The organism is Nocardia carnea NBRC 14403 (assembly GCF_000308515.1).
In the GTDB taxonomy this organism is placed as follows: Bacteria; Actinomycetota; Actinomycetes; order Mycobacteriales; family Mycobacteriaceae; genus Nocardia; species Nocardia carnea.
Map to the genome: position 1 here is coordinate 1 of NZ_BAFV01000072.1, position 57,671 is coordinate 57,671.

The 57,671-nt window shown below is 67.1% G+C and carries 46 protein-coding genes, 1 tRNA gene and 2 pseudogenes; 21 read left to right on the plus strand and 28 right to left on the minus strand.

Annotation, left to right across the window (positions count from 1 at the left end):
* A partial coding sequence (locus ON22_RS25270) for a hypothetical protein (RefSeq protein ID WP_043740611.1) occupies positions 1-2,207 on the minus strand: 2,207 nt, incomplete at its 3' end.
* Positions 2,208-2,294: 87 nt separating this feature from the next.
* On the opposite strand from ON22_RS25270, the gene ON22_RS25275 reads away from it, so the two are divergent.
* Positions 2,295-2,738 carry a DUF3151 domain-containing protein gene (locus ON22_RS25275; protein ID WP_033246449.1) on the plus strand — a complete coding sequence of 148 codons (444 nt, stop codon included), beginning with the start codon at positions 2,295-2,297 and terminating at the stop codon, positions 2,736-2,738.
* Between the two features lie 36 nt (positions 2,739-2,774).
* A complete protein-coding gene (locus ON22_RS25280; RefSeq protein ID WP_051158067.1) occupies positions 2,775-3,902 on the plus strand; it encodes an FUSC family protein in 1,128 nt (375 codons plus the stop codon).
* 270 nt (positions 3,903-4,172) lie between these two features.
* Here the strand turns inward: ON22_RS25280 and ON22_RS25285 are convergent, their stop codons facing one another.
* Positions 4,173-4,952, minus strand: a complete 780-nt coding sequence (locus ON22_RS25285) for a site-2 protease family protein (RefSeq protein ID WP_033246680.1) — start codon at positions 4,950-4,952, stop codon at positions 4,173-4,175.
* A gap of 94 nt (positions 4,953-5,046) precedes the next feature.
* Positions 5,047-5,706 (minus strand): hypothetical protein, encoded by a 660-nt coding sequence (locus ON22_RS25290; protein ID WP_033246450.1) that lies wholly within the window; start codon positions 5,704-5,706, stop codon positions 5,047-5,049.
* A 201-nt stretch (positions 5,707-5,907) separates the two neighbouring features.
* Between ON22_RS25290 and ON22_RS25295 the strand changes: the two genes are divergently transcribed.
* Positions 5,908-7,197: an adenylosuccinate synthase gene (locus ON22_RS25295; protein ID WP_033246451.1), complete on the plus strand. Its 1,290-nt coding sequence runs from the start codon at positions 5,908-5,910 to the stop codon at positions 7,195-7,197.
* A gap of 216 nt (positions 7,198-7,413) precedes the next feature.
* On the opposite strand, the gene ON22_RS25300 is transcribed toward ON22_RS25295, so the two are convergent.
* Positions 7,414-8,529: a BTAD domain-containing putative transcriptional regulator gene (locus tag ON22_RS25300; protein ID WP_033246452.1), complete on the minus strand. Its 1,116-nt coding sequence runs from the start codon at positions 8,527-8,529 to the stop codon at positions 7,414-7,416.
* 24 nt (positions 8,530-8,553) lie between these two features.
* Entirely contained in the window at positions 8,554-9,588 is a 1,035-nt protein-coding gene (gene fbaA, locus ON22_RS25305; protein WP_033246453.1) for a class II fructose-bisphosphate aldolase, read from the minus strand.
* Between the two features lie 208 nt (positions 9,589-9,796).
* On the opposite strand from fbaA, the gene ON22_RS25310 reads away from it, so the two are divergent.
* Entirely contained in the window at positions 9,797-10,540 is a 744-nt protein-coding gene (locus ON22_RS25310) for a DedA family protein (RefSeq protein ID WP_280925321.1), read from the plus strand.
* A gap of 30 nt (positions 10,541-10,570) precedes the next feature.
* Positions 10,571-11,206: pseudogene (locus ON22_RS25315) on the plus strand (DedA family protein); the annotation flags it as partial.
* Between the two features lie 96 nt (positions 11,207-11,302).
* Here ON22_RS25315 and ON22_RS25320 read toward each other — a convergent pair.
* Entirely contained in the window at positions 11,303-12,391 is a 1,089-nt protein-coding gene (locus tag ON22_RS25320) for a glycoside hydrolase family 76 protein (protein WP_033246683.1), read from the minus strand.
* Positions 12,392-12,783: 392 nt separating this feature from the next.
* On the opposite strand from ON22_RS25320, the gene ON22_RS25325 reads away from it, so the two are divergent.
* Entirely contained in the window at positions 12,784-13,560 is a 777-nt protein-coding gene (locus ON22_RS25325; RefSeq protein ID WP_081595828.1) for a TrmH family RNA methyltransferase, read from the plus strand.
* A gap of 42 nt (positions 13,561-13,602) precedes the next feature.
* Here ON22_RS25325 and ON22_RS25330 read toward each other — a convergent pair whose 3' ends face one another.
* From ON22_RS25330 to clpB, 7 genes are all read right to left on the minus strand, one after another.
* Entirely contained in the window at positions 13,603-13,917 is a 315-nt protein-coding gene (locus ON22_RS25330; RefSeq protein WP_033246454.1) for a hypothetical protein, read from the minus strand.
* Between the two features lie 328 nt (positions 13,918-14,245).
* Complete coding sequence (locus ON22_RS25335) at positions 14,246-14,938, minus strand: lysoplasmalogenase family protein (protein ID WP_033246455.1); 693 nt, start codon at positions 14,936-14,938, stop codon at positions 14,246-14,248.
* Positions 14,938-15,996: a beta-ketoacyl-ACP synthase 3 gene (locus ON22_RS25340; RefSeq protein ID WP_033246685.1), complete on the minus strand. Its 1,059-nt coding sequence runs from the start codon at positions 15,994-15,996 to the stop codon at positions 14,938-14,940. Before ON22_RS25340 ends, ON22_RS25335 begins: the two co-directional genes overlap by 1 nt.
* An 81-nt stretch (positions 15,997-16,077) precedes the next feature.
* Positions 16,078-16,626, minus strand: a complete 549-nt coding sequence (gene pyrE, locus ON22_RS25345; RefSeq protein ID WP_033246456.1) for an orotate phosphoribosyltransferase — start codon at positions 16,624-16,626, stop codon at positions 16,078-16,080.
* Between the two features lie 126 nt (positions 16,627-16,752).
* The gene (locus tag ON22_RS25350) at positions 16,753-17,811 is read right to left on the minus strand and encodes a TtfA family protein (protein WP_306306620.1); all 1,059 of its coding nucleotides are present in this window, start codon (positions 17,809-17,811) and stop codon (positions 16,753-16,755) included.
* A gap of 65 nt (positions 17,812-17,876) precedes the next feature.
* On the minus strand, positions 17,877-18,677 hold the full coding sequence (locus ON22_RS25355; RefSeq protein ID WP_033246458.1) for a DUF5666 domain-containing protein: 801 nt from the start codon (positions 18,675-18,677) through the stop codon (positions 17,877-17,879).
* Between the two features lie 172 nt (positions 18,678-18,849).
* Complete coding sequence (gene clpB, locus ON22_RS25360; RefSeq protein ID WP_033246459.1) at positions 18,850-21,453, minus strand: ATP-dependent chaperone ClpB; 2,604 nt, start codon at positions 21,451-21,453, stop codon at positions 18,850-18,852.
* 335 nt (positions 21,454-21,788) lie between these two features.
* Here clpB and ON22_RS25365 point away from each other — a divergent pair, with 335 nt between their 5' ends.
* Positions 21,789-22,946, plus strand: a complete 1,158-nt coding sequence (locus ON22_RS25365) for a globin domain-containing protein (RefSeq protein ID WP_033246460.1) — start codon at positions 21,789-21,791, stop codon at positions 22,944-22,946.
* Positions 22,947-23,098: 152 nt separating this feature from the next.
* Positions 23,099-23,881, plus strand: a complete 783-nt coding sequence (locus ON22_RS25370) for an FAD-binding oxidoreductase (RefSeq protein WP_051158068.1) — start codon at positions 23,099-23,101, stop codon at positions 23,879-23,881.
* 242 nt (positions 23,882-24,123) lie between these two features.
* Here ON22_RS25370 and ON22_RS25375 read toward each other — a convergent pair whose 3' ends face one another.
* Genes ON22_RS25375 through dnaK form a run of 4 tightly spaced genes read right to left on the minus strand, consistent with a single transcriptional unit; the run spans position 24,124 to position 28,345 of the window.
* Positions 24,124-24,549, minus strand: a complete 426-nt coding sequence (locus ON22_RS25375) for a heat shock protein transcriptional repressor HspR (RefSeq protein WP_033246461.1) — start codon at positions 24,547-24,549, stop codon at positions 24,124-24,126.
* Positions 24,549-25,709, minus strand: coding sequence for a molecular chaperone DnaJ (gene dnaJ, locus ON22_RS25380; protein ID WP_033246462.1), 1,161 nt, complete (start codon positions 25,707-25,709; stop codon positions 24,549-24,551). The genes ON22_RS25375 and dnaJ overlap by 1 nt, the downstream gene beginning before the upstream one ends.
* Before the next feature lie 48 nt (positions 25,710-25,757).
* Positions 25,758-26,498 carry a nucleotide exchange factor GrpE gene (gene grpE / locus ON22_RS25385; protein ID WP_033246463.1) on the minus strand — a complete coding sequence of 247 codons (741 nt, stop codon included), beginning with the start codon at positions 26,496-26,498 and terminating at the stop codon, positions 25,758-25,760.
* Positions 26,495-28,345: a molecular chaperone DnaK gene (gene dnaK, locus ON22_RS25390; protein ID WP_033246464.1), complete on the minus strand. Its 1,851-nt coding sequence runs from the start codon at positions 28,343-28,345 to the stop codon at positions 26,495-26,497. The genes grpE and dnaK overlap by 4 nt, the downstream gene beginning before the upstream one ends.
* A gap of 652 nt (positions 28,346-28,997) precedes the next feature.
* Between dnaK and ON22_RS34920 the strand changes: the two genes are divergently transcribed.
* From ON22_RS34920 to ON22_RS25405, 3 genes are all read left to right on the plus strand, one after another.
* Complete coding sequence (locus ON22_RS34920) at positions 28,998-30,377, plus strand: hypothetical protein (RefSeq protein ID WP_174375633.1); 1,380 nt, start codon at positions 28,998-29,000, stop codon at positions 30,375-30,377.
* Between the two features lie 145 nt (positions 30,378-30,522).
* Positions 30,523-31,878 (plus strand): S1 family peptidase, encoded by a 1,356-nt coding sequence (locus ON22_RS25400; RefSeq protein WP_033246465.1) that lies wholly within the window; start codon positions 30,523-30,525, stop codon positions 31,876-31,878.
* An 18-nt stretch (positions 31,879-31,896) separates the two neighbouring features.
* Positions 31,897-33,210, plus strand: coding sequence for a S1 family peptidase (locus ON22_RS25405; protein WP_051158070.1), 1,314 nt, complete (start codon positions 31,897-31,899; stop codon positions 33,208-33,210).
* Between the two features lie 322 nt (positions 33,211-33,532).
* Here the strand turns inward: ON22_RS25405 and ON22_RS25410 are convergent, their stop codons facing one another.
* Positions 33,533-34,258 (minus strand): DUF8020 domain-containing protein, encoded by a 726-nt coding sequence (locus ON22_RS25410; protein ID WP_231508728.1) that lies wholly within the window; start codon positions 34,256-34,258, stop codon positions 33,533-33,535.
* Positions 34,259-34,728: 470 nt separating this feature from the next.
* Here ON22_RS25410 and ON22_RS25415 point away from each other — a divergent pair, with 470 nt between their 5' ends.
* Positions 34,729-37,953: a heterodisulfide reductase-related iron-sulfur binding cluster gene (locus tag ON22_RS25415; protein WP_033246466.1), complete on the plus strand. Its 3,225-nt coding sequence runs from the start codon at positions 34,729-34,731 to the stop codon at positions 37,951-37,953.
* A gap of 190 nt (positions 37,954-38,143) precedes the next feature.
* On the opposite strand, the gene ON22_RS25420 is transcribed toward ON22_RS25415, so the two are convergent.
* Positions 38,144-38,575 (minus strand): PPOX class F420-dependent oxidoreductase, encoded by a 432-nt coding sequence (locus ON22_RS25420; RefSeq protein WP_033246467.1) that lies wholly within the window; start codon positions 38,573-38,575, stop codon positions 38,144-38,146.
* Positions 38,576-38,680: 105 nt separating this feature from the next.
* Here ON22_RS25420 and ON22_RS25425 point away from each other — a divergent pair, with 105 nt between their 5' ends.
* Entirely contained in the window at positions 38,681-39,334 is a 654-nt protein-coding gene (locus tag ON22_RS25425) for a Uma2 family endonuclease (protein ID WP_081595830.1), read from the plus strand.
* Between the two features lie 102 nt (positions 39,335-39,436).
* Here the strand turns inward: ON22_RS25425 and ON22_RS25430 are convergent, their stop codons facing one another.
* From ON22_RS25430 to ON22_RS25440, 3 genes are all read right to left on the minus strand, one after another.
* Positions 39,437-40,579, minus strand: a complete 1,143-nt coding sequence (locus ON22_RS25430; protein ID WP_033246468.1) for an acyl-CoA dehydrogenase family protein — start codon at positions 40,577-40,579, stop codon at positions 39,437-39,439.
* On the minus strand, positions 40,579-41,811 hold the full coding sequence (locus ON22_RS25435; RefSeq protein WP_033246469.1) for an acyl-CoA dehydrogenase family protein: 1,233 nt from the start codon (positions 41,809-41,811) through the stop codon (positions 40,579-40,581). The genes ON22_RS25430 and ON22_RS25435 overlap by 1 nt, the downstream gene beginning before the upstream one ends.
* A 133-nt stretch (positions 41,812-41,944) precedes the next feature.
* Positions 41,945-42,481 carry a YdcF family protein gene (locus ON22_RS25440; protein ID WP_033246470.1) on the minus strand — a complete coding sequence of 179 codons (537 nt, stop codon included), beginning with the start codon at positions 42,479-42,481 and terminating at the stop codon, positions 41,945-41,947.
* 191 nt (positions 42,482-42,672) lie between these two features.
* Here ON22_RS25440 and ON22_RS25445 point away from each other — a divergent pair, with 191 nt between their 5' ends.
* Together ON22_RS25445 and ON22_RS38145 are read left to right on the plus strand one after the other, a co-directional pair.
* Positions 42,673-43,995 (plus strand): UDP-glucose dehydrogenase family protein, encoded by a 1,323-nt coding sequence (locus tag ON22_RS25445; RefSeq protein ID WP_033246471.1) that lies wholly within the window; start codon positions 42,673-42,675, stop codon positions 43,993-43,995.
* A gap of 157 nt (positions 43,996-44,152) precedes the next feature.
* Positions 44,153-46,444 (plus strand): DUF7159 family protein, encoded by a 2,292-nt coding sequence (locus ON22_RS38145; protein WP_081595831.1) that lies wholly within the window; start codon positions 44,153-44,155, stop codon positions 46,442-46,444.
* Between the two features lie 348 nt (positions 46,445-46,792).
* Here ON22_RS38145 and ON22_RS25455 read toward each other — a convergent pair.
* The 3 genes and pseudogenes from ON22_RS25455 to ON22_RS25465 form a co-directional block, all read right to left on the minus strand.
* Positions 46,793-48,061: pseudogene (locus ON22_RS25455) on the minus strand (YibE/F family protein); the annotation flags it as partial.
* A 323-nt stretch (positions 48,062-48,384) separates the two neighbouring features.
* Entirely contained in the window at positions 48,385-49,638 is a 1,254-nt protein-coding gene (locus tag ON22_RS25460; RefSeq protein ID WP_033246472.1) for a pyridoxal phosphate-dependent aminotransferase, read from the minus strand.
* An 84-nt stretch (positions 49,639-49,722) separates the two neighbouring features.
* On the minus strand, positions 49,723-51,036 hold the full coding sequence (locus tag ON22_RS25465; protein WP_231508730.1) for a helix-turn-helix domain-containing protein: 1,314 nt from the start codon (positions 51,034-51,036) through the stop codon (positions 49,723-49,725).
* Positions 51,037-51,327: 291 nt separating this feature from the next.
* Between ON22_RS25465 and ON22_RS25470 the strand changes: the two genes are divergently transcribed.
* Positions 51,328-51,774, plus strand: coding sequence for a hypothetical protein (locus ON22_RS25470; RefSeq protein WP_033246474.1), 447 nt, complete (start codon positions 51,328-51,330; stop codon positions 51,772-51,774).
* 138 nt (positions 51,775-51,912) lie between these two features.
* On the opposite strand, the gene ON22_RS25475 is transcribed toward ON22_RS25470, so the two are convergent.
* Positions 51,913-52,425, minus strand: a complete 513-nt coding sequence (locus ON22_RS25475) for a hypothetical protein (RefSeq protein WP_063820657.1) — start codon at positions 52,423-52,425, stop codon at positions 51,913-51,915.
* Between the two features lie 100 nt (positions 52,426-52,525).
* On the opposite strand from ON22_RS25475, the gene ON22_RS25480 reads away from it, so the two are divergent.
* Positions 52,526-53,086, plus strand: coding sequence for a TetR/AcrR family transcriptional regulator (locus ON22_RS25480; protein ID WP_033246475.1), 561 nt, complete (start codon positions 52,526-52,528; stop codon positions 53,084-53,086).
* Positions 53,087-53,112: 26 nt separating this feature from the next.
* Here ON22_RS25480 and dcd read toward each other — a convergent pair whose 3' ends face one another.
* A complete protein-coding gene (dcd, locus tag ON22_RS25485) occupies positions 53,113-53,685 on the minus strand; it encodes a dCTP deaminase (protein ID WP_033246476.1) in 573 nt (190 codons plus the stop codon).
* Positions 53,686-53,773: 88 nt separating this feature from the next.
* On the opposite strand from dcd, the gene ON22_RS25490 reads away from it, so the two are divergent.
* The 4 genes from ON22_RS25490 to ON22_RS25505 all read left to right on the plus strand — a co-directional run bounded on the left by ON22_RS25490 (position 53,774) and on the right by ON22_RS25505 (position 56,350).
* Positions 53,774-54,145 carry a VOC family protein gene (locus ON22_RS25490; RefSeq protein WP_033246477.1) on the plus strand — a complete coding sequence of 124 codons (372 nt, stop codon included), beginning with the start codon at positions 53,774-53,776 and terminating at the stop codon, positions 54,143-54,145.
* A 92-nt stretch (positions 54,146-54,237) separates the two neighbouring features.
* Positions 54,238-54,308 (plus strand) — tRNA-Gly (locus ON22_RS25495).
* Positions 54,309-54,847: 539 nt separating this feature from the next.
* Positions 54,848-55,438, plus strand: a complete 591-nt coding sequence (locus ON22_RS25500) for a hypothetical protein (protein WP_033246478.1) — start codon at positions 54,848-54,850, stop codon at positions 55,436-55,438.
* Positions 55,439-55,453: 15 nt separating this feature from the next.
* Positions 55,454-56,350 (plus strand): hypothetical protein, encoded by an 897-nt coding sequence (locus ON22_RS25505; RefSeq protein ID WP_033246479.1) that lies wholly within the window; start codon positions 55,454-55,456, stop codon positions 56,348-56,350.
* A gap of 127 nt (positions 56,351-56,477) precedes the next feature.
* On the opposite strand, the gene ON22_RS36870 is transcribed toward ON22_RS25505, so the two are convergent.
* On the minus strand, positions 56,478-57,641 hold the full coding sequence (locus ON22_RS36870) for a helix-turn-helix domain-containing protein (RefSeq protein ID WP_033246480.1): 1,164 nt from the start codon (positions 57,639-57,641) through the stop codon (positions 56,478-56,480).
* Between the last annotated feature and the right edge of the window lie 30 nt (positions 57,642-57,671).

Here is a 57,671-nt window from a genome sequence, read left to right on the forward strand (position 1 = left end):
GGCGCCTGCGGCCCAGGATGTTTCGGGCCCGACTGCGGCCGCGGAGTAGCGGGAGGCTTCGACAGCGCCGCCGCCCCCGGCCCGACGCGATCGGTCCGGGCGGGCCCCTGCGGGCCACCCGGCGGCTGCGCCGGCCGGCCGGCCTTGCGCACCTGGTTCATATCGATCCGTGCGGTCGCGTCGGGATCCGGCTTCTGCGCCGGCATCGCAACGGTGCGCGCCTCTTCCGGCCGCTGCTGCCGCGGGATGACGACCGTCCGCGCCTCCCCGTTATCCGAGCCCGGCCCGGACTCGTCGGATGTATCTGCCGGGCCTTCCGCATCCGAATCGCCCGCGTCGGCCTCGGCAGCCGCGGCGCGGTCGGCCTCGCCGCCTCCCGCTGCGGCGCCGGCTTCCGAATCGCCCGCAACTACACCGCCGGACGCCTGCTGGTCATCCGCCTGTTCGGGGGCACGGCCCGCAGCACCGGGCTCCTTCTCGGTACCCGCTTCCGATTCGCCGGAACCGGTCACCGGAGGCGCCGCCGCGTCCTGCTCGCCCTCCGCTTCCGGAGCACGGGCCGCGTCGCCGGACTGCGCAGCGGCGTCCATCTCCGTGGTCTCGGAGCCACCTCCGCCGACCGGCCGCGCCGCATCGCCCTTTCCGGCAACCGGCGCCGCCGACCCCTCCACACCATTCGCCCGGCCCTCGGCGCTCGTCTCCGACGCCGCGGCTGCTGTATGTCCCGCGCGTTGCTTGCCGCCGGCCGGGTCCGGCGAACTCCCGGCCCCGCTGGGCTCGGCCCCGGTACCCGCTTCCGATGTGCCGGAACTGTCCCCCTCGGTCACCTCTTCCCCGCCGCCGGGCTGCCCCGTCGGACCGCCCGCGCCTGCGGGGGCATTCCCGGCGCTGGACGTCCCCGCGGCGCCCGCCGCCACTGCGGCGCCACCGACAGCGGTTGCGGCACGGCCGGAGCCGGCCACCTTCTTCAAGTCTTCGGTCGGTGCTGCCGACTCGGAATCGGCGTCGGCATCGTCGGCTGCCCCGGCCGGCCCGTCGACCGCGCCGCCGGACCCACCGGCCGACCCGGCCGATCCTCCGACCGGATCGCCCTCACCCGCCACGGCCGGCGGATCATCCGCTTCGTTCGCAGCGGCCGATTCCGGATCGCCCCCGTCTCCGGCACCCGAGGTATCAGGGGCCTGGCCGGCGACCGTGCCTGTCGAATCATCTACCCGAGCCGGTTCCGGCTCCGCGGTATCGGAGCCGGCGGCACCTTCCAGCGCATCGGACGGCCGGCCGGAATCCGCGCGACCGTCCGCGTCGTTTGCAGCCGCATCCGGCAGTCCGCCTGCTGCTCCTGATTGCGCAGGACCGCTCACCGATTCGGCGGAAGTCTCCGGCGCGTCGGCGCCGACGGGTTTCTCGGCGCCGGATACCACAGGCCCCTTGCCGGCAGGTGTGCCCGCTGCTGCCGGATCGGCACTACCGGTTTCCGCGGAGGCGTCCGTACCGGATGCTTCGCCGGAAGCATCCCCACCCGATCCTGCTGAACCGCCGGCTGTCGAGGTTCCACGGTCGTCGGCCGGCCGATCAGCTTTCCCTGGCTGATCATCTGTCTGGTCGGAGGTCTCCGTATCAGTGGGAGCGGATTCCTTGCCGGATCCCTCACCTTGCTCCGTTGTCGACTCCGACTCACCCGCCGCGGGACCACTGTCTGCCGGCCCGCCGCTCGAATCCTTCTTCCGGTCCGCCTGCGGCGGACCGCTCTCCTCGGCCGAACTCGCGGGTTCCGGGGAAACAGTTGTCCGCTCGGTCTTTACATCCGACCCGTCTGCGCCCTCTCCCGGCCCTGGTTCATCGCCTTCCGCAGACGCCGGAGATCCGCTGGCGCCCGCCGCGGAACCGGCTCGCCCCGCGGACGAGGTCCGGATGGCCTCCGTCTCGGCATCACCTTCTGGTGCCGCGCCCGCGGCTTCGTCGTCCTCCGAGCCGCCGGCCGACGCCCGCGGAAGGGCCTCGGTGGGGGCGTTGCTCTCCCCGGGGGCGGGTTCGTCGCCCGGACCGGTATCGCTTCCTCGACCGAGCGGCCGGCTGATACGGGAGGTCACCGCATCGGCTGCCTGCGACGGCTGCGTTCCGGTGTCCGTGGCGTCCGGCGTCGCGGTGGGCGAGCCGGGGCCGGATTCGGAGCGCGTCGGTTTCTCGTCGTCGGTCGGGTGCGGCACCTGTACCCCTCGTTGCTGGCAAACAGAAAATGTGACGTAGAAGGCCAGCCTATCGAGCATTCCCGACGGCCGTGCACAATGAACCGCATGACCTCGTTCGGTGATCTGCTCGGACCGCAACCTGTACTCCTCCCTGAACTGCACGATGCGGAAGACGCGCTCGACGCGGGCGCCGATCCGGTGCAGGTGGCCGCGGAGAATCCGGCCGCTTCGATCGCTTGGGCGGCGCTGGCCGAGGCCGCCCTGGAGCGTGCCGCCGACGCGGCGGAACCGATCAATCACGATGTCGTCGCCGGCTACGCATTCGCCCGCACCGGCTACCACCGTGGGTTGGACCTGCTGCGCCGCAACGGCTGGAAGGGTTTCGGCCCGGTGCCGTGGGAGCACGAACCCAATCGCGGTTTCCTGCGCAGCGTGGGCGCCCTGGCGAAGGCGGCGCGGGCCGTCGGTGAAACCGACGAGTACGCCCGCTGCCTGGATCTGCTCGAGGATTGTGATCCGCGAGCGGCCGGGGAACTCGGTCTGGACTGATACGTTCCCGCGCCCGTGAGCCACCCCACCTCTCGAATGTCCCGAGCCCGGGACCGGGGCACCGAACGCCTGCGGCGTTCGTGGACCCGGTTGCGTCTGTCGGCGGTTCCGATCCTGCAGTGCTCGGTGGCCGCGGCCCTGGCCTGGTTCCTGGCCAAGGATGTGGTCGGCCACCCGCTGCCGTTCTTCGCACCCATGGCCGCGATCGTCTCGATCGGTACCGCTTTCGGGGCGCGGTTGCGGCGTTCGCTCGAGCTCGTGGTGGGGGTGGCGCTCGGGATCGGGGTCGGCGATCTGTTCATTTCCCAGGTCGGTACCGGGGTGTGGCAGATCGCGCTGGTGGTGGCTGCGGCCATGGCGCTGGCGATCTTCCTGGACGGTGGGCCCATCATCGGTATCCAGGCGTCCGGTTCGGCCGTACTGGTAGCTACGTTGATGCCGCCCGAGTCGGGTGCGGGTCTGTCGCGGATGGTCGATGCCCTGATCGGCGGTCTGGTGGGTGTGGTGGTGGTCGCCGCGCTACCGCTTCATCCGGTACGCCGGGCGCGGGAGCAGGCGGCGGCGATTCTCGGAGTGGTGGGCAAATCGCTCACCGATTGCGGACAGGGACTACTGGAGCAGGATCCGGGCAAGATTCGTGAAGCGCTCAGCGCGGTCCGCGCCACCCAGCAGCAATTGGATTCGCTGCGCAAATCGCTGGAGGGCGGGCGTGAGGTCATCCGCATCTCCCCGCTCTATTGGAATTCCCGGGGCCGGCTGGAGCGATTACGCGCGGCGGCCGATCCCCTCGACAACGCGGTCCGCAACACCCGGGTACTGCTGCGGCGTTCGCTGACCTTGGTGCGCGACGACGAAATCCTCAATCCCGGACTGATCGACGAGGTCGAGCGGCTGGCGGAGGCGGTCGATGTGGTCCGGCGGATGGTGCTGGCCGATCGTGGCGAACAGCCGGACCGGGCCGAAGCGGCGCGGGCCTTGCGGTCGGTGGCCAAACAGGCCCGGCCGGAACTGGTTGCGGGCGCGGGATTGTCGTCGCATGTGGTTTTCGCGCAGATCCGGTCCACTCTGGTGGATCTCATGCAGGTCTGCGGGGTGCAGCGGATTTCGGCGATGGCGCTGCTGCCTCCGACGGTGCCCAACCCGTATGTCACGCCACAGAATTGAGTGCGGTTCGGCGCCGCTACGCGGACCGGTCGCACAGGAGCACCGGTTTTCCGCGTAGTGGACTACCCGTTACTGTGCGCGGGGTCGTGAACTAATGTGAAACATGACCGAATCGGTTATGCCGGTACGGTCGGGACCCCACCCGCACGCCGCGTTGCCGACGGACGGCGCTGCCGCGCGCCGCACGTTTCGGATACCCGGACCGGCTCCGGGCGGGGTATCCGGGCCCGTCCGGCCGGAGCCGCGCCGGGCGGGCCCAGCTCATTCGGGCTACGCCCAGAACCGGGTCAGATATCCGCCGTACCGGGACCACTGTTCCGATACACCGGAAAAGTCGTACAGCGTGTAGACGGCGTCGAAGAACACCTGGTTGATCGCGGGGGTGAACAACAGGGCGAACAGGATGAGCATGCCGAACGGTTTGAACTGGTCCAGGCCGCGCCGGGTCTGGTAGCTCAGCGAGGGTTCCACGATCCCGTATCCGTCGAGACCGGGGATCGGCAGCAGATTCAGCAGCGTCGCCGTCACCTGGAGAAACGCCAGAAAGCTCAGTCCGAACCAGAACGCCGGATTATCCTGCGCGCTGCCGAACAGCCCCACGATCAGCAGCAGCACCACCGCGCACAGTGCGTTCACCGCCGGACCCGCGGCGCTGATCAGCCGCTGGGTTCGCGGCGGCACCTGATGGGCATGGATGTACACGGCTCCGCCGGGCAGCCCGATACCGCCGAGCGCGATGAACACCATCGGCAGCACGATCGACAGCAGCGGATGACTGTATTTGAGCGGGTTCAGCGTCAGATACCCGCGCAGTTCGACCTCGCGGTCACCGGCCCGCCAGGCGAGATAGGCATGGGCGAATTCGTGCAGGCATAAACTCACCACCCAGCCGAAAACGACCAGCACGAAAACACCGGCCTTCGCCCAGGCCGAATCCAGTTCCGCGTTCCAGGCGAGCACACCGCCGGCCACCGCCAGCAGCAGCACCAGCAGGAAAACCGGGCTGGGCCGTATCGCACCCCGGCGCAGCGCCGTGACACCGCCGCTCACGGCTGCACCGCGGTAGATACCGGAACCGCTGCCGGTCTGCAGCGAAGAAAACACTCGATCGGCGCCGCGACCGGCAAGCCCGTACCCGGGCGGTTCATCGGACCAGTAACCAGGGCTCGTGGTGGCGGTAGAAACTCGACCGCGGCACCGTCCGGTCGCTCTGCACACCGTCGCGATTGATCACGGCGGCGGGCGTACCGAGCTGGGCCGCGCGCCCCGCGATCCAGCGCCGGCGCCGGAAACGCCGGGGCACACCGGCCCGCACTCCCGGTAGCTCGAGGGTCGGAGACACGACCATCGCCCGGACCTCGCCGGAGAACAGCCGCGTTTCGTCCACGTAGGCCTCACCGGTCAGCGGCGTTCCGTTCACACCGGTGATCTTGGCCCGGCCCACCAGCACCGTGCCGGTGTCGTCCCGGATCAGCGGCACCTCGGTTGCCCGTCCCTCCAGCGCGCGGCGCGCCGCGGCGCTTCCGGTGCCGAGTTGATAGGCCCGCGCGCCATAGGTGTGGTCCGGGGGCACATACCCCACCTCCACGTGCAGACGTTCGGTCCGCATCAGATGGGTGAGGACCGCCGCCAGCGCGGCATCGTCACCGAGCACGATCAACCGCGGCAAACTATCCGCCGCCAGCACCGGCAACAGCTCGTCGATCAGCGCGGTATCGGGAACAGCCGTGGTTTGGCTGGTGGGCTGGGCGGCGAGCGCAATGGGCACCGGAGCATCGGCACAGCGGAGAACATGGGTACTCAAACGCCCAACACCCTCCTCGGACCGGTCACCCACAAGTGTAGAGGGTGCACCGTGCCGACTCGCACAACGGGCCTGGTACAACGGCCGTTCCCGGCGTCCTCCGGTGCCTCGAGTAGACTGTGCTCCCGGCTTCCTCCCCGTTACGGCAGGTAGCTGCAGCACGAGGTGCGTGTTGCGCGTCGACCCGTAGGAGACACGACCATGCCGGCAATCGTCCTCATCGGCGCCCAGTGGGGCGACGAGGGCAAGGGCAAAGCCACCGATCTACTCGGTGGCCGCGTGCAGTGGGTAGTGCGGTACCAGGGCGGCAACAATGCCGGCCATACCGTGGTGCTGCCCAACGGGGACAACTTCGCACTGCACCTCATCCCCTCCGGAATCCTCACCCCCGGGGTCCGCAACGTCATCGGCAACGGTGTCGTGGTCGACCCCGGCGTGCTGCTGGACGAACTCGCGGGCCTGGACGAGCGCGATGTCGACACCTCCGGCCTGCTGCTCTCCGCCGACGCGCACCTGATCATGCCGTACCACGTGGCCATCGATAAGGTCACCGAGCGGTTCCTCGGCAACAACAAGATCGGCACCACCGGCCGCGGTATCGGACCCTGCTACCAGGACAAGGTCGCGCGGGTCGGGGTGCGCGTGGCCGATGTGCTCGACGAGAAGATCCTCACCCAGAAGGTGGAGGCGGCACTCGAGTTCAAGAACCAGGTACTGGTGAAGATCTACAACCGCCGCGCGCTCGAACCGCAGCAGGTGGTGGACGAGGTGCTGACGCAGGCCGAGAAATTCGCGCACCGGATCAGCGATACCCGGCTGGAGCTCAACCTGGCGCTCGAACGCGGCGAGACGGTACTGCTGGAGGGCTCGCAGGGCACGCTGCTCGACGTCGACCACGGCACCTACCCCTACGTCACCTCCTCCAACCCGACCGCCGGCGGTGCCGCGGTGGGCGCGGGAATCGGACCCAACCAGATCGGCACGGTGCTGGGCATCCTCAAGTGCTACACCACGCGGGTGGGTTCCGGCCCGTTCCCGACCGAACTGTTCGACGAATCGGGCGCCTACCTGGCGAAAGCGGGCGGCGAGGTGGGCGTGACCACCGGCCGGGCCCGCCGCTGCGGCTGGTTCGACGCGGTGATCGCCCGCTACGCCACCCGGGTCAACGGCATCACCGACTACTTCCTCACCAAGCTCGACGTACTGTCCAGCCTGGACCGGGTCCCGATCTGTGTGGCCTACGAAGTGGACGGTGAGCGGGTCGAGCAGATGCCGACCACGCAGACCGGTTTCCACCACGCCAAACCGATCTACGAGGAAATGCCGGGCTGGTGGGAGGACATCTCCCAGGCGCGGACCTTCGAGGAACTACCCGCCAACGCACAGGCCTATGTGCACCGGCTCGAGGAACTCTCCGGCGCTCGCATTTCCTGCATCGGCGTGGGCCCGGGTCGCGAGCAGACCATCGTCCGCCACGACGTGCTGGGTTAGGGGCCGGCGCTCGGGGAGCCACGCGACACGGTCGACACCGGATCGTGGGGAGGCACCGATCGACCGGAACTCGCGGGACGGACTTCTGTCCGGCGGCTACGTTTTTCCTGTGAGGGCAAACCGGCGTTGTGGACTGTGGGTTGCGGCGAGAGCCGCACCGGACAGGCCCGCACCCGGTGGGTTCGAGGGGAACTCGGGCGGGGTGATCGGGGCGGTTCAGCGTGCGGCTTGGAAGGCGAGGACAGTTGTTCCGATGCGGATCGCGTCGCCGTCGGCGAGCAGCGCGGTATCTATCGGCTGCTCGTTGACGTAGACCCCGTTTGCCGAATCCAGGTCTTCGATCAGCAGCCCGGCCCGGCCCAGTTTGATCTGGGCGTGATAGCGGCTGGCCTTCGGGTCGTCGAGAATCAGATCGTTATCGGTCATCCGGCCGATCTTGAAACCGCCGTGGGCGACCAGCACCAGCCGGCCGTCCGGTAACCGCAGCTGCCCGCTGCGTACCGAGCGCGGCACCTCGGTGACCGTATCGGTCATCGCCGCGGCCATCCGCTCGGCAGTTTTGAACTCCACGGTGGTCAACGGCTCCTGCCGCAACACCCGGCGCTCCAGTTCGACCAGGGCGGGGCCTGGGTCGATCCCGAGTTCCTCGGCCAGCACCGAACGCACCCGCCGGCACGCCTCGAGCGCGTCGGCATGCCGTTCGGAGAGGTAGAGCGCGGTGATGAGCTGCCCCCACAGTGGTTCGCGCAGTGGGTGTTCATTGGTCAGCGCGACCAGTTCACCGATCACCGCGGTGGCCCGGCCGCAGGCGATCTCCGCGTCGAAGCGCGCCGAAACCGCCAGCAGCCGTTCTTCTTCCATCGCGGTGGCGAAACTGTCCGCGAATGCCAGACCGGCCAGATCCGAGAGCGCGCGGCCGTCCCACTCCCGCAGTGCGGTGGTGAACAACCGCGACGCCGATGCGTGATCGCCGGCGCCCGCGGCACGATTACCTGCGTCCCGGGCCGCCTCGAACCGGCCGAGATCGCAGGCGTCGTCGGCGATCTCGAGCCGGTACCCGGCGGATTCCGTGCGCAATACCGCGGCCGGGTCCACCCCCGAATTCCGCAATGCCTTGCGGATATTGGAGACGAATACCTGCAGGCTCGCGGCGTAGGCGTCCGGCGGCGCCTCGTTCCAGACCATATCGGCCAAGGTTGCCGAGGCCACCGCACGACGCCGGTTCACCGCGAGCGCGGCCAGCAGCGCTCGCGGTTTGGGCCCGCCGACGGCGACCGGTTCATCGCCGACCGATAGTCGAACGGGCCCCAGCACACGAAGATCCAGCATCATCTCGCAGTGGGCGCTACGGCGCGATCAGGCACTGATCGAACGTCCCGCGGAGTGCAGATCCTCGCAGGCCTGCACCACTCGGGCCGCCATCGAGAGCTCGGCCTTCTTCAGGTAGCTGCGCGGGTCGTAGGTCTTCTTGTTGCCGACCTCGCCGTCGATCTTCAGCACACCGTCGTAGTTGCTGAACATATGGGCGGCGATGGGCCGGGTGAAGGCGTACTGGGTATCGGTATCGACGTTCATCTTCACCACGCCGTAGCGCAGCGAATCGTCGATCTCCGATTTCAGCGAGCCGGAACCACCGTGGAAGACGAAATCGAAAGGCTGCGCGTCGGCGCCCAGGCCCAGTTTGGCGGCGGCGACCTTCTGCCCCTCGGCCAGCACCTCGGGCTTGAGCACCACGTTGCCGGGCTTGTAGACGCCGTGCACATTGCCGAAGGTGGCGGCGAGCAGGTATTTGCCCTTGTCACCGGCACCGAGCGCGTCGATGGTCTTCTCGAAATCGGCGGGCGAGGTGTAGAGCTTCTCGTTGATCTCGGCCTCGACACCGTCCTCTTCACCGCCGACGACGCCGATCTCGACCTCGAGGATGATCCGGGCGGCGGTCGCGGCGGCCAGCAGCTCCTGGGCGATGGTCAGGTTCTCGTCGATCGGAACCGCGGAACCATCCCACATATGCGACTGGAACAGCGGATTCTTACCCGCGTTCACCCGCTCCTGAGAGATGGCCAGCAGCGGGCGGACGAAACCGTCCAGCTTGTCCTTGGGGCAGTGATCGGTATGCAGCGCAATGGTGACGCCGTACTTCTCGGCCACCACATGCGCGAACTCGGCCAGCGCGACAGCACCGGTGACCATATCCTTCACACCCTGGCCGGAACCGAATTCCGCGCCACCGGTGGAGAATTGGATGATCCCGTCACTGCCCGCCTCGGCGAAACCCTTGATCGCCGCGTTGATCGTCTCCGACGATGTGCAGTTGATGGCCGGGAAGGCAAACGAGTTCGCCTTGGCCTGACCGAGCATTTCGGCGTAGACCTCCGGAGTCGCGATCGGCACTGTGAAGACCTCCGTGTAGTGCGGCAGACGGGATTGTCTGTTTCTGCACATACCCTAAGGCAGACGGATTCCATCCGGTATAAGGGGATTGTTTGCGCTGCTGCACCCTGCGGGCGCGGCACCAACCGGTACTGTGGGCCGGGTGATTGCGCTGGCAGCTACCGACGCGGTGACGAGCAATCTGGCTCTGACCGAACTGCTCGACCCGATGCACTTGTTGACCGAAACCTGGCTGAAGAACGCGGTGCTACCGGCCATCCTGGTAATCGTCTTCATCGAAACGGGGCTGCTGTTCCCCCTGCTGCCCGGCGATTCGCTGCTGTTCACCGGTGGTCTGCTGGCCGCCCAGGAGAATCCCCCGGTTTCGATCTGGGTCCTGCTTCCCGCGGTCACGTTCATCGCCTTCGCCGGCGACCAGTGCGGTTACTGGATCGGCCGGGCCATCGGTCCGGCGCTGTTCAACAAAGAGGACACCCGCTTCTTCAAGAAGAGCTATGTGACCGAAACGCACGAATTCTTCGAAAAACACGGCCCCAAAACGATCATCCTCGCCCGTTTCGTCCCGATCGTGCGGACCTTCATGCCCGTACTCGCCGGGGTGTCGAAGATGAGCTATCGGCGTTATGTCGCCTTCGATATCGTCGGCGCCGTCGCCTGGGGCGGCGGAGTGACCGTGCTCGGATATTTCCTGGGCAATGTGGCCTTCATCCGCGACCACGTCGAAGGTATCTTCCTGCTCATCGTCTTCGTCTCGATCCTGCCGGGTATCAGCGCGGTGGCCAAGAAGCTGCGCAACCGCAAACCCGAGGTTGTGCCGGTCGGCGACCACGGCCTGATCTCCACCGCCGAGCTGCCGGCCGTGGACCCGACGGACCGGGTCACCAGGACCATGCCCCTGCCGGTTGTGCCGAACCACGCGACGGCCGGCACGAACGAGATGTCCGTCCGGTAAGTGGTGTCCGTCTCGGCCGAGCCCTACGCGATGGGCAGTTTCGATCCTTTGATTTCCGCCGGCCCGGCGCTGGTCTGGACGGTGGTCCTGACCTTCGTCTTCCTGGAATGCGCATTCATCCTCGGGCTCTTCCTGCCCGGCGATTCGATGCTGCTGACCGCCGGGATAGTGATGGCCTCGCATTCGAGCGGGGAAACCCAGGTATGGCTACTGTCGCTGGGTGCGATGGTCGCCGCGATCGCCGGTAACCAGGTCGGCTATGCCGTCGGGCGCAAAACCGGGCATAAACTCGTCGCCCGGAAGAACGGGCGCTATATCAACACCCAGAATCTGACCAGAGTGGCGGAGCTGCTGCAAAAACACGGTTTCTTCGCGGTGCTCATCGCCCGATGGATCCCGTGGGTGCGCACGCTGTGCCCGATGGTGGCAGGCGCCGCCGAAATGGACCATCGCCGCTACACGGTCGCCAGCACCATCGGCGCGATCATCTGGGCACCGGTCCTGCTGTTGATGGGTTACTACGCCGGTAATTTCATCCTGCAGATTTCGTGGTTGATGCCCTTGGTGGTGGGTTCGCTGGTGGTGTTCCTGGTGGTGGGCACCGTAATCGGTATCCGGCAGTACCGTCACGAAATGGCGCAACCCGTCGAGGATTTCGAACTGGATTCCGCCGCCGCCGACACCACACCGCTACCGGCGCTGGGCGGCGGGAAGCGTGAACCGAGGCCGCGCTCGTACGGCACCGGCGACCAGCGGTGGGAGCTACAGCCCCGCCGCGGTGACCATATGAGCAGCCTCCATGAGCATCCAACCCGAGAGCTGTACCGATAGGTCGCGCTCGGGGACCCGTGAGGAAGTCACCGCACCGTTCGAATTGACACCGCCGGCGCCCGAGGTACCGCCCGGCAGCTGGGCCGACCGGGTCCAGTCGTGCCCGAACAGCGGTTCGCCCTCCACGTCGAGCCGGTTGGCCCAGGCCGCAGCCGCGGACTGCTCGACGATTCGGGCGGCGATCCGCCGATCGGCGAGCTGTTCGTGCTCGGAACCGGGCAGCATGAGCGCTACCAGGGCGAGATAGCGGACGAGAATGCCGTTGAACAATCCGCCGTCGCCGCCGGAACCACCCCGGATCACCCCGTCGGTGGTGAGGTTGACCTCCACGGCGTCGAGGAGCCGGTGCACGCGGTCGAGGTGGACCGGATCACCGGTATGTACCGCGAGCTCGGTTTCCAACCCGAGCACGACGCCCTGGCAGTAGGTGTAGATCGTCTTCTCGAGCGTGCCGGACGGCAGATGGATACCGTCGAAGATCAGGCCTGTCTCCGGATCGCGCAGCGTGGTATCGATCCATTCGGCCATTTCGGCGGCCCGCTCGTAACGGCCCAGCCGAGACAGCGCGATACCCGCCGGGCCGTTGGCCGGGGCATTGTAGAAATCGTCCCCGGCCCGCCACGGAATACCGCCGCCCACCGCCGGATCCCAGGCGCCGAACAATTTCTGTTCCAGCGGGCCCAGACCACTGCGCGCTTCGTCGTTGTCCTGCACCCGGGCCGCCCGTTCCAGGGCAATGGCGAGCCAGGCCATATCGTCGTAGTAGCGATTGGTCCAGCCGGTGATATTGCGCATTCGATGCGAGCGGACCAGTGCACCGATCCGTTTACGCCGTTCGATCGTCGGCGCCCGGTTGGCCGCATCGACCGCGCAATCGATGAGATGGGCCTGCCACCAGTAGTGCCAGGTCAGAAAGAAACGCTCGCGCCGGGTGGCGGGCCAGCCCACCACACCGAGAGCGGTGCCGGGCAGCAGCCATACCGATTCGATATGCCGCGACACGATGGCGGCCTCGGCCATATCGGCCCGGTCGGACCAGCGTGACGCGGGGTTGCCCTGCGGCCTGCGCTGTTGCCCGGACGCGCGCCGGGGAACGTCGAGATCGTCGCTGGGCGAGGTCATGCACCCATATTGCCAGGAAAAACGGAATTCTCGCCGCTCAATTGTTACCGAGTCGAGGCGGAACCGTTCGATTCAACGGCGTTTGCGTCGCATCCGCGCTGAATTGCCGCCGGACAGAGCATGCAGCAATATCCGCTTACGATGTCAAGTCCTATTAACAAATAGACGGGCTTCCGCGCGTGCCCCTTCGCCGGCAACGCGACCCTGCAGTAAACCGAATCGGCACAGGCAATTTCGACCGGACCAGGCCGAACAGCGGCCCATCCACCCCGCCGAACTACGATCGTGCCGTGACGAACGCAGCGCCATCGGCCGGCCCCGACCCCGACCATCCCCCGACCGAGGCCACCGCGGCGGTCGCACCGGCACCGGACACACGGCGCGACGTCGATACGGCAGCCGAACTCCCCGAAGACGAACCCGGCCCCACCGAGTGGGGCGAGCACCCACACGGAGCCGGTCCGTGGGCCGTGGAACACCCCGGCCCACCGCCGGAGGACGACCGGCTCGATCCGGTCCTACTCGCCGAGGGCGATCGCCGCAACGTGGTCGACGCGTACCGCTACTGGACCAGGGAGGCGATCGTCGCCGATATCGACCGGCGCCGCCACCCCTTCCATATCGCGATCGAGAATTTCGGGCACGACGCGAATATCGGCACGGTGGTGCGTACCGCCAACGCCTTCGCGGCAGGCGCGGTACATATCGTCGGCCGCCGCCGCTGGAACCGCCGCGGTGCCATGGTCACCGACCGATACCAGCACATCGTCCACCACCCCGATATCGAGGCACTGCTGGAATTCACCAGCTCCGAGGATCTGAGTGTGGTGGCAGTGGACAATGTGCCGGGCTCGGTGCCGCTGGAAACCGTGCGCCTGCCACGGCGGTGCATGCTGCTGTTCGGTCAGGAGGGCCCCGGAGTGAGCGACGGCGCCCGCGATGCCGCAGTGCTCACCGTATCCATCGCCCAATTCGGTTCGACCCGCAGTATCAACGCGGGCGTTGCGGCGGGTATCGCCATGCACACCTGGATCCGGCAGCACGCCGATCTCACCACCGCTTGGTGAGGATTACCGCACCACACGTTCCGTGAACCGGACCTACCGATATCAGGCCGAAGCCGCGCTGATGATCGCCAGCACGATGAAGAAGATGACCGCGAGCAGATAGAGGATCAGCACGACCGATGTGACGATGCCGAGTACATAACCGATCATCACATTGTTGCGGCCACCGACGGTACCGCCCGAGGCGTCGATCTCGTTGAGCGCCTTCTTACCCATCACCCACGCGAACGGACCGCAGATCGCGCAGAACAGACTGACGATCCCGAGAACGAGCACGGTAGTGGTCTGCGGATGGTCCGGCGGCGGCGGACCATATCCGGGATATCCGTACCCGGGCGGCGGCGTGGGGTAACTCATGCGTGGATAGTAACCGCACCGGCCGACACCGCACGACCGGAAAACCGCAGGCGAAGACTCGGTATCGCGGGCGCCCCTCGGGCTCGCTACCACCGGCCCGCCCCGAACTCAGTACTACGAGTGTGCCGGCGGCGCCTTGCGTATGCGCGCCTCCTGATCAGTACCCCGCGTGCGTCTGCGCTCAGCTTCGGGCGTGCGCTTCCGGGTCACCAGCACGGGGGGCGTCTGCAGCTCAGTGCCAGGCATGCGCCGCCGGATCAGTACCGTGAATGCGCCTGTGGCTCCGTGCATGTGTGCCTACCGATCAGTGCCACGGGTGGGCCCCGGCTCAACCCCGGGCGTGCGCCTCCGGATCGGCCAGCAGGAACTGGGCGCAACCGTAGGTCGCCAGAATGATGCCCTCGATCAGCCGGCGCGACCGCTGCCCGCGGGCGAACAGCCGGCGTACCACGATGAGACCGTCGGAAACCGTGAACAGGAGGGCACCCAGTCCGAGCCGGCTGCGCGGATCTCTATCGGGAATATTGAGCCCGGCAATATTTTTCGCCCCAGGCGCCAGCGCCGGATCGGACGCCAGTACCGCGGCGCTGCCCAAGGTGAGACCGTAGGCGCTCAACGGCGCGGCGAGTACAGGAGCCTTGGTACGCAACATCCCCGCGGCACCCGCCCAGGCCAGTACTCGTGGAACGACGGTATTCGCCCGTGGACGCGCACCCCGGCGCCACCACAGCGTTGCGTATCCGCTCTGCATCACCGCGAACGACGAAGCACCGGCGATCAGCCGGCGATCGTCGTCGGGTTCGATGAGCAGCACATCGCCGACGGTCGCGGCGGCGAGCGAACCCAGCAGCAGTGTGCGCTCCCGCGCAGCGATATCCGCTGTGCTGGTGGCGATATCGGCCGCCAGCAACGGCATCATCAGCGGTTTCGCGGCCCACTGCCACGATTGCCGGCCGGTCAGCGCACCCGCCACGGTGACGGCGGTCGCAACCAGATATCCCGCGCGGAAGGGACGCTGCACTACAGGCTCGCCTCGGCGGGGGCGGGCGGCAGGGTCACGACTTGCCCCGCGTAGCTGAGTCCCGCACCGAAACCGAGCAGCAGAGCGAGCTGACCGCCCTTGGCTTTACCTGTTGCCAGCATCTCTTCCATGGCCAGCGGAATCGAGGCCGCGGAAGTGTTCCCGGTGTTCTCGATATCGCCCGCCATCGGAATATCCTCGGCCAGGCCGAGATTCTTCTTCATCAGCTCGTTGATCCGGGCATTGGCCTGATGCGGGATGAAGACCTCGATATCTTCCTTCGAGACCCCGGCCATATCCAGTGCGGTGGACAGCGCACGCGGCAAAGTGACGGCCGCCCAGCGGAAAACGCGGGGCCCCTCCATCCGCAGCGCCATCCGGCCGACCGGCTCCACTTCGGGATCGGTGCCCTGCAAGTCCTGCGCCCGCTGCATGTAGTCGATGAAGTTGACGTCCTGTTTGATCGCATCGGCGTTCTCGCCGTCGCTGCCCCAGACCGTCGGCGAGACCCCGTTCTCCTCGCTCGGGCCGATCACCACCGCACCCGCACCGTCACCGAAGATGAATGCCGTGCCCCGGTCGGTGGGGTCGATCCCGATGGTCATCGTCTCGGCACCGATGAGCAGGACGTATTCGGCGGAACCGGCGCGGATCATATCCGCGGCCACACCGAGCCCGTAACCGAATCCACCGCAGCCGGACGTGAGATCGAAGGCGGGGATACCGTTCATCCCCAGATCACTGGCGACGATCGGGGCGCCGTGCGGGGTCAGCATCGGCCAACTGGACGTGGCAAGGATCAGCGCGCCGATCCGCGAGGGATCCACTCCGCTGTTGCGCAACGCCCGCCCGCCGGCAGCCACCGAGATCGACCGCAGCGATTCGTCGCCGCTGATCCAGCGCCGGTTCCGGATACCGCTGCGCTCGAAAATCCACTCGTCCGAGGAGTCCAGTACCTGGCACACCTCGTCGTTGCTGACCACGCGCTGCGGCCGGTAGGCACCGATTCCGAGCATCGCGACGTTGTCGTGCCCCTTTTTGCCCGCAATGCTCACCACGACGCTCACGACCCTTCACTCACAGTTCTGACGGATTCCCAGGCTAACGGAGCCGGACACGACGTCGGACAGCCCGTCGGTTCAGCCCAGTGCCAGATCCTTCAGACCGAGTATGGAGCGATAGGGCAGTCCTTCGTCGGCGATCACGCGATCCGCGCCGGTTTCCCGGTCGACCACGGTGGCCACCCCGACCACCGTCGCGCCCACCTCGCGCAACGCACGCACCGCGGTCAGCGGGGAATTCCCGGTGGTCGTGGTGTCCTCCACGACCAGTACCCGTTTACCGACCACATCGGGGCCCTCGACCTGCCGTTGCATCCCGTGGGTTTTCGCGGCCTTGCGCACCACGAAAGCGTCGATGGGCCGGCCCGGCGCGTGCATCACCGCCAGTGCGACCGGATCGGCGCCCATGGTGAGCCCGCCGACCGCGTCGAATTCCCAATCCGCGACCAGTTCCCGCAGCAGTTTGCCGATCAGCGGGCCGGCACGGTGGTGCAGGGTCGCCCGCCGCAGGTCGACGTAGTAGTCGGCCTCTTTTCCGGAAGACAATGTCACCTTGCCGTGCACGACGGCTAAATCGCGCACCAGCCCGGCCAAGACATCCCGGTCGGTCGTTGCCTGGTCGATCATCGGTGTCCTTCCGCCCGTGGAGGCGAGTCGCGGCGAGTAACGGTCGCGGCGCATGCTCGGCGCCCTGCGAGCAGGATACGGGGGCGCCGCGGCAACGGTTACCGCAGGTCGCGAGTCATCACGGAGCTACTGCGGCACCGGTCCCTGGTAGGGGCGGAAACCGGGGTGGAAGGGCCCGCCGGGCAGCCGGGGGGCGTGCTCGTCGTCGGCGACGGAATCACGGCGGCCGGGGGCGGGCCGATCCGGTTCGTCGGCTCCGCCGGATCGCGCACCGGCCGGTTCGGGACGCGGGGGGCGATCCGCGGGCCGGGCATCGGGTACCACGGCCAGGCTCGGCCGGCGCGGCGGTACCTCGTCACCGGGAATACCCCGGTCGTCCTGGTCGGCGACGTCTTCCGGAGTGTCGCGGCGGTAGCGGACGTTGCGCCCCGGATGACCGTAGTCGTCGTCGCTGTCGTCGGGGTACTCGTCGTAGTCGTCGTACTCGTCGTCCGGCGCATCGTCGTCGTACTCCGCCGAACGGATCCGCGCCCGGGGATGTGCGGGACGGGGATCCTGCTCGTCGTTACGGTTCTCGTTGACCGGCGGCAGCACATGCAGCAGACCGGACAACCGCAGGACGGCGTCGATACCGGTCTCCCAGTCCTTCGCGGAGGTGCCGACCGGGAGCATGCCGAGGGTCCAGTTGCCCTCGCTCCACAGCATCTGCACGGTATCGGACAGCGATTCGATGAACGCGACCATCCGCTGGTCCACCGCATGCCGGGCGATCTCCGGGTTGGTGGCGAACACCACCCGATCGCCGATGGCGCCGAGGAGTTCCAGATCGGCGTCCTTGGGCGGATTCATCGTCTTGACCCGCATATCGACGTCGATATCCGAACCGATCTGCCGGCGCACCGCGACCAGGGTCGCGGAATCCTCCAGATCCAGCAGCACGAATTTCTCGCCCTTGCGGATACCTGTCACCACATCGACCGCCGTCAGATACCCGAGCTTGGCCAGCGCACCGCGCCGCCAGGTCGAAGCGAGCGCCGGTTCCACCGACACATAGGTGTATCCCTGGGCTTTCGCCCACACCTGCCGCGCGTGACCGGTCCGCTGCCGCTGGCGCCGGTCGAAATAGAGCAGCACGATCGCACCCGCGAGGGTGATTGCCGCCAGCCCGAACCACATTGCCGTCATCGTCGCCTAGCCTATCCACCCGCCCGGCGTAATGCCGGGCACCCACACTGCGCGCCGCGGTTTTCTCATCGGCCGCCCCCGTCGAGGGCGGTGCTGATGATCACCTCGGCCTGAATGGATCCGTCCGGGCTCTGCTGCCCCTGCACTATCACCAGATCCCCGGCGGGCAGCGCATCGACCGTGGCGCCCGCCAGCGATATCACCTGCGTGGCCTCGGTCGTATGCACCGTGACCTCGGTGCCGGTGAGAGTGCTCAGGGTCAGTGTGCCACCACTGTTGGAGCTGATCGTGCCCATGGTGGTGCCGCCGGCGTTCGGATCCCCCGAATCGGGCATACCCGGTTCGCCCGGTAGGGGCGGTAGCTCGGGGAACGATTCCTCGGGTAGCGGCGGGACCTGCCGGCCGAGCGTCCGGCTGGTGGTCGTGTCGTCGCCGGCGGCGGTGGATTGTGAATCGTCACCGCCGAACAGCATTCCGGCACCCACACCGGCCAGGCCGATCAGCACGATCGCGGCCAGCCCGACGCCGAGCCAGATACCGGTTTTGTTCGACGGCGGCCGCGGCGGTTCCTGCCCTGGCGGGGGTCCACCGGATTGCCCGTAGGGATCCTGCGGGCCCGGCCCACCGGCGCCCCATTGCGGGTTGCCGTAGGCGTAACTGTCGTAGGTCGGCATCTCCCGGGTCGGGTTGGGGTCCTGGCCCCAACCGCCGTAGGGATCGGTACCCGGGTAGGCCGTGGTCGGCTCCACGAAACCCGGCCCGTCGGCCGTGGGCATCTTCTCGGTCGCCGATTCTCCCGGCTGACCCAGGCGCTGGGTCGGATCGTCGTCCGGCCGCCTTGCCCAGGGATCGTTCGGGTTGGTCATGGTATCCAGACTAAGCGGTATCTCCGCGACGGTTCGGGCCCTGCGCATAAACATGCCGACACCCGGCCGGCCGGAGTGAACATGCGCCGAAGCCGTCCCGGGCGAGGCTGCGCTCGCCCAGGACGGCTTCCCGACTTCTCGATCGGCACGGTGATGCGCCGGTCCGGGCCAGTTACCGGGCGGGGGTGCCGCTCGCGCTCGCGGCGCTCGGTTCGCGCAGCCGGCGTCCCACCATCAGACCGTCCCCGTCCGGGCTCACCCCGACCTCGACGGTGTCACCGTCGGTGACCTCCCCGGCCAGCAGTTCCTTGGCGAGGGTGTCACCGATCGCCTGCTGGATCAGCCGGCGCAGCGGCCGGGCGCCGTACACCGGGTCGTAGCCGCGAACCGCGAGCCAGAACCGCGCCGAATCACTGACCTCCAGGGTGAGCCGCCGCTGGGCGAGCCGCCGCTGCAACTGTTCGAGCTGGATATCGACGACATAGGCGAGTTGTTCCTCGTCCAGCGAGCTGAACATCACCACATCGTCGAGGCGGTTCAGGAATTCCGGTTTGAACGCCGAACGCACCGCGTTCATCACGAAATCCTTGTCGCCGCCGGCGCCGAGGTTCGAGGTGAGGATGAGGATGGTGTTGCGGAAGTCCACCGTCCGGCCCTGGCCGTCGGTGAGCCGGCCCTCGTCGAGGACCGCGAGCAGGATGTCGAAAACATCCGGGTGCGCCTTCTCGATCTCGTCGAACAGCACCACCGTGTAGGGCCGCCGCCGCACCGCCTCGGTGAGCTGACCGCCCTGGTCGTAGCCGACGTATCCGGGCGGCGCACCGACCAGCCGGGCCACCGCGTGCTTCTCGCTGTACTCGCTCATATCGATGCGGACCATGGCGCGTTCGTCGTCGAACAGGAAATCGGCGAGCGCCTTGGCCAGTTCGGTTTTACCGACGCCGGTGGGGCCGACGAACATGAACGATCCGGTGGGCCGGTTCGGGTCCGCGACCCCCGCGCGGGCACGCCGTACCGCATCGGAAACCGCCTGCACGGCCTCGGTCTGGCCGACCACGCGCCGCCCGAGTTCGGCCTCCATCCGGAGCAGTTTCTCGGTTTCGCCTTCGAGCAGCCGGCCGACCGGGATACCGGTCCAGGCGGAGATCACCTCGGCGATATCGTCGGGCCCGACCTCCTCCTTGAGCATCACCTCACCGTCGGCCGCAGCACCGGAGACCCGCTCGGCTTCGGCGAGTTCCTTTTCCAGCGCGGGGATCCGGCCGTACCGCAGTTCGGCCGCCTTGCCCAGATCGCCGTCGCGTTCGGCGCGTTCCGATTCCCCGCGCAGGCCCTCGAGCTGCTCCTTGAGCGTCCGCACCTGGTCGATCGCGGTTTTCTCGTTCTGCCAGCGGGTGGTGAGCTGGTTGAGCTTCTCGCGGCCGTCGGCGAGTTCGCCGCGCAGTTTCTCCAGCCGCTGTTTGGAGGCCTCGTCGGTTTCCTTGGCCAGCGCGACCTCTTCGATTTCGAGGCGACGCACGGCGCGTTCGACTTCGTCGATCTCCACCGGCCGCGAGTCGATCTCCATTCGTAAGCGGGACGCGGATTCGTCGACGAGGTCGATCGCCTTGTCCGGCAGGAACCGGGAGGTGATGTAGCGGTCGGAGAGGGTGGCGGCCGCGACCAGCGCGGAATCGGTGATCCGCACGCCGTGGTGCACTTCGTAGCGTTCCTTGATCCCGCGCAGGATTCCCACGGTGTCCTCGACCGAGGGTTCACCGACGAGCACCTGCTGGAAGCGGCGTTCCAGGGCCGCGTCCTTCTCGATGTGCTTGCGGTATTCCTCGAGCGTGGTCGCGCCGACGAGCCGCAGTTCACCGCGTGCCAGCATCGGTTTGATCATATTTCCGGCGTCCATGGCGGATTCGCCGGTCGCACCGGCGCCGACGATGGTGTGCAGTTCGTCGATGAAGGTGATGATCTGGCCCGCGCTGGACTTGATCTCCTCCAGGACCGCCTTGAGTCGTTCCTCGAATTCGCCGCGGTACTTCGCGCCCGCGACCATCGCACCGAGGTCGAGCGAGATCACGCTTTTGCCGCGCAGCGATTCGGGCACGTCACCCGCGATGATGCGCTGGGCCAGGCCTTCCACGATGGCGGTCTTACCGACGCCGGGCTCACCGATGAGCACCGGGTTGTTCTTGGTACGCCGCGACAGCACCTGCACCACGCGGCGGATCTCGGTGTCACGGCCGATCACCGGATCGAGTTTGCCCGCGCGCGCGGCATCGGTGAGGTCGGTGGAGTATTTCTCCAGCGCCTGGTAGCTGCCCTCGGGATCCGGGCTGCTGACCCGGGCGTTACCCCGGACGGCGGTGAAGGCCTCACGCAGCGCGGCCGCGGTGGCGCCGTACTTCTCGAGCAGCATGGTGATATCGGTATCGCCGGTGGCGAGTCCGACCATCACATGCTCGGTGGAAACGTATTCGTCGCCGAGTTCGGTGGCCAGATGCTGTGCCGCGGTGATCGCGGCCAGCGCCTCCCGGCCGAGCTGCGGGGTGGTGGTGGCGCCGCTGGCGCGAGGCAACCGGTCGACGATGTCCTGGGCCTCGCGGCGCACCGTGGCGGGATCGGTGCCGACCGCTTTCAGCAGCGGCCCGGCGATCCCGTCGGTCTGGTCCAGCAGTGCCACCAGCAGATGGGCCGGACGGATCTCCGGATTACCGGCCGCCGATGCCGCCTGGAGGGCGGCAGTCAGGGCGGCCTGGGTCTTGGTGGTGGGGTTGAACGAGTCCACGAAGCACCTTCCTGCTAGTCGATATCTTCTCCGGCAACCGCGCCCGACTCCGGGGACTCGTGCCGTTCTGCTCGGTTCAACGTCCGAAAGGTTGAGTCTGTTCCACTCAAGTCTGAGATTTTTCCTGCGCCGACCTCGGCCGCAGGTTGCCGGAAAGATGCCGGCTCCCAGCTCACGCGGCCTCGGCAGTACCCGCGGACAAGATCGGCCAAACCAGGTACTCGTATTTCACATCCACCATCATCACAATTTTCGGGGATACTGGTCGGATGGAGGACCGCCGGTAACGGCAACGTCCTTATCGGGCAGATATCAGGGAAAGGAAGCTCCACGCCGTGGATGCGCGTTCGGCAGCGCTGGTCCGCGCCAATTTCCAGTCGGTGCTAGACGCACCGGATGGACCCGAGCGGTTGATCAGCGCTTTTTACGGTCACCTTTTCGCCGAGAATCCGCGGCTGCGGGAGTTGTTCCCGCCGACCATGGATATGCAGGCGAAACGGCTGACCACCGCGATCCAGTACACGCTGGATCATCTGGAGGACTGGGATCGTGCACAGAAGTTCCTGGAACAACTGGCACGTGATCACCGCAAATACGGGGTCGAGGCCGCGCACTACGATCAGGCCGGTCCCGCGCTCTATGCCGCCTTCGGAACCTACAACGGCCCGAACTGGACCAGAGAACTCGCCGAAGGATGGCGCGATGTCTGCCTGCTCATCTCCGCCGCGATGGCGATAGGCGCCAATTCCGACGATTCCCCGCCCTATTGGGAGGCCACCGTTGTCGGGCACCGCCACGTCCTCGACGACCTGGCCATCGTGCGTTTGCAGTCCGATGACCCGATCCCGTACCTGGCCGGTCAGTACGTCCCCGTCTCGGTCCCGCAGCGGCCCCGGATGTGGCGCTATCTCTCCCCCGCCATCCCGGCGAACCCGTACGGCGAGATCGAATTCCATGTACGCAAGGTCCGCAGCGGCTGGGTGAGCCCCTCCGTCGTCAACGAAACCAAGGTCGGCGACCGCTGGCTCATCGGCGGGCCCCTCGGCGGACTCCAGGTGGACCAGGACAGCGGCCGCGATGTGCTGATGATCGGCTCCGGAACCGGTATCGCACCGCTGCGCGCGCAGCTGATCGAAATGGGCCGCCGCGGAATCAATCCTCGGGTGCACTTCTTCATCGGCGGGGCCTACCCGTGCGAGCTGTACGACGTGGAGAACATGTGGCAGCTCTCGCAGAGCAACCCGTGGCTCACCATCGTCCCGGTCTGCGAACACAAGACCAACCCGTGGTGGTACCCGCACCCCACCGAGGACGCGCCCTACGGGATGCATCGCCGCCTGGTCGGGAACCTCGGCGCCGTGGTCGCCAGTTTCGGTGCGTGGGAGGATCGGCAGATCCAGATCGCCGGCTCGGCGAAGATGATCGCGGATACCCGGCGCGCGCTTCTGGCGGTCGGTACTCCGGAAGAGATCATCAGCACCGATCCGGTCTGAGCCGGTAGCCCGGTCGGCAGGCCTTGCCGCGCCTGCCGACCGGCCGGAGAATGGTGCGGTACTCCGCTCCGGCCCCGCGAACCACGTACGCCCGACCAGATGCATCGCCCCCACCTGCGCCGACCGCACGAATCCGCTCCGAAGGACTGCCCGTGACCAATGGCCCCCGCGTCGACCCACACCGCCCCGACCAGCCGACCCAGTGGTTCGCGGATGTGGTCGAACATCACCGGCTGCGCCACGATCTCGCGGTGATCCGGTTGATCGGCGAATACGTACCGTTCACCGCGGGACAATCGGTCGAGGTCGAGGTTCCGCAGTTCCCGGGGATGCGCCGCCGTTTCTCCCCGGCGCTACCGCCCTCGCTGGACGGCAAACTCGAATTCCATATCCGCACCGTGGCGGGCGGCTGGTGCAGTAGCGGGATCGTCTCCGATACCCGGCCCGGCGATCGCTGGAAACTGGCCGCGCCGGCGGGCATGTTCAGCGTGGACCCCGACGGCGACGAGGTCGTGATGATCGCCGGCGGTACCGGACTGGCGCCGCTGCGGTCCCAGCTTCTCGAGCTCGCCAGGCACGAATACCCTCCGACCACCTACCTCTTCTTCGGTGGCTTCTCCCCCCGCGACCTGTACGCCGCCGATATGCTGGTCCTCCTTGCGGAGGACCTGCCGTGGCTCACCGTCGTGCCGGTCGTGGAACGTCTCGAGGACCCGTCCTGGCCCGACGAATGGCACGACCGGCACCGGGTGGATATCGGCTTCGAGGAAGACGATCTGATCCAGGGCACTCTCGCCGAAGTGGTCGGCTCCTACGGCAGTTTCAACCGGCACCAGGTTTTGGTATGCGGGTCTCCCGCGATGACCCGCTCCACGGTGGAAAAGCTGCTCGACGCCGGAACCCCGCCGGAGCGAATCCAATTCGAAGGCGCCTGAGCTGTGTTTATTTGCGGCGCCTGCGGCGCCGCGGGTTTCGGCCCCCCTTGGTCCCTGCTGTCAGCACTCGATGCTCGCGGCTGCGCCGCATCGCATCGAGCACTGACAGCAGGGACGGGCCGAAACCTCTCAGGGCCTCGCTGAACTCGGCACCACCGTGGTTGCGTGGGATTCGGGGCAGGACCTCGCTGAAGTCAGCGCCCACCATCGCGTACGATCCGGGTGGGTCGAGCATTCGCCCCTTATCTCCGCCGGTTGCGCGGCTGCCAGACGACCAATGCGGTATTGCGCTGTGGCGGGATCAGTTCCGGCCGGTAGTCCGGCCGGGCCCGTTCCCGTTCCAGCGCCGCGGCCAGTTCGACAACCCGCTCCTGCAGTTCGGCCACCTGGTTGGTGAGTTCGATGATCCGTTTGATCCCGGCCAGATTGACGCCCTCGTCCTGGGACAGCCGCTGCACTTCACGCAGCAACTCCACATCCCGTTCCGAATAGCGCCTACCGCCACCCGAAGTGCGCTGCGGTGTCACCAATCCCAGCCGGTCGTAGGTGCGCAGTGTCTGCGCATGCATACCGGCCAACTGGGCGGCCACCGAGATCACGAAGTACTCGGCGCGCGCCTCTGCCCGCGCCGAACTACCTTCGGATGCCCGTTTCGGATCGTTGGACATCACGCACCTGCCCATCCAGCTCTCGGATCGAAGCCACTGGCCTTCTCCGCCTCCTGCAGCGCACGCATGGCGGCCACAGCGTCGTCGTCCAGCTTCGGCGGCACGGCGACCTTCACGGTGACCAGTAGATCACCGGCTCCGCCACCACGTTTGGGAACTCCGCGGCCGCGCACCCGCAGGGTACGCCCGTCCGCGGTGCCCGGTGGCACCTTCACGCCGACCCGGCCCTCCAGAGTGGGCACCGATACGGTCGTGCCGAGCACCAATTCACTGTAGCTGACCGGCAGTGCCAGGGTGAGGTCGTCGCCGGTCCGGCCGAACACCTTGTCCTGGCTCACCCGCACGGTGACATACAGGTCGCCCGAGGGGGCGCCGCGCAGTCCGGCCTCGCCCTGCCCGGCCAGCCGGATCCGCTGCCCGTCGGCGATACCCGGCGGGATACGCACATTGATGGTGCGGGTGCGGTTCTGGATGCCGTTGCCGTGGCAGTCCACGCACGGATCGTCGATGATCGACCCGGTGCCGCGGCATTCGTCGCACGGTTCGCTGAACCCGAATGCTCCCTGGTTCCGGCTCACCACACCGCTGCCGTTGCAGATCGGGCACACCCGCGGGCTCGTACCCGGTTTCGCACCGCTGCCGTGGCAGGTGGTGCACGGCGACGGACTGGTCAGGTGCAGCGGCACCGTCACCCCGCGTGCGGCTTCGCGGAACCCGAGGGTCGTCTCGGCCTCCACATCCGCACCCCGGCGCGGCCGGCTGGTGCGGGTTCCGCTGCGGTTGAACAACCCGCCGAACAGATCGCCCAGGCCGCCGTCGGCGCCGCCGGCCTGCTGCCCGAAGATATCGCCCAGATCGAAGCCCTGGGTGAAACCGCCACCGCCGCCCGGCGTGAAACCGCCACCCCGGCCGTACCCGCCGCCCGCGAACAGGCGGCGGGTTTCGTCGTATTCGGCGCGTTTGGCCGGATCCGACAGCACGGTGTGGGCCTCGCTGACGGCTTTGAACCGCTCCTCGGCCTTGGCGTCCCCCGGATTGGCGTCCGGATGCAGATCACGGGCGAGTTTGCGGTACGCCTTCTTGATCTCTTCGGTGGAGGCGTCGGAGGAGACGCCCAGTTCCTTGTAGAAGTCCTTCTCGATCCACTCCCGCTGGCTCACCGGGCATCTCCTCCTTCCTCCATCGCTGCGCGACCTCGCGCCGCGGGATCACTGATTCGACGAACCGGCATCCGCATCCGATGCCTCCGCTGCTGCGGCTTCGGCCGCGGGAGCGGCATCGGCGGTGGTGTCGGCCGCGGTATCACCCACGCCGTCGGTCACTCCGACCATCGCGTGCCGCAGCACCCGCTCGCCGAAGCGGTAACCCTTACGCATCACCACGCCGAGCACCGGATCGTGTCCGCTGCCTTCGTGCTGTACGGCCTCGTGCAGATTCGGGTCGAAGGCATCGCCCTCGGTCCCGAATTCCTCGAGCCCCTGTTTACGCAGTGCCTCGATCAGCTTGTCGGCCACCGAACGCAACGGTCCGGATTCCAGGTCGCCGTGCGCTTTCGCGCGGTCCAGGTCGTCGAGCACACCAAGCAGCTCGGTGACCACGGCGGCCTTCGCGGTATCCATCGCGGTCTTGCGATCGCGTTCGACCCGGCGGCGATAGTTGGTGTACTCCGCCGTGAGCCGCTGCAGATCGGCGGTGCGCTCGGCGAGTTCGGTCGCCGGATCGGCTACCGTCGCGGCCTCGGCGGCCGCCTCGGCACCGTCACCGTCCAGACCCGACTGCGGCGCCTGCGGGGCGACCCGCTCCTCGGCGTCCGCGGCGGTCTCGTCCCCGGCCGGGGCGGCCGCATCGGCAGCCCCGGCCGGATCCCGGACCTCGCCGGTTTCCGGATCGATCTTGCGCTTGTCGACGAAGCTGATCGGTTCCTCGGAATTGTTACCCGCGTTCGTCACTTCTTCTCCGTGTCGACCGGTTCGTCCACGACCTCGGCGTCGACCACTTGGTCGTCACCGGGGGCACCGTTTGCGGCACCGTCACCGGACGCCGCGCCCTCGGCCGCCGAGGCCTCGTAGATCGCCTGACCCAGCGCCTGCGATTCGGTGGCCAGCTTCTCCACCGCGGCCTTCACCGCGGCGGTGTCGGTGCCCTTGAGCGCTTCCTTGGCCTCGCCGATCGCGGCCTCGACCTTGGACTTCACATCCGCCGGGACCTTGTCCTCGTTGTCGGCGATGAACTTCTCGGTCTGGTGGACCAGCGATTCGGCCTGGTTGCGGGTCTCCGCCTCCTCGCGCCGCTCCTTGTCCTCGGCGGCGTGCGCCTCGGCATCCTTGACCATCCGGTCGATCTCTTCCTTGGACAGACCGGAGCCGTCCTGGATCTTGATCGTGTTCTCTTTACCGGTGCCCTTGTCCTTCGCGGTCACGTGCACGATGCCGTTGGCGTCGATATCGAAGGTGACCTCGATCTGCGGCACACCGCGCGGGGCCGGCGGGATGCCGGTGAGCTCGAACGAGCCGAGCAGTTTGTTGTGCGCGGCGATCTCGCGCTCACCCTGGAACACCTGGATCTGCACCGACGGCTGGTTGTCGTTGGCCGTGGTGAAGGTTTCCGAACGTTTGGTCGGGATGGTGGTGTTGCGTTCGATGAGGTTGGTCATCACACCGCCCTTGGTCTCGATACCCAGCGACAGCGGGGTGACATCGAGCAGCAGGACGTCCTTGACCTCACCCTTGAGCACGCCGGCCTGCAGGGCGGCGCCCACGGCGACGACCTCGTCCGGGTTCACACCCTTGTTGGGCTCCTTGCCACCGGTGAGCTCGCGGACCAGATCGGTCACGGCGGGCATCCGGGTGGAACCACCGACGAGCACGACATGGTCGATATCGGCGACCTTGATCCCGGCGTCCTTGACCACGGACTGGAACGGTGCGCGGGTGCGGTCCAGCAGATCGGAGGTGATCTTCTGGAATTCGGCGCGGGTGAGCTGTTCGTCGAGGAACAGCGGGTTCTTCTCCGCGTCGACGGTGATGTAGGGCAGGTTGATCGAGGTGCTCTGCGAGGAGCTCAGCTCGATCTTGGCCTTTTCGGCGGCCTCACGCAGCCGCTGCATGGCCATCTTGTCCTTGGTCAGGTCGATACCCGAGCTCGACTTGAACTTGTCGACCAGCCATTTCACGACCCGCTCGTCCCAGTCGTCACCACCGAGGTGGTTGTCACCGGAGGTGGCGCGGACCTCGACGACGCCCTCGCCGATTTCCAGCAGCGAGACGTCGAAGGTACCGCCACCGAGGTCGAAGACCAGGATGGTCTGTTCCTTGTCGCCCTTGTCCAGGCCGTAGGCCAAGGCCGCGGCGGTGGGCTCGTTGACGATGCGCAGCACGTTGAGGCCGGCGATCTGACCGGCTTCCTTGGTGGCCTGGCGCTGGGCGTCTTCGAAGTAGGCGGGAACGGTGATCACCGCGTCGGTGATCTCTTCACCCAGGTAGGACTCGGCGTCGCGCTTCAGTTTCATCAGCGTGCGCGCGCTGATCTCCTGCGAGGTGTACTTCTTGTCGTCGATTTCGACGGTCCAGTCGGTGCCGACATGGCGCTTGACCGAGCGGATCGTCCGGTCGACGTTGGTGACTGCCTGGTTCTTGGCGGGCTGGCCGACCAGAACCTCTCCATTCTTCGCGAACGCGACAACCGAGGGCGTAGTGCGCGAACCCTCGGAGTTGGCGACGACGACCGGCTCACCACCTTCGAGAACGGCGACGACCGAGTTCGTGGTCCCGAGGTCGATTCCGACCGCACGAGCCATTTGTTGTTCCTCCTCATTTTCGACTGCTTGTGTCTGTACGGGCTGTATGCCCCAATACGCCGAGGCCCTGGAGGACCTGCGACGCTCGGACCAGCCCCAGGCACGGCATAGAGCACGGTCCCAGCAATACTGAGCGTGGTCGGCTCAATCCTGCCCGTCTCAATGCGGGCCGTCAAGCCAGACTTGAGTCGAACACACTCAATATTGTCGATCAGCTCAACCTCGGACACCGGCGATCTATTCCCACCCCACGCGGCGCCGCTCCCGCCGTTCTTCCCGGCACCACGTCGTAAAACCCCGTCGGCAGAACATCGTGACCCAGCTGCGCCGCCCCGGACCGCCGCCACGCCGCGGATACCCCGGCTGCCCCGTATCGCCCGAGGCCACGGCCCGATTCCACGCCCGGCAGCGACCTCGGAGGTACCCGAGAACATCGCGAAGCACACCCGCTTACCGGATCGTTATGCGGGCCGGAGCCGACACCGGGCCGCGACCGGAGGCGGTCCGGTACCCCGCTCCCGGCTCCCCGCCGGACCCCGATCGCAGCTATTGTCAATGCTCCGCGCACGGTCGCCGCGCGCCGCGCCGGGAGAGGCGTACGTGAACCCGTAGCGTCGTTGTTGGATGAGGAAATCGAAGCGAGGATCCGAGGATGGCCACTGGGGTGGGCCTGCACATCGCCGAGCATGCGTGCACCGCGGCGGTCGTCAGCGATGACGGGGATCCGCACTTCATCATCCGCGAACCGATCCTGCACATGTCCGACGACGGCGACGCCGAACTCGGTGGCGCCACACCCCCGCCGGGCTATACCCAGACCATCACCGGCTTCGTCTCCGCCGTAGGCGATCCGGCCGGCGTGGCCGTGGACGACGGCGAGGCCTACCGCGGTGAGGATCTGCTCGCCACCGCAATGTTCTGCCTGATCAACCTCACCGCCGACTACCTCAACGGTCCCGCCGAGTTCTATGCGACCCATCCCGGCGGCTGGCCCGCCGCGCAGGTATTCGCGCTACGCGGCGCACTCGACTACCTGGGCCTCGGATCCGTCGCCCTCATCGGCGAGGACGAACTCCCCCCGCGACCCGGTGGCCACAGCGCCGACGAGATCGGCCGGTACTTCGCCGAGAGCGCCGGTCGCGCCGCCCTGGCCGTGGTGCTCGAAACCCCCGCCGGCGCGACCCCGCCCGACCCCGGCACCGCCGAGAATTCCTTCCTCGACACGGTCGTCATGCCGAAGCTGGGTTCCGGCGACACCCCGGCGAAGGCGTATTCCGCCGTCGATCCCGACCCGGCCTTTCCAGCGGTGACCGCCGCCCCGTTCGCGGAGGCCGATCCCGAGGCAGACCCGGAGGCCACCTACGGCGGCCCCAGCCTGGGTGTGCTCGCCGCCGGATTGGGAGTCACCTCGGCGGCCGCGGGTGCCCTGCCGGCGGCCGATCCGGGCACACCGAAACCGAGCCCGCACCCTCCGGGGGCAGCCACGACACCGCCGAAAGGTGCCGCCCGCACCCCGGCATCGGCCGAGCCGAGGGGTTCCCGGCGTACGGCCGTCCTGATAGCCGTCGCCGCATTCGTGGGTCTGGTGATCGGCGCGCTCGGAGTTACCGCGTTCTTGCGGCCGGGGGCAGCCGAGCCCGGACCCGCGCCGGTGCCGAGCACCGTGACCGAAACCCCGGCGCCGCCACTGCCCGCGCCGCCACCGCCGGTGGCCCCGCCGCCCGTCGAGCCGACCTATGTTCCCGAGCCGACCTACGTGCCGGAACCGGTCGAAACCACCGAGCCCGTCACCACGACGCCACCGGTAACCACCACGACGCAATCCGCGCCGCCGCCCACGACTTCGGTTCCCGGCACCACCGAACCGAGCGGCCCGACGCTCACCGATCCCACGACCAGCACCACCGAAACCACGACAACCCGGGCACGGCCGGGTTACGAATTCTTCCCGTTCCCCATGCCGTTCCGCAGCGAGGATCCGGACCTTCCCGACACCGGTTCCCAGGAAGGGCGCCAACAGGAAGCCAGATAGCGGTTTGTGCCTTAGAGTGTTCGCCTGACCGGTGTTTTCCCGGCCACCCCCGGAAACCTCGGTCAGCTCGACCACACCTGTGCGCCAACGGTTTCAATCCCGTGGCCATGGATTATCTGGCACACAGTGCCGACGAAGGGATTCCATGCGCAAGTCGGTGGCGCGTCGCGCCGCGGTCAAAGCTGCCATCATCAGCTCTGCCGTTCTCCTGACTCCCCTGTTCGGTGCGGTCCCGGCGACCGCGGAGCCCGCCCCCGAGCAGTTGAGAGCCGAGGACTTGCCGCCCGAATTCGTCCAAGCGCTGTCCCGTGATCTGCATATGACCCCGACCGAATATCTGGACCGGTCGGCCCGCGCCCAGCAACTCCAGGACTACGCGACCGAATTCCGCGCCGAACGCCCCGATGTTTTCGCCGGCGCGTGGATGACCCCGGAGGGTAAACCGATCGTCGCCGTGACCTCGCCGGACGCCGCCAAGGCGGCCAGCGCCGACGGCTATCACACCCGGCTGGCCCCGGTTTCGGCGGCCGCGCTGGAAACCTCGCTGACGCAACTGAATCAATGGGTTGCCGGCCAGCCGCGCGATATTTCGCAGGTGATCAATTCGATCGCCATCGACTTCCTCAACAGCCAGCTGGTCGTGAATGTCGCCAACACGCCGCTGGCGCATATGCTCAACCTGCCGACGCTCATCGCCAATGTCAAAGTGGTCCTCGGCCCCGGTGGCGGCGGCCCGGTCGAACCCCGGCCGATGGGCGGCGATACCTATATCAGCGCGCCCGGCCCGCTCGACGACGCCGAACTGCGCAGTGTCGATGTCTGCTCGTTCGGTTTCAACAGTGTCGATTCCGCCGGAAATGCGCTGAATATCAGTGCCGGACATTGCAATCCGAACCTGGACAAGGGCGACGAGCGCGCAGCCGTGTACAGCCCGAATGTCCACAATATTCCGGCCAGCCCGGAACTGGGCACCTTCGTGAAATCCGAATTGGGCGGCCCTGCCACCCTCGACTATTCGGTGATCCAGCTGAACGAACGCGCCGTGGGCGCCGGAATGGATCAGCCCTCGGTACGCGGCGCCAACGGCACCACCCTGAACATCACCGGCACCGCCGACCCGGTGGTCGGCGCGCCGGTCTGCAAATCCGGACAGTCGTCCACCTTCACCTGCGGCTTCGTCGTCGCCGACCGGGTCGAAACCCAGCTGTTCACCACCGAAGGCGACGCCAAAACCATCCGCGGCTTCGCCAGCACCGCCTGCACCCTGGGCGGCGACAGCGGCGGCGCCATCATCACCGGCACCCTGGCACTCGGGATCACCAGCGGTTCGAACGCCGCCGACGCTCCCGACTGCGGTGAAGCGAATATCGCCCTCGCCCAGTACGGCGGCACCGCCACGCTGGGCATTCCGATCCGCGCGGTACTCGCCGATATCGACGCCACCTCCGGCGGCGGCCTCGGCAGCGGTATCAGCGTACGAACCAGGCAGAATGCCGGGTGATCCCGATATAGTCTCTGCATGCTCATGCCACGCATAGGTAAACGGCGAACGGCGCCGTTCAAAACCCGCACCTTCCGGGCCGCGGCGGCCGCCTCGGCGGCAGTGCTGCTGTTCGGCCCCACCGCGGTGTCCTCCGCCGCCCCAGACCCCGGTCCCGGCCTGCCCGCAGATCTCGTCGCGGCCCTCAGCCGCGATCTGCACATCTCCCCCGAGGAGTACCTGCAGCGCGCCGATACGGCCCAGCAGGTGGCCGCATTCGCCACTACCGCTCAGCGCCAGTTCCCGCAGGTGTTCGCGGGCGCCTGGCTCGACGAACACGGCAAGGGCGTGGTCGCCCTCGCGCCCGGCCCCGGCGACGAGGAAGCGCGTAGCGCCGCGGAGTCGACCGGTTTCGTCGTCCGCAATGTCGCCAAGAGCGAACAGACCCTGCGTGGCGAGAAGAGCGCCTTCGAACGCTGGCTCGACGGCCAGCCCGCCGCGGTCTCCGCACTCGTCCGCGGTGTGGTCATCGATACCGTCAACAACAGCATCGCCGTCCGCGTCGATCAGGCCGGCCTGCCGATGCCGAACTTCATCGACCCGGCCCGCGTCATCGTGATGGCCCCGCCGGTCGCAGCGGAAACGCTGCCCGCCGCCGATATCGCCGAAGCCGGTGCCGCGGCACCGATCGGCGGCGGCGACGGATACGCCTCGGTGGCCGGTGACGGTTCGCTGCGCTGCTCCTTCGGGTTCAACGGGATCGGTCCGGGCGGTAACACCGTGAACATCACCGCGGGTCATTGCAATCCGGATCTGGACAATGTCGGTGCCGCCTCCGTGCACGAATCCCTCGGCGGTAACCGCGTCGGCCCGAAGATCGCCACCTTCCAGAAATCGGTCCTCGGCAATCAGGACTACTCGATCCTCGACATCGAGGATGGCGCCACCGGACGCTTCGAGAACAACCAGGTCAAGGTGCCGGGTGCCGGGCCGGTGCCGATCGAAGGCGTGGCCACCCCGGTGGTCGGCGCCCCCGTCTGCAAGTCCGGTTCGCGTACCGGCTTCAGCTGCGGTGTCGTGAATGCCGTCGACCAGACGGTGCAGGTCGGCGATCGCCAGCTCACCCAGAGCTTCTCCGCCAATATCTGCGCCCTCCCCGGCGACAGCGGCGGCGCGATCGTCACCGGCCGGCTGGCCCTGGGTATCTCCAGTGCCTCCTCGGTCGCCGACTTCCCGATCTGCGAGATCCCGAACATCCTGGGCGTGCTCACCGGTAACGCCCCGCAGTTGTTCGCCCAGCCGGTGAGCGTGGTGCTCTCCGATAATCCGGGCCTGCGTATCCGCACGAGCTAGACGGCACGCTCACCCTTCGCCCATCCGGGTGAAGGGTGAGGGGCAGCGGGTGTGACTTCCCCGGGCATAGAGCTGATGAAGGGCCGGCAGCGTAACGCTGCCGGCCCTTCACCTATGCGTGGACTGCTTTCGGCAGAACAGGACGGCGGCACGGTACCGGCCGGCCTGAAGGCCGACCCGCCACCACGTGCGTCGCCCGCACACTCCCATCAGCCGACCGGACTACATCAGCCCGTGAGGATCGCGGCCGCCTTCAGCGGAGACACGAAAGGCCGGCAGCGAAATCGCTGCCGGCCTTTGTCGTTCAGCTCGAAAGGTGAGCTCAGGGGTTGGCCGGGGGCTTGCCGCCGTTGGCCCATTTGCTGGTGCCGGGAGCAGCCTGCAGGGTCTGGACCAGGTCCATGGCCGCGATGCCCATGGCCGGGCCACCCACGACGATGGTCCCGAGGATACCGCCGATACCCGCACCTGCCACAGCTGCCGGGATGCAGCCGATGGCCAGCAACGGCAGGCCGAGGATGCAACCGGTGATCCCGCCGATCACCACGCCGGCAGCCGTGCCCACGAAACCGCCGACCGCGGTCGCGATCGAGAACTGGGTGGTGAATTCGTTCATCGCCATCTGGTTCTCCATCGGCGAAGCGATGGGCTTGGCGGTCAGGTTCACCGCCTGGATGGGCTGCTGGGTCTGGACGTCGGTTTTCTGCGGCGTCAGTTCCAGTACCGTGTCGTCGTTCTTCAGCACTGGCTCAACCGGAATCTCGTTGCCTTCGACAGCGAGATCGACCGGCCAGGAGACGACGACCTCGCCGGCCTTGTCCTTGACCTGAACGAACTGTTCTTTCTCGGGTGCGGCGCCCGGCTCCGCGGAGATGGGCTGCACTTCTTCTTCCGCAATGGCGAAGGTGCCGCCGTGCAGCGTCGTAACGACGGTCTTCTCCACCATCTGGATGGAGTAGTTGATCGGAGCCGGGGCTTCCGGTGCCGGGTTGGCATGAGCAGTGCCGAAGCCCACAGCGAGCGAACCTGCGGCCAGCGCTGCGACCACAGTGGATCTAGCGAGTTTCATCCATTTCCAATCGCGTGTGCCGCGCGACATCTCTCCGCGAGGGGGCCGATGTAACTCGGACCCTTATTTCCTCCCCGAGCGTTATGAGATGTCACGCTTCCTGATAGATCGGGCTGAGCGTAGTCGAATGTGTTGGCGAAAGGCGAGATTCGTATCCCAAACGTGAGAAACAGGCGGGTAAGCCTGGCCTTAGCACGACCGTTCACAGCGGGCCCTTTACGGTGTTCATCAGCACTGATAGTTATGGACCGCCAACTGAATAAGGTGACATTGATCACGGGCCCCCGAACATGGGAAAGCCCAGGCAGATGGGCTGACAGCGCGGCGCCGATCGTACACTGGACGTCAGTAGTTACCGGCGAGTAACTTACCGGCGGTTACGATACGAGCCGGACGAGGTTACTCATCGTTCCTCGCACCTCGTGTTGCCTCGAAAGAAAGGTCGCGACATGAATGCCCTGACAGTGACGCTGGGCACCTTGGGAGCGGCGCTCAGCCTGCTGTGTTGGGCGTCGTTCTTCGGCGGCGTCCGGGATATCGTCCGCGCCATCATGCTGGGCCAGCCCGCACCCGATCGCTGGCGTCCCTTCTTCCCGCGCCTCAAGCAGATGCTTGTGGAGTTCCTGGCACATACCCGGATGAACAAGTTCCGGACGGTCGGCTGGGCCCACTGGCTCGTGATGATCGGCTTCATCGGCGGCGCGATCCTCTGGTTCGAGGCATACGGGCAGACCTTCGACCCGGCCTTCCACTGGCCGATCATCGGCGACACCGCGATCTACCACCTGTGGGACGAGATCCTCGGTATCGGCACGGTCGTCGGTATCTTGACGCTGATCATCATCCGGCAGCTGAACCACCCGCGGATACCGGAGCGGCTCTCCCGGTTCAGCGGTTCGGCCTTCGGCGCGGCCTATGTGATCGAGGCGATCGTGCTCCTCGAAGGCTTGGGCATGGTTTTCGTGAAGGCCGGCAAGATCGCGACCTACGGTCACGCCAACGGCGCGACCGATTTCTTCACCATGCGGGTGGCCGAACTGCTGCCCGCCAGCCCGACCATGGTGTCGATCTTCGCCTTCATCAAACTGATGTCCGGTATGGCCTTCCTGTACCTCGTCGGCCGCAACATCACCTGGGGCGTCGCCTGGCACCGGTTCTCGGCCTTCCCCAATATCTACTTCAAGCGTGAGGACGACGGCGGCGTCGCGCTGGGCGCGGCCAAGCCGATGATGTCCAAGGGTCGCGCCCTGGATATGGAGAATGTCGATCCCGATACCGACACGCTGGGTGCCGGCCGGGTCGAGGATTTCTCGTGGAAGGGCTGGCTGGATTTCACCACCTGCACCGAATGCGGCCGTTGCCAGTCGCAGTGCCCGGCGTGGAACACCGGTAAGCCCCTCTCGCCCAAACTGCTGATCATGTCGCTGCGTGACCACGGCCGCGCCAAGGCGCCGTACCTGCTGGCCGGCGGCAGCAAGGACCCGGCAGGCGACGAGATCGGCCTTGTCGACGCGGAGGGTAAGCCCGACGAAGCGAAGCTTGCCCAGATCTCCGAGGCCGCGCGCGCCGAAGCCGAGCGTCCGCTGGTCGGCGGCGAGGATGTCGGCGGCATCATCGACCCCGAGGTGCTGTGGTCGTGCACTTCGTGCGGCGCCTGCGTCGAACAGTGCCCGGTGGATATCGAACATGTCGACCACATCATCGATATGCGCCGCTACCAGGTGCTGATCGAATCGGAATTCCCGTCCGAGCTCGCCGGACTGTTCAAGAATCTGGAGAACAAGGGCAACCCGTGGGGCCAGAACGCCAAGGACCGGCTCAACTGGATCAACGAAGTGGACTTCGACGTCCCGGTATTCGGTAAGGACGCCGATAGCTTCGACGGCTACGAATACCTGTTCTGGGTGGGCTGCGCCGGGGCCTATGAGGACCGCGCCAAGAAAACCACCAAAGCCGTTGCCGAACTCCTGGCGACCGCGGGTGTGAAATACATGGTCCTGGGCCAGGAAGAAACCTGCACCGGCGATTCCGCCCGCCGTGCCGGTAACGAATTCCTGTTCCAGCAACTGGCCCTGCAGAACATCGAAGTCTTGAACTCGGTGTTCGACGGCGTAGCGCAGAAGCAGAAGAAGATCGTCGTCACCTGCGCGCACTGCTTCAATGCGCTCAACAACGAGTACCCGCAGGTCGGCGGCAACTACGAGGTGGTGCACCACACCCAGCTGCTGAACCGCCTGGTGCGTGGGAAGCAGCTCGTTCCGGTGTCCTCGGTATCGCAGAACGTCACCTATCACGATCCATGCTTCCTGGGCCGCCACAACAAGGTCTACAACGCGCCCCGTGAACTGATGGCGGCGTCGGGTTCGAACCTGGTGGAAATGCCCCGCCACGGCGAACGGTCCATGTGCTGCGGTGCCGGTGGCGCCCGGATGTGGATGGAAGAGCAGCTGGGCAAGCGGATCAATATCGACCGCGTGGACGAGGCGCTCACCACCTCCCCCGCCAAGATCGCCACGGGCTGCCCGTTCTGCCGGGTCATGCTCACCGACGGTGTCACCGCACGCCAGGAGTCGGGTCAGGGCGAGGGCGTGGAGGTCGTCGATGTCGCGCAGCTGATGCTCGACTCCATCGAACGGCAACAGCCGGAACAGCTGACCGCCAACCTCACGGTCATCCAGGAACCCAAGGCCGAACCGGAGCCCGAACCCGAACCCGAACCGGTCGCCGAAGCGGCGGCCCCGGCGGCGGAGAAGGCGGCTCCGAAGGGTGGCGGCCTGGCCATGAAGGGCCCGGCGAAGGCACCCGGTAAGGGTCTCGGCATGAAGGGCGCCGCGAAGGCACCCGGGGCCAAGGCACCGGCCGAAAGCGATACCGGCGAAGCGGCTCCGGCCGCGCCTGCCAAGGGTCTCGGGATGAAGGGGGCCGCCAAGGCCCCCGGCGGCAAGGGTCTCGCCATGAAGGGCGCGGCAAAAGCACCCGGCGCCAAGGCCGAAACCGCGCCCGCGGAAACGGCCGAAGCGGGCGAAGCCAAGGCGGCTCCGCCGGTGAAGGGTCTGGGCATGAAGGGCGCCGCCAAAGCGCCCGGCGGCAAGGGTCTCGCCATGAAGGGCGCGGCCAAGGCCCCCGGAGCCAAGTCACCCGCCCCGGAACCGGCTCGGTCGGAATCGACCACCGAGGCGGAATCCACCGCGACCTCGGCCCCGACCGAATCCAAACCCACGGTCGCCGCCAAGGGTCTCGCGATGAAGTCCGGGTTCAAGCGCCCAGGCCCGAAGGCTCCGGGCGCCAAGACCGCCGCTCCGGCAGCGGAATCGGCACCGGCAGCCGACACTGCTCCGGTGGAATCCGCGGCACCGGCCGAAGCCACGGAGACCGAGCAGCCCACCGCGGCGGCACCGGCCGAGAGTAAGCCCTCGAAGCCGGCCAAGGGGCTGGCGATGAAGTCCGGGTTCAAGCGCCCGGGTCCGAAGGCGCCCGGCGCCAAGGCTCCTGCCGCCGAACCGGCACCGGCAATCGAGGCGGCGGAACCGGCACTGTCCGAACCCACCGCCGAGACCTCGGGTTCGGAAGGCAACGGCACCACGGGCAACGGGGCAGGTGCGGCCCCACCGGCGGCCAAGCCGGGCGCCCTGGGATTCAAATCCGGCGCGAAGGCACCGGGCCGCAAGGGCTGACACAACAACCGGAGTCCGGCGGGTTCGGGCCGACCCACAGGGTCGGGTTCGAACCGGATAGAAGTTCGATCGCCGAGGGCCCGGGGCCGGCACTGTGCCTGCCCCGGGCCCTCGTAACGTCCAAGGCTGCCGGTCTGCGGTCGGTGTCTCGAGGAGCGCTGGATCCTTCGGAGGCGACCTGGGTACAGCGTCAGCGCAATACTGCGCCGTACACGTGCTCGACCGAGAGCTTCATCAGCACTCGGCGATCGGAGACCATCACCGACCGATACTCGTCCCAGTCCGGATGCTCGCCGGCGGCGGCGCGGTAGTAGTCGACGAGTGCCTCGACCTCGGGGCCGTGCGGGTCGGTACCCGGACCGGTGAGCGTAACTGTGCCCTCCGCGGTTGCCCAGGCCCAGCCGTCGGCGCGGGTTACTTCCAGTGCCGCGCGCGGGTCACGGCGCAGGTTCACGGTTTTGGCCCGGCCCTCGGTCATCGAAACGTAGATGACGTCTGCGTCCCGGTCGTAGTAGGGGGTAACCGGCGAGAGTTGCGGTAGGCCGTCGGATTTGATCGTGGCCAGGATGCCCAACCGGCCTTCGGCGAGCAGCGTACGCGGATCGAACTGTGGGTTCGTCATATCCGGGTCCAAGTCGTGGGCGGCTGTCGCTATTCCAGCGCAGGGCTCGGCGGCAACAAAGTGGACGGCATCGATAAGACGTCGAGCAGGGCATAACATGGCGCTATGTTCCTGCCGAACGCCGATCGTCCCGATCTCCCGGAGTACATGACGTGGGAAGAACTCGAGCAGCTCCCCGAGGAGATCGCCGAGAATATCGAGCTTTGGGACGGCAGGGTCATCTGGCTCAGGCGAGGACCGAGCGAGCACCAAACGTTTACTCGCCGCCTCACGAACGCATTCGAACGCTGTGCTCGTAAAACGATGTCAGACGTACCCGGGCAGTGTTGGCGTGTAGAAACCGAGACAAATGTCTTCCTTGGAAGCAGCGGCAAATCAAACTTCCTGACACCCGATTTCATGGTCTTCCGTTGCCTCGAGAATCCCTTCCAGGATGTCCGCGCCTCCGACGCTTTCCTGGTAGGGGAGGTACTCTCACCCTCCAATACGCAAACGGATATGGAAGCCAAGAAAGCGCGTTACGCGAGCGCAGGCATCCCTTGGTACTGGGAAGCGACCCTTGCGCAGGCCACCAGCGCCATCGCGACGGTTCGCGCGTACGGACTGGAAACCGAACCGGGGAAGCTGCCTGACGGTGTACGCCCACTGCGGCCGGCCAACTACCTGCTGACAGGCGAATGGACCTCAGCAGACGAAGACGGTATCCGGATCGATTTCCCGTTCCCGATCACCATTCCGTGGACCGAACTCGAGTACTGACGTACCGGGCCGGGCGGTAGTCCCCCTCTGTCGAGCCACCGCACGGCCCGGCACGGGTTTCCGCACCCCACTCGGGCACAGGGTGAGTGGGGTGCGGGCCGATCAGTTCGTCAACGCTATATAGCGGGCGAGATGATCGGAGCTGTTACCGAATTCGTATTCGATGGCGGTGAGCCGCTTGAAATAGTGGCCGATGGCCAATTCCTCGGTCATCCCCATTGCGCCGTGCAGCTGCACCGATTCCTGGCCGATGAGCCGGGTCGCGCGGCCGATGGTGACCTTGGCCGCGGAGATGGCGCGGGCGCGTTCGGCGGGTTCGGCTTGTAGCGCGTAGGCGGCCAGGTAGGCGGCGGCGATGCTCTGCTCGAGTTCGATCAGCATATCGACCATACGGTGTTGCAGCGCTTGGAAACTGCTGATCGGGACGCCGAACTGCTGGCGCTGTTTGGTGTATTCGACGGTGTCGTCGAGCACCTTGCGCATCAACCCGACGGCTTCGGAGGCGACCGCGGCGATGGCGTCATCGATGGTGGCGTCGATGACCGGCCAGGCCTGGCCTTCCGTGCCGAGGAGTGCATCGGCGGGGAGCCGGAAATCGGTGAAGGTGAGGTCGGCGGCAACCCTGTCGTCGATGGTGCGGTAGCGGTGCACCTCGACTCCGGCCGGTGGCGCGGCGGCGTCGAATTCCAGCAGGAACAGGGAGATCCCGTCCTGGTCGCGGCGTTCACCGGCAGTGCGGGCGGAAATGATCAGTTGGGTGGCGATGGGCGCCCCGGTGACCACGATCTTGCTGCCGTCGAGGACCCAGCTGTCACCGTCGCGGCGGGCGGTGACCGATACATCGTGGCGGACTTCGCCGGATCCCGGTTCGAGCGCGGCGAAAGCGATCCGCGCACTGCCTGCGGCGATCTGCCGCAGCACCGCCTGGGCGGTTTCACCGCCGGAGCGGCGCAGCAGCCCGCCGCCGACCACCACGGTGTCCACATAGGGTTCCACGACCAGCGCGCGACCCAGTTCCTCGGCAATGATCATGGCTTCGACGGGGCCGCCGCCGGATCCGCCGGTTTCCTCCGGGAGAGTCAGTCCCAGCACATCCAGTTCGGCCAGGCCGCGCCAGATTTCGGGTTGCCAGCCGGCCCCGGTTTTGACCGCGCTGCGGCTTTTTTCGAGGTCGTAGCGGGCGGCGAGAAAGCCGGCGACCGCGTCGCGCAGCATCTGCTGTTCATCGGTGAAGGTGAAGTCCATCAGAGCCCCAATGCTGCCTTGGCGAGGATATTTCGCTGGATCTCGTTACTGCCCGCGTAGATCGAACCGGCACGGTCGTTGAAGTAGCGCAGTGGCGCGACAGCCTGCCAATCCTCGCCGCTGAGGTAGCCGTCGGCGGGCGGTGTGTATTCCGCGATCGGGCCGCCGGGCGCGGTGGCATGTGGCTGGTAGACCCGGCCGCGTGGTCCGGCCGCGGTGAGCGCGAGCTCGGTGAGCTGCTGGCTGAGTTCGGTGGACAGGATCTTCAGCATCGACGAGGAGCTACCGAGGTCTTTACCGGTGGCCATGGCCGCCAGCGTCCGGAATTCCAGGACTTCGAGCACTTCGGTGCGGATGCGGGCGTCGGCGAGCTGGGCGGCGAAATGCGGGTCGGCGCTCAGCGGTTTGCCGTCGCGGCCGGGCTGGGACGCCGCGGCGGTGGCGATGTTCTCGGCCATGGCCTGCAGTGCGGGTGCCATCGCGCCGCCGCCGCGTTCGTGGACCAGCAGGTATTTGGCGACGGTCCAGCCGTCGTCGATCTGCCCGAGCACATTGCTCTTGGGGACCCGCACGTTGTCGAAGAAGATCTGGTTCTGCACCTGCTCGCCGGAGCTCATGACCAGGGGCCTGATCTCGATGCCGGGGGCGGTCATATCCATCAGGATGAAGGTGATGCCCTGCTGTTTCCTCCCCTCGCGCGAGGTGCGGACCAGGCCGAAGATCCAGTTCGCCTCGGTGGCGTGGGTGGTCCAGATCTTGCTGCCGGAGCAGAGGAAATCGTCGCCGTCGTCGACCGCGGCCATACTGAGGGCGGCCAGGTCCGAGCCTGCTTCGGGCTCCGAATACCCCTGGCAGAAGAAGACCTCGCCGGTGAGGATGCGGGGCAGGAAGTAGTTCTTCTGCTCGTCGGTGCCGAAGGCGATCAGCGCGGGGGCGACCATCCGGATACCCATCGGCGAGAGCGCGGGTGCGCCGGCGAGGGTGAGTTCACGGCTGAAGATGTAGTGCTGGGTGAGCGACCAGTCGCAACCGCCGTACTCGACCGGCCACTGCGGCGCCGCCCAGCCCCGCTCGTGCAGGATGCGCTGCCATTCCAGGCCGGCTTCGTGGTCGGAGTAGACACTTGTCATCAACCGGCCCGCGGTGCTGATCTCGGGCGTCAGCTTCTCGGCCAGGAACGCCCGTACCTCGTCTCGGAAGGCCTTGTCGGCCTCCGACCAGTCGTAATCCATACACGCTCCCGAAGGCTTCATGCGTCGTCACAGCAGGTCCGGCGACTACCGGTGCTAGAGAGAATCTAGCCAGTTCTCTCTCATCGCGTCAAACTGAAGGCACATGCCATCACAGGTCGGGAAATGTTCCGGTTCACTGTCCGCAGTCCTCGAAAACTGCCTTCACATAGCTCGCCGATTGATACAGGTAGTCATAGGCCCACCGCGGAACCGAGAGATCCGGGCGCGTGTCCACGAACAGCAACTCCCCGCCCCAGCATTTGCCGAGCACATACCGGGCCCGCGAGATATGCGGCGTGAAGGTCACCACGATGACCCGGTCCCAGCCGTGCGCACGCGCCTGGTCTGCCAGGTACCGGCCCTCACCGCGGGTGGTCCGCGGCGACGGATCGAAACACACCACCTCGAAGCTGTAACCGCCGTGACAGATCCGGTTGATCAGCGGGCTGTCCTCGTACGGATTCGAAATCAGCACCCGCGGCGCGTAACCCTCCCGCGCCAGCCGCAACCCCAGCGCTTCCCGGCCGTCGTGCGCGCCACCGAGCACGAGGATCGCGTCGGCGGGCGCGGGGCCCTCGCGTTGCGGACGAACGTAGACCGGCCACAGCGCGAGCACGAACACCACGACGGCGACCGTCCCGGCGGCGAGGAGGGTCGTTCGGCGGCGCATCGCCGCGATCCTACGGGCCGCCGGAAAGTACGAGCTGAGTACGCACCGGCCGCTGCGAAAGCGCACACACAACCGGCGGCGGACAGGTTTGAGCAGGTCGGCCGGTTGCGTCGTCGGGTGTACATCTGCTGTTGCCCGGCATCTCGCCTCGGTTTTCTGGTGTGGCCACCGGCGCCGATTACCAATCTTCTATGCGATGCACAGTCTTCGGCACCGGGTACCTGGGGGCCACGCACGCAGCGTGTATGGCCGAACTCGGCCACGAGGTTCTCGGGGTCGATATCGACCCGGGCAAGGTCGCGAAACTCTCCGACGGCGTCACGCCCTTCTACGAACCGGGCCTGGAAGCGGTGCTACGCCGCAACCTGGACGCCGGCCGGCTCCGGTTCACCACCTCCTACCCCGAGGCCGCCGACCATGCCGACGTGCACTTCCTCGGCGTAGGCACACCACAGAAGAAGGGTGAATACGCCGCGGACCTCAAATACGTGCATGCCGTGGTGGATACGCTGGCGCCACTGGTCACGCGGCCCTGCGTGATCGTCGGCAAATCCACCGTGCCGGTGGGTACCGCCGCCGCGCTGGGCGAACGCGCGCGGGCGCTGAGCGCGGTGGATATCGAGGTCGCCTGGAACCCCGAATTCCTGCGGGAGGGTTACGCGGTCCGCGACACCCTGCGCCCGGACCGGCTGGTACTCGGCGTCGACGGGTCCCGCGAGCGGGCGCCGTGGGTGCGCGAACTGGTCGAGGAGCTGTACGCCGATCTGCTCGCCGCCGAGATCCCGTTCCTGCTCACCGACCTCGCCACCGCCGAACTGGTCAAGGTATCGGCGAATGCGTTCCTCGCCACGAAGATCTCGTTCATCAACGCGGTATCCGAGGTCTGCGAGGCCACCGGGGCGGATGTCACCGTGCTGGCGGATGCGCTCGGCTACGACGAACGGATCGGCCGCCGGTTCCTCAATGCCGGCGCCGGTTTCGGCGGCGGTTGCCTGCCCAAGGATATCCGGGCGTTCATGGCGCGCGCCGGCGAACTGGGCGCCGACCACGCCCTCGCTTTTCTCCGCGAAGTCGACAACATCAATATGCGCCGCCGCACCAAGATCGTGGATATGGCGGCCCGTGCCTGCGGTGGCTCCCTGCTGGGCGCCAATGTCGCCGTACTCGGCGCGGCGTTCAAACCCGAATCCGACGATGTGCGGGATTCCCCGGCGCTCAACGTGGCCGGAATGATCCAGCTCCACGGCGCCGTGGTCACCGTCTACGACCCGAAAGCCCTGGAGAACTCCCGCCGCGTCTTTCCCACGCTGAGCTACGCGACCTCGGTACGGGAGGCGTGCGAACGCGCGGATGTGGTCCTCGTGCTCACCGAATGGCAGGAGTTCGCCGGACTGCGGCCGCAGGATCTGGACTCGGTGGTCCGGACCCGTTCGATCATCGACGGTCGCAATTGTCTCGATAAGGCCGCTTGGCGGTCTGCCGGATGGGTGTACGCAGGGCTGGGCACACCGTAGAGTCTGGTGAGCGAGCCGGACGTACGGTTCCGGCCTCGGCAAAACAACGGGACCGGGCGGTACTCTCGGAAGAGCCGCCTGGTTCGGGGGACGAGCCGTCATCGCCGACTGGCCGGCGCTCGCATATCGTGAAGCGGGAAGTACGGATGGGCTGTCGATGAGTTCAGTACTGGGAGTGTCGGTGGGGGCCGGCGCGATCCGCCTGGCGCGCCCATCTGCGGGCGAGCCCGGCTCAGTACCCGATTCCGCCGTACCCGAATCGTTCGAACTGCGCACCTTCGTGGTGCCACCGGAAACCCCCAGCGCCGAACGCGCCGCGCTTTCGGTTGCGGCGGCCCTGAACTCGAACCCCGCCATCACTTCGACCGTCCTGGCCTGCCGCGACGAGCAGCAGGCCCGGGCCTTGCATACGGCGCTGACCGAGCATGCCATCGGCAATTACGAGATCGTCCCCGATATCGACGCCGTCGTGGAATTCGCCGCGGCCTCCGGCGCCCTGAAGGACGTGTCCTCGCTCGCTGTTTTCGATCTCGGCGCCTCCGGCCTCTCCGTGACGGTGGTGGATGTTTCCACCCGGCAGGTCCGGCATACCGAACGCACCGGCGATATCAGCGGCGAGTACTTCGATTCGCTGATCCGGGAACAGCAGATCAACTCCGGCCGGATCGCCCATCCGCCGGACCCGGCCGGGCTCGCCGAACTCGACGCACTGTGCCGATCGGCGAAGGAGCGGCTCTCGGCAGGTAACGCGGTCGCGCTGCCCAGCGGTTACGGGCCGGTACTGCTCACCCAGGAGAATTTCACCGCGCTGATCTCCCGCGCCGTGGAAACCGCCGCCCGCGCCACCCGCGAGGTCGTCGAACGATCGGGCCGGCCGGTGCAGGCAGTGCTGGCGGTCGGCGGCGGTATGCGTATTCCGCTGGTGAGCCGGGCGCTGCGCGACGCCGTGGATATGCCGGTTCTGGTACCGCCGGAGCCGGAGTCGGCAACCGCCCGCGGCGCGACGCTGCTGGCCGGCGGAACACGTACCTCGAAGCCCGCCGAGCCGGCGTACTCGAGCGATATCGCCCAGGGGGCCGAATCCCGCACCCCCGCAGCCGGAGACACCCCGCGGTCCGGTGCCGCTCCCGGGCAGCCGGAAGGCAGTGGCGCCTACCCGCTGCAGTCCGCCCCGGGGCACACGGTCGCCGGCGCCACCACGCCGATCCCCGACGTGGGCGAACGCCTGGGCAACACGACACGCACCGGCGCAACCTCCATCCACGGCGACGACACCGCATCGGCACACTCCACTGCCGTAGCGGGCCCTGTCGGTGCATCACTCACGTATCCGGGCGCCGACCCTCGGCTTCCCGGCACCCCAGCAACGCAACCGGAAGACCCGGCGGCACTCCCCGCGCCGACCGGCACGGGACCCGCCACCACAACGCTGTACGGCACGCACAACGGATTTTCCCAGCCCACCACCACGCTCTTCGGGCCCGCGTTGTCCGGCACCGGCGCCACCACGGCACAGCCCGCCTCCACCGCAGCGCTGCCCGGTTCCACCGAGGCACCGGCCGGCTCCACCACGGCACTGCCCGGCCTCGCCACGACACCAGCCACCCCCGGCTCCACCACCGCATCGCCCGACGCCGGCACCGCACTACAGGGCCAGGCTGCGGCACAATTCGGCCCGGCCACCGCATATCGCGAACTCACCGGCCGGACCACTCGACTCACGTCGAGCTCCGGCCGGGCGAGCACCGCGACAACCGATTCGGGCTCCCACCCCTCCCCCACGGATCGGCTGCCCGCGCCGGGTTCGGATCATTCCCGCCCCGATCTGCCGATACCGCACGAGGGCATTTTCGGCCCACCGACCGGCGCCCCGAGCACACTTGCGGGTGCCGGATCGACGAGTCCCCGGCCGGGCGACGAACCGAACAGCGACCAGCCCGCACCGGCCCCCGCGCTCCCACGCCCGACCGGTACCCCGGTACCACGGCTGTCGCCGGACGAGGATCCCCCGACCGTTGCGTTGCGTCTTCCGGCGAAACTGTTGCCGCGCCGTTCGTTCGGTGAACCGCCGCAACGTCCCACCCGGGAGATCAGCGCGGCGATGGTGGCGGTGAGTGCGCTGGTGGTGGTGGCATCGATCGGCATCGGCCTCGGGTACGGGCAGCATATGTTCAGCCAGGATTCGGCCAACGTACAAGGCACGTCACAGCCGCAGACCACCTCGGCGAGCACACCGCCCGCAACCACCGCGCCGCCGAGCACTACCACCACCCGGGCCGAGCACGCACCCCTGGCCGAGCCGCCGCCGGTCTATCAGCCGGAGACCGAGGCCCCGACGACCACCCCCGGCCCGAACACTTTCCAGGTCCCGGGCCTGCCGCCGATCGTCGTACCGACCATCCCGCCGGAGGCTCTTCCCTTTCCGCGGCCCACGCCCGTCGAACGCTGACCCCTCTCAGTCCCGGCCGTAGCCCTGTTCCGGGCGCCGGCCCGGCGGCGGAGGCCCGCCGCCGAGCCGCTGCTGCGGATTCCACGGCTGCTGCGGTCCCGGCGGCGGGGGCCCTTGTTGCCGTCCGGGAGTCTGCGGCCCGGTGCGTGGTGACCTCGGTCCGCCGGGTTGCCGAGGGTCGGTGGCGGAACGTGGGCCCGTACGGGGGTCGGCGGGGCCTGGGCGCCGGATACGAGGCTGGTCGCCGGTGGTCGGCCACGGTTGATAGTCACGTTCGGCCCGGCGCCGCGGCCCGGTCTCGGGGTCTGTTTCCGGCCGCGGCACCGCGCGGTGGCTGCCGGTATCGGTGTGGCGGCCCACCTTGGCCTTACGCGCAGGCGCCGGCGGTTTCGGGGTGCCGAACGGGCGGGCGAGCAGCACCGCGATCCCCGTGGTCAGCGGCACCGAGAGCGCCAGGCAGATACCACCGACCGCGGACCGCGCGATCTCGATCGCGACGGCATCGCCAACCAGCACATCCCCGATGGGCCGGCCGGCCACACTGAACAGCAGCAGCAGCGGCAGTGCACCACCCGCGTAGGCGAGTACCAGGGTGTACACGGTGCTGGCGATATGGTCGCGTCCGACTCGCATCGCCGCCGCGAATATCTCTCCCCGCGTAGCGCTTTTATCGAGTTCGGCGAGTTCGAAGGCGGCCGATGCCTGGGTGATGGTGACATCGTTGAGCACACCGAGCGAGCCGATGATGAAACCGGCCAGCAGCAACCCGGTGATGCTCACGTGCTCGATATAGGTGGCGACATTCGTGTTCTGTTCTTCTGACAGACCGGTGAGCGTGGTCGCCTCGATGACAAGCCAGGACAGCACCGCGGCGATGACCATCGACGTCAATGTCCCCAGCAGTGCCGAACTGGTGCGCAGATTCACCCCGTGCGCCAGGTACAGCACCGCGTACAAGATCAGTGAACCCGCCACCAGCGCAACCGGTATCGCCGGTTTGCCGTCGAGCAGGGCCGGTAGCAGGAACATCACCAGAACGGCGAAGGCGAATCCCAGGCCGAGGATTGCCCGGACACCGCGCCAGCGCGCGATCACGACGATCACCACCACGAACGCGAGGAAGATGATGCTGAGCGGGAACCCGCGGGCGTAGTCGTCGAACGAATACAGGGGTGTCCCGTCCGGCGCGTCCTGCCGCACGATACGAAGTTCGTCACCGGCCGCCAGATCCGGCTGGCCCGGTCCCGGCGCGATTTCCAGCAGCGTGTGCTTACCGGCATGCGGGCCGGACTCGATGGCGATCAGGCTGCGCTGGCAGTCGTAGACGTCCATGGGCGGCGGTGCCGGTTCACCGTCGAAAACCCGGCCGATGGAAGGACTACCGCAGGCGCCGAGGTCTTGCCGGATCACGGTTCCGGCCTCGGTGACCACCGCCGAACCGTCGGCGTTCTGCATGGGCAGCGGGATATCGACCTGTTGCCGGTCGGGCCACAGCGCGATGGTTGCGACGACCACGATGGCGCCGATTGCGATCAGCAATCCGACCACCACGCGGGCGGCGGTAGCACCGATGGCGATCGGCCGGGAGTGATCGTGATGGTGATGGTGGTCGCTCACGCGGCTCAGCCTAGAGGATTCACGGAGTCCCGCTACGGCCTGCGGATATGGCCCTACGCTGGGCATTCGGCAAGCAGCTGAGGAAACTCGGGAAGGGGCGGCGGAGAGCAGGGGGATGTCTCCGCCGCCCGGGGGCAGGCGCCCAGGGGGGTAGGCGGCCTAACCCGAGGACCAGGTTGCCCAGGGGGGGTAGACAACCTGGCCGGGCACTCGAAGTGCCGAGGCCCACTGTACACATACGATCCGCTTTTGTGCCAGTAGGTTCAGAAAATTGGCCATAATCCGGACGAGAGGTCTGTTTTCCTCCAAAATCGGCCGCCCCGCTACTGCCGGTAGCTCGCCAGGAAATTACCGAAACGCTCGATGGCAACCGCCAGATCGCGAGCCCAAGGCAGGGTCACGATGCGCAGGTGATCGTGGTCGGGCCAGTTGAAACCGGTGCCCTGCACCATCAGGATCTTCTCCTGGAGCAACAGGTCCTGAACCAGCTTCTCGTCGTCGTGGATCTCGTGAACTTCGGGATCCAGCCTAGGGAATGCATACAGTGCGCCTTTGGGTTTGACGCACGACACGCCGGGAATGGCATTCAATCGTTCCCAAGCCATATCCCGCTGCTCGAGCAGGCGCCCGCCCGGCAGGATCAGATCCTCGATACTCTGGTAGCCGCCCAGCGCGACCTGGATTGCGTGCTGCGCCGGCACATTCGGGCACAACCGCGACGATGCGAGCAGATCGATCCCCTCGAGAAAACCGGCCGCATGGTCCTTCGGACCCGTGATCGCCAGCCACCCCGACCGGTAGCCCGCCACCCGATAGGCCTTGGACAAGCCGTTGAAGGTAAGGCACAGCAGGTCCGGCGCCAGGGTCGCCAGCGAAATATGTTTGGCGTCGTCGTAGAGGATCTTGTCGTAGATCTCGTCGGCGAGCAGCAGCAGCCGATGCTTACGGGCCAGGTCCACCAGTTGCTGCAGGACCTCCGCGGAGTAGACCGCCCCGGTCGGGTTGTTCGGGTTGATTACCAGCAGGGCCTTGGTCCGGTCGGTGATCTTGGCTTCGAGATCGGCGATATCGGGCTGCCAGCCGTTGCTCTCATCGCACAGATAGTGCACCGGCGTACCGCCGGCCAGGCTGGTCATGGCCGTCCAGAGCGGATAGTCCGGGGCCGGGATCAGTACCTCGTCACCGTTGTCCAGCAGCGCCTGCATCGTGATGGTGATCAGCTCGGAGACGCCGTTGCCCAGGTACACACTGTCGACATCCAGCTCCGGGAAGCCCGGTACCAGCTCGTATCGGGTGACGATCGCCCGCCGCGCGGACAGTATCCCCTTGGACTCCGAATAGCCCTGCGCGTTCGGCAGGGCGGCGATCATATCCCGCATGATCACATCGGGCGCCTCGAAGCCGAACGGCGCCGGATTGCCGATATTGAGCTTCAGGATCCGATGCCCCTCGGCCTCCAGCCGTGCCGCATGTGCGTGTACCGGTCCACGAATCTCGTAGACGACGTTCTGCAGCTTCTTCGACTGCTCCAGAATCCGGGGGGCGGGATGCGAATGGCCAGTACTCACCCGGTCCATGGTGCCACCAGAGGCAAGGGGTTATCGGGCCCGGCCCCGGCCCGTGGCCGTACGGTTACCGCAGGAAGCGGGCGCGCGGCGGTCTCACCCGGCCCCCGGAGGCAGGCTGCGAGTGGACGTCGAACCGCAGAATTCCTCGATCTGCTCGTCCAGGGACCGGGCCTGAGCCACGCCACGGTAGGTGGGAGCGCAGATCCGCCGGCGGACGCCGGTGAGCCGTTCCTCGAGTTGTGCGATGCGCTTGTCCTCGGCCAGTTCGAGCACCGGCGACAGCGCCTCCGCCGCACCGTCGAGACTGCCGTTGATCAGGTGCGCGGCCGCCGAATCGACCCGGGCCAGCGCTTCGGCGCCGTAGGAACGCTGACGCGCCGGACCGCCGAGATACAGCTCGATCGTGCGCTCCGTAGCGGCCAGCGCCGGTTCGGCGAGACCGAGATGAATATAGGTGGCGCCCGCGTAATAACTGGCCTTGGCCTCGGCGAAGCCGAACACCCCACCCACTTCGTCGTGCAGACTGTCGGTGGCCGGGCCCTCGCTTGCCGCGGCGGCGGCCCGGATACAGCGTTCGGTATCGGCGGCACTACCGATCTTCGACCAGATCCGCGCCTCGATATTGTGCAACCGCACCGCGGCGGTCGCCGAATCCGCGTACTGCTGTCCGCTCTGCGCCAGCGCAAGCGCTCGATGAGGCCGTTCGGACCAGTACTCGATCAGCGCGTGCATCCCCCGCGCCCACGCTCGCAGCCCGTTGTGACCGCAGATCTCCCCGTACGCCCAGGCCGCCCGGATCTGCTCGCCGGCCGCATCCAGGTAACCCAGATCGGTGCTCGCGTTGGCGAGCAACCCCGACAACGAACCCGCCAGCAGATATAGATGACTGGTATCGGATGGGCGCTGATGCCCCTCCAGCAGCCGGTACACCCGGCGGCGCACCCGCAGCATCTCCACCATCATCGGCATCGGCGGCGTGTGCACGTAGTCGTTGGCGATCCGGGTGACATCCGCGTCGAGCTGCTCCAAGGTGCTGGCGCCGATATTCGTCGCCTCGGCCCGGCCCGCGTGATCGCTCGCTTCGTGTGCTGCCGCCATGATCAGATCCCTCTCCGAAATCGCCGCCGACCCGTCCCCGCGCACCGCACCGCTGTCGATGAGGGCCAGGAGTTCGGCGTCATTGGAATAACTTCCGCGCACCGCGGCATGCCCGCCGGGGCCGGAAACAGGGTCGTCGGCTGTCAATGCGGCGAACCGGCTCCGCTCGATATCATCGGACCTGGCCAGGCAGGTATCGAGAGCAGCCTGGTTGACGGGACGCGGATGCACCCGGTCGCCCCCGGCCTCCCATTTGGACACCAGTCGTTCGTGCACACCCAGATGTGCCGCGAACTCCCGGATGCTCATCCGTTTGGCTTCGCGAAGCGCCCGGGCCTCCTTTCCAGACCATTGGCCGACCACGTTGTCACCCTTTCCGAACGATTTCCTCCCAAGGGTACGAGCCGAATGTGACTGCAACCACAAGGAATTTCGCTACCGCCGCGAATGGCAGCGCAAGGGCAGTGGAACGAGAGCGCGGAGGCGGTTCCGGCACGCCGGTTCTCGCGGGATCCTGGAAGGGCAGAAGCGAAACCGCCACCGGCCGTGGCTCGGCACGCCAGGGAGGCCCGGCACGCCAGGGAGGCAAGGGGATTCACCGTGAATGTGGAAAAGCTCAGAACGGTCGACGACTGGGCCGCCTACTACCGTCACGAATTCGGTTTACCGGCCACCGAACGCGGCGGCTTCGTGATGCTGCCGATCACCAGCCGGGCCTGTGTCATCCACCTACCCACCGAACGTGCCCGCGCCGTCCGGGAACTGTTGAACTCCCGGGAGATCCGGGTTCCGGTGCTGGCCCGGCAGATTCGCTGGAGCTTCGTGGCCTATCCGGATCGCCGGCCCGATCCCGAAGTGGTGGAGATGCTGCACCGCATCGATATCGATATTCCCGGTGTGGGCAGTGCGGTCATGCTGCCCACGGGGATGGGCCGCTGGAACCGGGAGGGCTGCAACTGGGTGGTACCGCCCGAACGCGACGGCCTGCTCCCACCACTGTCCTCGGTGATCAATGCCGCGCTCCTGGTGGGCGGCAGCCGGGAATGACCGGGGATGGGGCTACGTCCGGCAGCTCACAAGGCATGCCGGTCGTAGCCCGCCCGCGGCGCCGACGGGTGACCGCGGGGACAGGCTGTCCAGCACAGCCACCGGGATACCGGGCCGGCCTGCCCCGTCGGCCCGGTGTCACGGATGTGTTCGCAGCACCCGTTGCGCATCGGCCAGCAACCCCGGCGCGAGGCGGCGATGGACGCGGGACGCGCGGGTCCAGATCCATTTACCGATCGGTCGTTCATAGCGGATGAAGGTGACCAGCGAAACACCCTCGGCGCCGACCTCTACCACGAGGTTTCCGGTGAGCATCCACGACGGGGCCGCGAGGGTTATCCAGGTATCGCCGCGTTCGACGATCGGCCATCCGGCCACCTGCTCCGGCGCAGACCGCCGCGCGAGCCGCAATCCCAGCAGCCCACGCCAGATCAACTGGCCACCACGACCGGCGACCTCGACGAGCGCCGCGTGCGCCCACTCTTCCGGAGTGCCGGCTGCGGCGGCGTTCGTGGCCAGCACGAACTGATCGGCATAGTGGTAGTCGGCCATCGTGCTGTGTGCTCTGGTCACTTCGGTGATGTCGTGCTGCTGGTACGCGACCGGATCGGCATGGTCTTCGGCTTCGTGAATCGGGGAACTGTCAGTCATCTCCGCGTCTCCCTCTGGTTGATATACGGTGGCGTATATCAACGCTAGCGGAAATATACGGTGCCGTATAGACCGCTGCGCGACGAAGGGAGAAACAACCATGGGTACGGCACGCACACCCAGTGCCGACTGGATCGACGAAGGACTGCGCGCGCTGGCCCGCGGCGGCCCCGACGCCGTCCGCGTCGAAGCACTCGCCAAAGCACTCGGCGTCACCAAGGGCGGCTTCTACGGCCACTTCGCCGACCGCAACGCCCTGCTCGAAGCCATGCTCGACACCTGGGAACGCCGCAGTATCGACGAGGTACTCGACCGCATCACCCGCGACGGTGGCGACGCACGAACCAAGATCCAGCGGGCCGGCGCACTCACTCTCTCCGCCGAACTACTACCCCTCGACCTCGCCGTACGCGACTGGGCCCGCCGCGACGAGAACGTCGCCGACCGGCTGCGCCGGGTCGACAATCAGCGAATGGACCTGTTGCGCGAGATGATCGGCACCTACTTCACCGACCCGGTCGAAGTCGAAGCCCGCAGCCTGCTCGCGTTCTCCACCCGTATCGGAATGCATTTCCTCGTCGCCGACCGACTCGACGGCCTCGACCACGGCGCGGTCCTGGCACGCACCGCCGATATCGTCCTCGGCACGGCCGAGAGTTGATCCGCTGAGCAGACCCGGTAGCGCGACTAGCTCGGCAAGGGAAAGTTCAGATACGCCCGCGACGGGGTCGGCCCTCGCTGCCCTTGATACTTCGACCCCGTACCGGCGCTACCGTAGGGATTCTGCGCCGGACTGGTCAGCCGGAACAGGCACAACTGCCCGATCTTCATCCCCGGCCACAACGTGATGGGCAGATTCGCCACATTCGACAGCTCCAGGGTGATGTGCCCACTGAACCCGGGATCGATGAAACCGGCCGTCGAATGCGTGAGCAACCCCAGCCGGCCCAGGCTCGACTTACCCTCCAACCGGCCCGCCAGATCGTCGGGCAGGCTGCACACCTCCAGCGTGGACCCGAGCACGAACTCCCCCGGATGCAGCACGAACGGTTCACCCGCCGCCGGCTCCACCAGGCTCGTCAGCTCGTCCTGGCGCTGTGCCGGGTCGATATGGGTGTAGCGGGTGTTGTTGAACACCCGGAACATCCGGTCCAACCGCACGTCGATACTGGACGGCTGGATCAGGTCGTCCTCGAACGGTTCGAGCCCGAGCCGCCCGGCGGCGAACTCCGCCCGGATATCACGATCGGAAAGCAGCACGCCACGAGCGTAGCGACCGCGATCCGGGCAGGTAGATCCCGGTCCGGCAGCACGGTTTCCTGTCACACCCCGCGGGCATACTCCACCCATGTCAGAGACCAGTGCGCACACCCACCACGGCATCGACTACATCGAGCTCACCGTCACCGATATGGACGCCGCCCGCAGCTTCTACCGGTCGGCATTCGGCTGGGAATTCAACGACTACGGCCCGCAATACACCGGTATCCGTCGCTTCGACGGCAGCGAAGGCGAAGCGGGCGGCCTGGCCGCCGGCTCCGAAGTCCGCACCGGCGGGCCCCTGGTCCTGCTGTATTCGAACGACCTCGACACCAGCCTGCGTGCAGTCGGTGCCGCCGGCGGCACGGTCACCGAAGGCCCGTTCGATTTCCCCGGCGGCCGCCGCTTCCACTTCACCGACCCCAGCGGCAACCAGCTCGGCGTCTGGTCCGAAGCCTGACCCACCCACGTTCACCGGGGCCGGAATCGGCGAAAGATTTCGGTCCCGGGTCGGCCCTCTGCTAAGCTCGCCTTCGCGCCGACAGGCGTATTGCCGGTGTAGTTCAATGGTAGAACTTCTGCTTCCCAAGCAGACGGCGCGGGTTCGATTCCCGTCACCGGCTCAAATGCAGGTCAGAGGCATGCCCTCACCTGCTGCACAAGATGTTCCAGGCCGCACCAAATCGCCAGATTCATCCTGTTGACAGAGTTTCGGGCCGCACTTCCACGTCGCACCGCCTCCGCACTACGATGGCGCAAGTCTCCCAGCGACTGGCGCGGCTGCGCCAACACTTTCGCCCGCATCCGGCGGATGACACCAACGGCGGCGCAGCATGCCCCTCCCTCGCCTGCACACCCCCGAGGAAGTTGCCGAAGCTCTCGGCCTGCCCTGGAGGGATTGGCTGAAGAGGAAGCGGCGCGTGGTGGCTTAGAAGCCAGTACCCGCCTCGAGATCGTGAATGCACCGCGGGCCCAAACACCCAAGAAGGTCGAAGGCCTTGTGACTGCCCGACGACGTGCGAGCAACCTTGTGGCCCGCGAGGGCACCCCGGTTTCCCTGGTTCCTCGCACCGGCAAGCCGCGCCCAGTTCGTTGCCGTGCCCGCCTCTGCGCCGTACCGTTTAATGCATCGCGACTCTCACAGCGAGGGGAAGGCTCGGCCATGAACGACAACATCGATACGGCTGCGCAGGACGACCCGGAGTGGGTGGTGTGGTCGAGCCCGGAACGGGTCTCGGCAGTAATCGACAGGCTGTTCACAGAGACGCTGCCCGCGGTGCCCAGCGACTGGAGAACCCAGACCGGGGCGGCCGAGGCCATAGGACCCATGCCGCAGGGGCTCGACCGGTACAGCGACGAATTGACCCTGCACTGGCTCGACGACGCCTTTGACTACTTTTTCCCGGATGAAGACCCCCTGTTCGAGTCCCGCAATGCCGACCTCGTGGACCAATTTGTCTGCTACATCGGCGAATACTTCGTCAGACACTGCGGAGGCCGCTGGATCAACGACCCCGAGATGGGTGGAGTGCTTTCCTCTGAAGACGGCCGACTCTACGGCTTCGGTCCGACGATCGGCTACGACTGGACCGACGAGACCGACTATCCCGTCATCATGCTGTTCGATGCCCCGAACACAGACTTCAGGCGGGCTATCTCCTCCGAGTGGTACTCGCGGGCCGTCGATTACGCCGCGGCTCACGGGCTGGAGCATGAGGGTCTAGGTCTACTGCGGGAGCACGGCCTGGCCTGATCGGGGGCTGGGGGAATGTCCAACGACGAAGAGATGCGTCGGCGTGGTGTCGAGAGGGCCCGCCGAGAACAACGCGAACGAACTGAACAGGGCCGTAAGTCGAACGACATCGGGCGCTGGTTCCACAACGGCATCGCGGAGATCCGTGGTGAGACGCGCGAACGAGGTTGGCAGAGCCAGAGGTCCGTCAAGCTCCCGTCCGGACGGGAGCGAGTCCACGACGGTGCGCGCTCCCTGAAGGATCACGAATTCAGGGAGTACAAGAACGCCCGGGTCGTCGGTGGCAAGTTCGTGATGGAGCAGATTTCCAAAGAGCGCGAACACCTTCAGACCGATTCAAAGGCCAAGGGCGTCTGGGTTGTCGTCCGGGGATCTCCCGACCCGGCGGCCCGACGAGAGCTCGAGAAGCTTGAACGGGACTTCAAAGATCGGTTCCAGCTGGTAGAGATCTCCAAGGAGGAGGCGAACCGCGCCGAAAAGCTCGGCAAGCAACTGGAGCGGAACACCAATCAGCTGGAGCTGTTCAAATCTTCGGACCTCCGCGCCAAGGAGAGGATGCGGGAACTCCAGGAGAAGGCTCGGGACAAGCAGCGAGTCAAGGAGGCGGCCAAGCGGGCTATAGAACAGCAGGCACGGGAACACCGACAGCGGGAAGAACGGCAGCAGCAGCGCGAAGCCGCCGACCGACTGGCCCAGCGCGCTGTCGAACGCCGAGAAGCCTCAGATCGAGGAGAACGGACACCGATGAGCGGCCGAGAAGCGGCCGACGTGCTACGAATCTCCCGGCCGACCCCCGGTGTGAAGCCGCCGCGTCGAGAGCCTTTGCCGATCGCGCCGGTCGTCAAGCGCAGCAGAAATCGGTCCCGAGAGCGGGAACATGATCGATCCCGCGGCGTCGAGCGAGAGCACTGAAAGCCGACAAGACGGTCGATGATCAACGCCGATCAGGTGAGCCGCCGTTCCCGCAACCTCGTTGCCTGACCAAACCCGGCAACCGACCGGGACAAGGACGAACGACGGAATCGACAGACCTCGATACTCAGAGGTCGACGCCGGCTGCGGTGGCGAGCGTGCGTAGTTTGTCGCTGGCCCGCCTTTGCTGTCGCGCCGACGTCCGAATGGCGTTCTTGACAGCCGAACTCGCCCGGAAGTGTTCCGGCGCTGCAATTCGCGACTCGAACAGCGCTCCGATTGCGGCATCCGGGTCGCCGGCGAGCAGGTGTGCGCGTGCGGCATCCACCCAGAAATACCCTTGGCGTTCGGCTGCCATATCCGATGGAAGCCGGGTGGCTTTCGCGATCGAGACTGCCCGGCCCGGTTCGCCGAGGTCGACCTCGGCACAGAGCTGATACAGCCGAACGTTGGTCGGGCCGACGGGGCTGCCGTAGACGACTCGGTCGCCGAAGCTCGCAGCGAGCCGCTCGGCGGCATCGAGATGTCCACGGGAGGTGTCCGCGTCTCCTGTTGCGGCCGCGATGGTCCCGGCGCGCATATGCAGGATGCTGTGGACTGCGGCGGCCGTCGCGTCCTCCTCGACCAGCGGTTCTATATCGGCGATCGACCTGTCGAGGAGACGCAACGCGTGCGCCGAGGCACCCACACGAGCAAGGGTGGCTGCCTTGACGTAGTGGGTGGTGGCCAACAGCAACGGGTCGCCCGACCTGGTGGCGGCCCATTCCATACGTTCTGTCGCGGTGAGGGAAAGGTCGGCGTATCCGAGTTTGTGGGCGACCGTGTTCGCGGCACGGTACGCATCGGTCAGCATCGCATAGGCGGGCTGCCCTGATTCCTCGCCTGCGACGAGCAACGCATCGACGAGATCGGGAAGCACCTCGGTGACCTTGCGGTACCGGGCGTCGATGCGCCAGCGCCCGACTCGCTGCGACAATCGCCGGAGTTCTTCCATGGGGACAGGTTCGAGATTCGGGTCGAGAAGGTCGGTGGCTGCGAGCGTCCGACGCAGTACCGGCAGTACCTGGGAAAGCGCCTCGGGCTCGTCGTCGCCATGGAGGCGTGACGCGTCGATCTGTAGCGCATTCGCGATTGCGCCGATCCATACTGTCGAGGCAGACGAAGCTCCTGTCTCGACCTGCGCGAGCATGGAGCGAGATACATTGGCCCGGGTCGCCAACTGGTGTTGGGTGAGCCCTCTGGTTTTGCGCCACTGAGCAATTCGCTCGCCGACGGTCGCGCCCTTCGCCATGCCCAACGGTAACACGCATTCTTCGAACAA

Bases quoted from the DNA above. Each gene is read 5' to 3' on its own strand.
- ON22_RS25405 (WP_051158070.1), top strand. From the start codon at position 31,897: ATGCTCATGCCACGCATAGGTAAACGGCGAACGGCGCCGTTCAAAACC.
- ON22_RS25440 (WP_033246470.1), bottom strand. From the start codon at position 42,481: ATGCGCCGCCGAACGACCCTCCTCGCCGCCGGGACGGTCGCCGTCGTG.
- ON22_RS25490 (WP_033246477.1), top strand. From the start codon at position 53,774: ATGTCAGAGACCAGTGCGCACACCCACCACGGCATCGACTACATCGAG.
- ON22_RS25300 (WP_033246452.1), bottom strand. From the start codon at position 8,529: ATGATGCTGGATCTTCGTGTGCTGGGGCCCGTTCGACTATCGGTCGGC.
- ON22_RS25425 (WP_081595830.1), top strand. From the start codon at position 38,681: ATGTTCCTGCCGAACGCCGATCGTCCCGATCTCCCGGAGTACATGACG.
- ON22_RS25415 (WP_033246466.1), top strand. From the start codon at position 34,729: ATGAATGCCCTGACAGTGACGCTGGGCACCTTGGGAGCGGCGCTCAGC.
- ON22_RS25375 (WP_033246461.1), bottom strand. From the start codon at position 24,549: ATGTCCAACGATCCGAAACGGGCATCCGAAGGTAGTTCGGCGCGGGCA.
- ON22_RS25310 (WP_280925321.1), top strand. From the start codon at position 9,797: ATGCACTTGTTGACCGAAACCTGGCTGAAGAACGCGGTGCTACCGGCC.
- ON22_RS25435 (WP_033246469.1), bottom strand. From the start codon at position 41,811: ATGGATTACGACTGGTCGGAGGCCGACAAGGCCTTCCGAGACGAGGTA.
- ON22_RS25460 (WP_033246472.1), bottom strand. From the start codon at position 49,638: ATGGACCGGGTGAGTACTGGCCATTCGCATCCCGCCCCCCGGATTCTG.
- ON22_RS38145 (WP_081595831.1), top strand. From the start codon at position 44,153: ATGAGTTCAGTACTGGGAGTGTCGGTGGGGGCCGGCGCGATCCGCCTG.
- ON22_RS25330 (WP_033246454.1), bottom strand. From the start codon at position 13,917: ATGAGTTACCCCACGCCGCCGCCCGGGTACGGATATCCCGGATATGGT.
- pyrE (WP_033246456.1), bottom strand. From the start codon at position 16,626: ATGATCGACCAGGCAACGACCGACCGGGATGTCTTGGCCGGGCTGGTG.
- ON22_RS36870 (WP_033246480.1), bottom strand. From the start codon at position 57,641: ATGGCGAAGGGCGCGACCGTCGGCGAGCGAATTGCTCAGTGGCGCAAA.
- ON22_RS25355 (WP_033246458.1), bottom strand. From the start codon at position 18,677: ATGACCAACCCGAACGATCCCTGGGCAAGGCGGCCGGACGACGATCCG.
- ON22_RS25430 (WP_033246468.1), bottom strand. From the start codon at position 40,579: ATGGACTTCACCTTCACCGATGAACAGCAGATGCTGCGCGACGCGGTC.
- ON22_RS25420 (WP_033246467.1), bottom strand. From the start codon at position 38,575: ATGACGAACCCACAGTTCGATCCGCGTACGCTGCTCGCCGAAGGCCGG.
- ON22_RS25320 (WP_033246683.1), bottom strand. From the start codon at position 12,391: ATGGCCGAGGCCGCCATCGTGTCGCGGCATATCGAATCGGTATGGCTG.
- ON22_RS25465 (WP_231508730.1), bottom strand. From the start codon at position 51,036: ATGAGCATCCGGGAGTTCGCGGCACATCTGGGTGTGCACGAACGACTG.
- ON22_RS25480 (WP_033246475.1), top strand. From the start codon at position 52,526: ATGGGTACGGCACGCACACCCAGTGCCGACTGGATCGACGAAGGACTG.
- ON22_RS25280 (WP_051158067.1), top strand. From the start codon at position 2,775: ATGTCCCGAGCCCGGGACCGGGGCACCGAACGCCTGCGGCGTTCGTGG.
- dnaK (WP_033246464.1), bottom strand. From the start codon at position 28,345: ATGGCTCGTGCGGTCGGAATCGACCTCGGGACCACGAACTCGGTCGTC.
- ON22_RS34920 (WP_174375633.1), top strand. From the start codon at position 28,998: ATGGCCACTGGGGTGGGCCTGCACATCGCCGAGCATGCGTGCACCGCG.
- ON22_RS25295 (WP_033246451.1), top strand. From the start codon at position 5,908: ATGCCGGCAATCGTCCTCATCGGCGCCCAGTGGGGCGACGAGGGCAAG.
- ON22_RS25475 (WP_063820657.1), bottom strand. From the start codon at position 52,425: ATGACTGACAGTTCCCCGATTCACGAAGCCGAAGACCATGCCGATCCG.
- ON22_RS25400 (WP_033246465.1), top strand. From the start codon at position 30,523: ATGCGCAAGTCGGTGGCGCGTCGCGCCGCGGTCAAAGCTGCCATCATC.
- ON22_RS25350 (WP_306306620.1), bottom strand. From the start codon at position 17,811: ATGACGGCAATGTGGTTCGGGCTGGCGGCAATCACCCTCGCGGGTGCG.
- ON22_RS25275 (WP_033246449.1), top strand. From the start codon at position 2,295: ATGACCTCGTTCGGTGATCTGCTCGGACCGCAACCTGTACTCCTCCCT.
- ON22_RS25445 (WP_033246471.1), top strand. From the start codon at position 42,673: ATGCGATGCACAGTCTTCGGCACCGGGTACCTGGGGGCCACGCACGCA.
- ON22_RS25505 (WP_033246479.1), top strand. From the start codon at position 55,454: ATGTCCAACGACGAAGAGATGCGTCGGCGTGGTGTCGAGAGGGCCCGC.
- ON22_RS25500 (WP_033246478.1), top strand. From the start codon at position 54,848: ATGAACGACAACATCGATACGGCTGCGCAGGACGACCCGGAGTGGGTG.